The sequence below is a fragment of the Aliivibrio sp. S3MY1 genome (assembly GCF_028765575.1).
In the GTDB taxonomy this organism is placed as follows: domain Bacteria; phylum Pseudomonadota; class Gammaproteobacteria; order Enterobacterales; family Vibrionaceae; genus Aliivibrio.
This window is the reverse complement of record NZ_JARACO010000016.1, coordinates 1-57,671: the sequence shown is the minus strand read 5'-3', so window position 1 is coordinate 57,671 and position 57,671 is coordinate 1. Positions and strand designations below refer to the sequence as shown.

50 protein-coding genes and 5 tRNA genes (1 of these 55 running past the window's edge) are annotated in these 57,671 nt (G+C 39.5%); 31 read left to right on the top strand and 24 right to left on the bottom strand.

Annotation, left to right across the window (positions count from 1 at the left end):
- Positions 1-285 carry the end of an amidophosphoribosyltransferase gene (purF, locus tag PVK62_RS11715; protein ID WP_274443863.1) on the top strand. It extends 1,230 nt beyond the left edge of the window, so only the last 285 of its 1,515 coding nucleotides appear in the window; its start codon lies beyond the left edge, outside the window; the stop codon is at positions 283-285.
- A gap of 257 nt (positions 286-542) precedes the next feature.
- Here the strand turns inward: purF and PVK62_RS11710 are convergent, their stop codons facing one another.
- Complete coding sequence (locus tag PVK62_RS11710) at positions 543-1,418, bottom strand: LysR family transcriptional regulator (protein WP_274443862.1); 876 nt, start codon at positions 1,416-1,418, stop codon at positions 543-545.
- 255 nt (positions 1,419-1,673) lie between these two features.
- Between PVK62_RS11710 and PVK62_RS11705 the strand changes: the two genes are divergently transcribed.
- From PVK62_RS11705 to recR, 6 genes are all read left to right on the top strand, one after another.
- On the top strand, positions 1,674-2,783 hold the full coding sequence (locus PVK62_RS11705; protein ID WP_274443861.1) for a response regulator: 1,110 nt from the start codon (positions 1,674-1,676) through the stop codon (positions 2,781-2,783).
- A 54-nt stretch (positions 2,784-2,837) separates the two neighbouring features.
- Complete coding sequence (locus PVK62_RS11700) at positions 2,838-3,203, top strand: DUF454 family protein (protein ID WP_274443860.1); 366 nt, start codon at positions 2,838-2,840, stop codon at positions 3,201-3,203.
- 143 nt (positions 3,204-3,346) lie between these two features.
- Positions 3,347-3,892 carry an adenine phosphoribosyltransferase gene (apt, locus tag PVK62_RS11695; protein WP_122033173.1) on the top strand — a complete coding sequence of 182 codons (546 nt, stop codon included), beginning with the start codon at positions 3,347-3,349 and terminating at the stop codon, positions 3,890-3,892.
- Between the two features lie 103 nt (positions 3,893-3,995).
- Complete coding sequence (dnaX, locus tag PVK62_RS11690) at positions 3,996-6,128, top strand: DNA polymerase III subunit gamma/tau (RefSeq protein ID WP_274443859.1); 2,133 nt, start codon at positions 3,996-3,998, stop codon at positions 6,126-6,128.
- 104 nt (positions 6,129-6,232) lie between these two features.
- Complete coding sequence (locus PVK62_RS11685) at positions 6,233-6,568, top strand: YbaB/EbfC family nucleoid-associated protein (RefSeq protein WP_060991399.1); 336 nt, start codon at positions 6,233-6,235, stop codon at positions 6,566-6,568.
- A 97-nt stretch (positions 6,569-6,665) separates the two neighbouring features.
- The gene (recR, locus tag PVK62_RS11680) at positions 6,666-7,268 is read left to right on the top strand and encodes a recombination mediator RecR (protein ID WP_274443858.1); all 603 of its coding nucleotides are present in this window, start codon (positions 6,666-6,668) and stop codon (positions 7,266-7,268) included.
- Here the strand turns inward: recR and rrtA are convergent.
- A complete protein-coding gene (gene rrtA, locus PVK62_RS11675; protein WP_274443857.1) occupies positions 7,240-7,803 on the bottom strand; it encodes a rhombosortase in 564 nt (187 codons plus the stop codon). The genes recR and rrtA overlap by 29 nt on opposite strands.
- A 14-nt stretch (positions 7,804-7,817) precedes the next feature.
- Here rrtA and PVK62_RS11670 point away from each other — a divergent pair, with 14 nt between their 5' ends.
- Entirely contained in the window at positions 7,818-8,441 is a 624-nt protein-coding gene (locus PVK62_RS11670) for a tRNA-uridine aminocarboxypropyltransferase (RefSeq protein WP_274443856.1), read from the top strand.
- Between the two features lie 34 nt (positions 8,442-8,475).
- Here the strand turns inward: PVK62_RS11670 and PVK62_RS11665 are convergent, their stop codons facing one another.
- Complete coding sequence (locus PVK62_RS11665; RefSeq protein WP_274443855.1) at positions 8,476-9,822, bottom strand: anti-phage deoxyguanosine triphosphatase; 1,347 nt, start codon at positions 9,820-9,822, stop codon at positions 8,476-8,478.
- Between the two features lie 170 nt (positions 9,823-9,992).
- Between PVK62_RS11665 and PVK62_RS11660 the strand changes: the two genes are divergently transcribed.
- Both PVK62_RS11660 and PVK62_RS11655 read left to right on the top strand, forming a co-directional pair.
- Positions 9,993-11,390: a coniferyl aldehyde dehydrogenase gene (locus PVK62_RS11660; protein WP_274443853.1), complete on the top strand. Its 1,398-nt coding sequence runs from the start codon at positions 9,993-9,995 to the stop codon at positions 11,388-11,390.
- A gap of 108 nt (positions 11,391-11,498) precedes the next feature.
- On the top strand, positions 11,499-12,383 hold the full coding sequence (locus PVK62_RS11655) for a DMT family transporter (RefSeq protein ID WP_274443852.1): 885 nt from the start codon (positions 11,499-11,501) through the stop codon (positions 12,381-12,383).
- 109 nt (positions 12,384-12,492) lie between these two features.
- Here PVK62_RS11655 and PVK62_RS11650 read toward each other — a convergent pair whose 3' ends face one another.
- Positions 12,493-13,641 (bottom strand): iron-containing alcohol dehydrogenase, encoded by a 1,149-nt coding sequence (locus tag PVK62_RS11650; protein WP_274443851.1) that lies wholly within the window; start codon positions 13,639-13,641, stop codon positions 12,493-12,495.
- 195 nt (positions 13,642-13,836) lie between these two features.
- On the opposite strand from PVK62_RS11650, the gene PVK62_RS11645 reads away from it, so the two are divergent.
- Entirely contained in the window at positions 13,837-14,721 is an 885-nt protein-coding gene (locus PVK62_RS11645) for an AraC family transcriptional regulator (RefSeq protein WP_274443850.1), read from the top strand.
- 93 nt (positions 14,722-14,814) lie between these two features.
- Here PVK62_RS11645 and PVK62_RS11640 read toward each other — a convergent pair whose 3' ends face one another.
- Positions 14,815-16,029, bottom strand: coding sequence for a pyridoxal phosphate-dependent aminotransferase (locus PVK62_RS11640; RefSeq protein ID WP_045102459.1), 1,215 nt, complete (start codon positions 16,027-16,029; stop codon positions 14,815-14,817).
- Between the two features lie 382 nt (positions 16,030-16,411).
- Between PVK62_RS11640 and PVK62_RS11635 the strand changes: the two genes are divergently transcribed.
- From PVK62_RS11635 to menE, 6 genes are all read left to right on the top strand, one after another.
- Complete coding sequence (locus PVK62_RS11635) at positions 16,412-17,734, top strand: isochorismate synthase (protein WP_274443848.1); 1,323 nt, start codon at positions 16,412-16,414, stop codon at positions 17,732-17,734.
- Positions 17,731-19,464 carry a 2-succinyl-5-enolpyruvyl-6-hydroxy-3-cyclohexene-1-carboxylic-acid synthase gene (menD, locus tag PVK62_RS11630; protein WP_274443847.1) on the top strand — a complete coding sequence of 578 codons (1,734 nt, stop codon included), beginning with the start codon at positions 17,731-17,733 and terminating at the stop codon, positions 19,462-19,464. The genes PVK62_RS11635 and menD overlap by 4 nt, the downstream gene beginning before the upstream one ends.
- Positions 19,448-20,242 carry a 2-succinyl-6-hydroxy-2,4-cyclohexadiene-1-carboxylate synthase gene (gene menH / locus PVK62_RS11625; protein ID WP_274443846.1) on the top strand — a complete coding sequence of 265 codons (795 nt, stop codon included), beginning with the start codon at positions 19,448-19,450 and terminating at the stop codon, positions 20,240-20,242. The genes menD and menH overlap by 17 nt, the downstream gene beginning before the upstream one ends.
- Before the next feature lie 5 nt (positions 20,243-20,247).
- Entirely contained in the window at positions 20,248-21,114 is an 867-nt protein-coding gene (gene menB, locus PVK62_RS11620; protein WP_274443845.1) for a 1,4-dihydroxy-2-naphthoyl-CoA synthase, read from the top strand.
- Positions 21,115-21,192: 78 nt separating this feature from the next.
- Positions 21,193-22,167, top strand: coding sequence for an o-succinylbenzoate synthase (menC, locus tag PVK62_RS11615; RefSeq protein WP_274443844.1), 975 nt, complete (start codon positions 21,193-21,195; stop codon positions 22,165-22,167).
- A complete protein-coding gene (gene menE, locus PVK62_RS11610; RefSeq protein ID WP_274443843.1) occupies positions 22,155-23,555 on the top strand; it encodes an o-succinylbenzoate--CoA ligase in 1,401 nt (466 codons plus the stop codon). Before menC ends, menE begins: the two co-directional genes overlap by 13 nt.
- Here the strand turns inward: menE and PVK62_RS11605 are convergent.
- A complete protein-coding gene (locus PVK62_RS11605) occupies positions 23,535-25,403 on the bottom strand; it encodes an MFS transporter (RefSeq protein ID WP_274443842.1) in 1,869 nt (622 codons plus the stop codon). The genes menE and PVK62_RS11605 overlap by 21 nt on opposite strands.
- A gap of 11 nt (positions 25,404-25,414) precedes the next feature.
- Positions 25,415-26,026, bottom strand: a complete 612-nt coding sequence (locus PVK62_RS11600) for a TetR/AcrR family transcriptional regulator (RefSeq protein WP_274443841.1) — start codon at positions 26,024-26,026, stop codon at positions 25,415-25,417.
- Between the two features lie 224 nt (positions 26,027-26,250).
- Between PVK62_RS11600 and PVK62_RS11595 the strand changes: the two genes are divergently transcribed.
- Positions 26,251-27,150: a Tim44 domain-containing protein gene (locus tag PVK62_RS11595; protein WP_274443840.1), complete on the top strand. Its 900-nt coding sequence runs from the start codon at positions 26,251-26,253 to the stop codon at positions 27,148-27,150.
- A gap of 146 nt (positions 27,151-27,296) precedes the next feature.
- Entirely contained in the window at positions 27,297-27,527 is a 231-nt protein-coding gene (locus PVK62_RS11590) for a TIGR02647 family protein (protein WP_274443839.1), read from the top strand.
- 20 nt (positions 27,528-27,547) lie between these two features.
- Here PVK62_RS11590 and PVK62_RS11585 read toward each other — a convergent pair whose 3' ends face one another.
- Entirely contained in the window at positions 27,548-27,799 is a 252-nt protein-coding gene (locus PVK62_RS11585) for a YkgJ family cysteine cluster protein (protein ID WP_045102448.1), read from the bottom strand.
- A 160-nt stretch (positions 27,800-27,959) separates the two neighbouring features.
- On the opposite strand from PVK62_RS11585, the gene PVK62_RS11580 reads away from it, so the two are divergent.
- From PVK62_RS11580 to PVK62_RS11570, 3 genes are all read left to right on the top strand, one after another.
- Entirely contained in the window at positions 27,960-28,400 is a 441-nt protein-coding gene (locus tag PVK62_RS11580) for a YcgN family cysteine cluster protein (RefSeq protein WP_274443906.1), read from the top strand.
- On the top strand, positions 28,400-28,699 hold the full coding sequence (locus PVK62_RS11575) for a hypothetical protein (RefSeq protein WP_122033151.1): 300 nt from the start codon (positions 28,400-28,402) through the stop codon (positions 28,697-28,699). Before PVK62_RS11580 ends, PVK62_RS11575 begins: the two co-directional genes overlap by 1 nt.
- Positions 28,700-28,955: 256 nt before the next feature.
- Positions 28,956-29,795, top strand: a complete 840-nt coding sequence (locus PVK62_RS11570; protein WP_274443838.1) for a 2OG-Fe(II) oxygenase family protein — start codon at positions 28,956-28,958, stop codon at positions 29,793-29,795.
- Between the two features lie 62 nt (positions 29,796-29,857).
- Here PVK62_RS11570 and PVK62_RS11565 read toward each other — a convergent pair whose 3' ends face one another.
- Complete coding sequence (locus tag PVK62_RS11565) at positions 29,858-30,733, bottom strand: mechanosensitive ion channel family protein (RefSeq protein ID WP_130086120.1); 876 nt, start codon at positions 30,731-30,733, stop codon at positions 29,858-29,860.
- Position 30,734: 1 nt separating this feature from the next.
- Positions 30,735-33,089: an ATP-binding protein gene (locus PVK62_RS11560; protein ID WP_274443837.1), complete on the bottom strand. Its 2,355-nt coding sequence runs from the start codon at positions 33,087-33,089 to the stop codon at positions 30,735-30,737.
- A 314-nt stretch (positions 33,090-33,403) separates the two neighbouring features.
- Here PVK62_RS11560 and PVK62_RS11555 point away from each other — a divergent pair, with 314 nt between their 5' ends.
- Positions 33,404-33,889, top strand: coding sequence for a GNAT family N-acetyltransferase (locus tag PVK62_RS11555; protein ID WP_274443836.1), 486 nt, complete (start codon positions 33,404-33,406; stop codon positions 33,887-33,889).
- Between the two features lie 151 nt (positions 33,890-34,040).
- On the opposite strand, the gene PVK62_RS11550 is transcribed toward PVK62_RS11555, so the two are convergent.
- From PVK62_RS11550 to PVK62_RS11520, 7 genes are all read right to left on the bottom strand, one after another.
- Positions 34,041-34,131 (bottom strand) — tRNA-Ser (locus PVK62_RS11550).
- A gap of 746 nt (positions 34,132-34,877) precedes the next feature.
- Positions 34,878-34,954: transfer RNA gene (locus PVK62_RS11545), tRNA-Asp, on the bottom strand.
- A gap of 38 nt (positions 34,955-34,992) precedes the next feature.
- Positions 34,993-35,083: transfer RNA gene (locus tag PVK62_RS11540), tRNA-Ser, on the bottom strand.
- Between the two features lie 337 nt (positions 35,084-35,420).
- Positions 35,421-35,497, bottom strand: a tRNA-Asp gene (locus PVK62_RS11535).
- Between the two features lie 38 nt (positions 35,498-35,535).
- A tRNA-Ser gene (locus tag PVK62_RS11530) sits at positions 35,536-35,626 on the bottom strand.
- A gap of 205 nt (positions 35,627-35,831) precedes the next feature.
- Positions 35,832-37,640: a DUF3413 domain-containing protein gene (locus PVK62_RS11525; RefSeq protein WP_274443826.1), complete on the bottom strand. Its 1,809-nt coding sequence runs from the start codon at positions 37,638-37,640 to the stop codon at positions 35,832-35,834.
- A gap of 19 nt (positions 37,641-37,659) precedes the next feature.
- Positions 37,660-37,890: a YejL family protein gene (locus PVK62_RS11520; RefSeq protein WP_274443825.1), complete on the bottom strand. Its 231-nt coding sequence runs from the start codon at positions 37,888-37,890 to the stop codon at positions 37,660-37,662.
- A 76-nt stretch (positions 37,891-37,966) separates the two neighbouring features.
- On the opposite strand from PVK62_RS11520, the gene yejK reads away from it, so the two are divergent.
- Positions 37,967-38,983 (top strand): nucleoid-associated protein YejK, encoded by a 1,017-nt coding sequence (gene yejK / locus PVK62_RS11515; RefSeq protein WP_274443905.1) that lies wholly within the window; start codon positions 37,967-37,969, stop codon positions 38,981-38,983.
- Between the two features lie 147 nt (positions 38,984-39,130).
- Positions 39,131-40,336, top strand: a complete 1,206-nt coding sequence (locus tag PVK62_RS11510; protein WP_274443824.1) for a chemotaxis protein — start codon at positions 39,131-39,133, stop codon at positions 40,334-40,336.
- A gap of 112 nt (positions 40,337-40,448) precedes the next feature.
- Here the strand turns inward: PVK62_RS11510 and nhaC are convergent, their stop codons facing one another.
- Complete coding sequence (gene nhaC, locus PVK62_RS11505; protein WP_274443822.1) at positions 40,449-41,885, bottom strand: Na+/H+ antiporter NhaC; 1,437 nt, start codon at positions 41,883-41,885, stop codon at positions 40,449-40,451.
- Between the two features lie 622 nt (positions 41,886-42,507).
- Here nhaC and asd point away from each other — a divergent pair.
- Positions 42,508-43,623, top strand: coding sequence for an aspartate-semialdehyde dehydrogenase (gene asd, locus PVK62_RS11500; RefSeq protein ID WP_274449408.1), 1,116 nt, complete (start codon positions 42,508-42,510; stop codon positions 43,621-43,623).
- A gap of 106 nt (positions 43,624-43,729) precedes the next feature.
- On the opposite strand, the gene ansA is transcribed toward asd, so the two are convergent.
- Positions 43,730-44,743: an asparaginase gene (ansA, locus tag PVK62_RS11495; RefSeq protein ID WP_274445462.1), complete on the bottom strand. Its 1,014-nt coding sequence runs from the start codon at positions 44,741-44,743 to the stop codon at positions 43,730-43,732.
- A gap of 92 nt (positions 44,744-44,835) precedes the next feature.
- Entirely contained in the window at positions 44,836-46,692 is a 1,857-nt protein-coding gene (gene sppA / locus PVK62_RS11490; RefSeq protein WP_274445460.1) for a signal peptide peptidase SppA, read from the bottom strand.
- Between the two features lie 220 nt (positions 46,693-46,912).
- Here sppA and PVK62_RS11485 point away from each other — a divergent pair, with 220 nt between their 5' ends.
- The 4 genes from PVK62_RS11485 to PVK62_RS11470 all read left to right on the top strand — a co-directional run bounded on the left by PVK62_RS11485 (position 46,913) and on the right by PVK62_RS11470 (position 53,460).
- On the top strand, positions 46,913-48,916 hold the full coding sequence (locus PVK62_RS11485) for an NADPH-dependent 2,4-dienoyl-CoA reductase (RefSeq protein ID WP_274445459.1): 2,004 nt from the start codon (positions 46,913-46,915) through the stop codon (positions 48,914-48,916).
- A gap of 93 nt (positions 48,917-49,009) precedes the next feature.
- Complete coding sequence (locus PVK62_RS11480) at positions 49,010-50,953, top strand: DNA topoisomerase III (protein WP_274445458.1); 1,944 nt, start codon at positions 49,010-49,012, stop codon at positions 50,951-50,953.
- Between the two features lie 85 nt (positions 50,954-51,038).
- Positions 51,039-51,863: a DUF5718 family protein gene (locus tag PVK62_RS11475; RefSeq protein WP_274445457.1), complete on the top strand. Its 825-nt coding sequence runs from the start codon at positions 51,039-51,041 to the stop codon at positions 51,861-51,863.
- A 124-nt stretch (positions 51,864-51,987) separates the two neighbouring features.
- A complete protein-coding gene (locus PVK62_RS11470) occupies positions 51,988-53,460 on the top strand; it encodes a sensor domain-containing diguanylate cyclase (RefSeq protein ID WP_274445454.1) in 1,473 nt (490 codons plus the stop codon).
- A 29-nt stretch (positions 53,461-53,489) separates the two neighbouring features.
- On the opposite strand, the gene dusC is transcribed toward PVK62_RS11470, so the two are convergent.
- Together dusC and PVK62_RS11460 are read right to left on the bottom strand one after the other, a co-directional pair.
- On the bottom strand, positions 53,490-54,437 hold the full coding sequence (gene dusC, locus PVK62_RS11465; protein ID WP_274445453.1) for a tRNA dihydrouridine(16) synthase DusC: 948 nt from the start codon (positions 54,435-54,437) through the stop codon (positions 53,490-53,492).
- Between the two features lie 55 nt (positions 54,438-54,492).
- Positions 54,493-54,777: a hypothetical protein gene (locus tag PVK62_RS11460; RefSeq protein WP_274445452.1), complete on the bottom strand. Its 285-nt coding sequence runs from the start codon at positions 54,775-54,777 to the stop codon at positions 54,493-54,495.
- A 96-nt stretch (positions 54,778-54,873) separates the two neighbouring features.
- Between PVK62_RS11460 and PVK62_RS11455 the strand changes: the two genes are divergently transcribed.
- On the top strand, positions 54,874-55,488 hold the full coding sequence (locus PVK62_RS11455; protein WP_274445451.1) for an SEC-C metal-binding domain-containing protein: 615 nt from the start codon (positions 54,874-54,876) through the stop codon (positions 55,486-55,488).
- Positions 55,489-55,571: 83 nt separating this feature from the next.
- On the opposite strand, the gene dsbB is transcribed toward PVK62_RS11455, so the two are convergent.
- On the bottom strand, positions 55,572-56,087 hold the full coding sequence (dsbB, locus tag PVK62_RS11450) for a disulfide bond formation protein DsbB (RefSeq protein WP_274445450.1): 516 nt from the start codon (positions 56,085-56,087) through the stop codon (positions 55,572-55,574).
- 74 nt (positions 56,088-56,161) lie between these two features.
- A partial coding sequence (gene nhaB / locus PVK62_RS11445; protein ID WP_274445449.1) for a Na(+)/H(+) antiporter NhaB occupies positions 56,162-57,671 on the bottom strand: 1,510 nt, incomplete at its 5' end.

The window sequence follows — 57,671 nt, the reverse complement described above, 5'->3', positions numbered from 1 at the left end:
GCAAACGAATTAATTGCTCATGGTCGTGAAGTGGATGAGATCTGTAAGCAAATAGGTGCAGATGCGTTAATCTTCCAAGACCTGTCTGATCTTGTAGATGCCGTTGGTTGTGGTAACCGTGAGATAGAGCGTTTTGAAACCTCTGTTTTCAATGCGCATTACGTAACTGGTGATGTTGATCAAGAATATCTTGAACACATTGAAGGATTACGCAGTGATGACGCTAAGCAAGACAGTGAAGCTCAAGACATTGCAAGCCTAGATATTTATAATGAAGGTGTGTAATACCAATCGTAGTAAATAACTGATCATCCTAGCTGGTTAAAATGCTCGATAACTGCGTTCAATTTTTTGATTGTAGAATAACTACTTATCGAAACTATTTGTTGAAAAGTGCCGCTTTGTTCTCAAGCATTTTTCCTTCGCTATTTCTAATCACTTACTTACTGTGATTGGTATGATTATCTAATTGATTAATATAAAAAAGCCTGTGATATTCACAGGCTTTTTTAATCATTCTGTTAGACAAAACTAAATGCGTATCACTCGGCAATATGGTTACTTACGAAATCAATAAAAAGACGAACTTTTTCTGGTTGATGATCTTTATGATTGTAGATCATGTAGACGTCCCTAGGGTTAGCAGACCAATTTTTAAGAACACGCACTAGCGAACCATTAGCAATATAACGACTGATCATAATGTCTGGCATTAATGTAATCCCCAAGCCATTAGAACAAGCAATTCGAATAACATTCAATTCACTCGCCTCAAAGCGACCTGCGTCAGTAATCGTAACCGATTCACCATCACTATTTGTTAAGCGCCAACGCATTAATGGGTGGCCTTTTAATAAGCTATGTTTATGAAGTTCTTGAGCATGAATCGGCTCTGAATTCGCCTCTAAATAAGTAGGGCTAGCAACCAAAATATCTTCTAAAGAGCCAATTTGACGAGCAATAAGAGAAGAGTCACGTTGTTTTCCAACTCTAAAAATAATGTCCCAATCAGTAGGATCAAGTTGCTCCGGTTGATTGCTCATTGTTAAGTTAATATCAATGTTTGGGTAGAGCAGCATGAATTTATTTAATATCGGCTGGATCATGCGTTTTGTGAGATTGGAGGGCGCAGCGATGTTGAGTTTACCAGCAGCTCCGCGACACTCTTCACCTAAGCATTCACTCGTATTAACTAAAGTCGCTAACATTGGGGCGCATTCATCGTAAAACTTCTGCCCCGACTCTGTTAATGATAGCTTGCGAGCATGGCGATTAAGTAACCGAATATCTAAAGAATCTTCTAAAGCTTGAATCCGACGAGTAATTGTCGCTACAGGGATCAGTGTCTTTCTTGAGGCTGCAGTGTAACTGCCATTATCGACCACCTGTCGAAACAAATTTAAATCATCTAATTTCATTATATTGAGATACTCTCTGTTTTTTCTAGTGATAAAGTGTAACTAAAACCCTAAGGGACGCGTTGTTATAAGTCAACTAAAGTGAAATTTTATAAATAAAAGTCCAGCTAAGCAGTCAAGCTTACACTTATTAACAATCTTGTTGAAAAATATTTGTACTCAACCTGATCTCGAACTAAATTTACTCTGAGTGATAAATTAAATAGTAAGGGAATTATTCATTATTCGCCAAGGGAACGTGCAGAGGGTGGTCGTATGTCGGTAGAGCAATGTAAAGAAAGAGCGCGAGAAAATAAAGTACCAGTAGAAGATCTATTATTGAATAAAGATGTCTTAATTGTAGATGATGATCCTACTTTTCGCTCAATTGTGAGAGCCGTATTAGAAAGCTACTCATGTAACGTTAAAGAAGCGAATAATGGATTAGAAGGCTTACAAATGTTGCAACATTCATTGCCCGATGTCCTATTGTGCGACTTAGCAATGCCGATTTTAAATGGAATTGAATTTGTTGAAGAGGCCGTTCTCGAATACCCAATGTTGCCTATCATTGTTGTCTCTGGCAGTGGTGATATGCAAGATGTAGCTAAAGTATTGCGTTTAGGAGCAAAAGACTTTTTAGTAAAACCGATTACGGACGTCTCTATTCTGATTAAATCATTATCATCGGCATTGAAATTAAGCGAAGAGAGTTCTTATCGAATGCAGGACTTTTCCAGCCAATGGTTTAGAACATCAGAAATGGATAGAAGTTGTAATGATGAATTGCACTGGCATTTAGATTACTTACAAAAAGAACCAAATGTTGGACGAGAATTATTATTTGAGCTGCTGCCAGAGAGTGATGCTCAGCATGGCGATTGGAAGCTCGGTTATCGTCTTCTACAATCAACGGATGGTATGCCACTGATTTTTGATTATGAATGGTTATTAGATGGTCGTTTATTTTTCTATTTGGTGGATTCTAATACTGGTGGTGAAAACAGTGTTGTTTCTTGTTTACTGATCCGGGCATTTTTTAATGATTTTATACGAGATCAAAATATCTCATTAAATACACTTCCAAGTATGTTGGAATCAATAGAAAAAGGCATGGCAACCATAGATAATGTACAACCGATGTCAGCTATTTTTGGTTATGTTGATCTGGCAGATGAAGCTTTATTTATGTTATCCGCAGGATTAGACGCAGTATGGGAGAATAAAAGAGAACGCCATATTTTGCATGCAAATGAACAGTTGGTGCTAAATGCTGCAAAAAATAAGGTACATCGCTTTCCGATCATGCAACGTAATAGTTTGTTATTAAATAACTTAGGCTGTAGTAGCTTTAAATTAGAGTTGATTTTTACCTCGGTTGATTAATGTATGCAGATAGCGTAAAAATGAAGTTATCCAGTAATATGTAGAGACAGTGATGTGGATTTTTCTCATAAAGCATTTTGGTTTATTTTGGCTAGTATTGCGTTAATGTTAGGAATTGTGGGTATATTTCTTCCTCTATTACCGACCACGCCTTTTTTATTATTAGCGAGCGCAGGGTTTATGCGTACTTCTCCACGAATGAATAACTGGTTACTAACGCATCCCTCGCTTGGTCCTCCTATTGTTGAATGGCAAGATCGTAAAACCATTAAGGCCTCAATAAAAAAGAAAGCGCAATTTATGATTGTTATGAGTTTTATTATATCAATCAGTTTAGCGCCAATCGTGTGGGTAAAAGTTCTGTTGCTTGTAGTGGCAATTATGCTTCTTTACTGGTTCTCAACTATTCCAAGCTCTTAATTTTTCAATGAATCGTGAAGATTAATCGGGATTTGATCAACAACTCATCTCGACGGGTAATACTTGCTCACGACAAAGAAAGTGAATAACATAAGTCGGTTAATTTATTTTAATGCCATATTTTGGCAGAGTAGGACAAAATCATGTCGACAGAAACACTAGAGCTGATAAAAAACAGCATCAAATCTATTCCTGATTACCCAAAAGCTGGCATCATGTTTCGTGATGTAACAAGCTTAATGGAAGACCCAAAAGCATACCAAGCGACTATCCAGCTACTTGTAGAAAAATATAAGCAAGGCGGTTTCACTAAGATAGTTGGTACTGAAGCTCGTGGCTTCTTATTTGGCGCACCATTAGCATTAGAATTAGGTGTCGGTTTTATTCCTGTGCGTAAACCAGGAAAGTTACCTCGTCCAACAATTGCACAAACGTATGATCTTGAATACGGTACTGATACGTTAGAAATCCACACTGATGCGATTGTTGAAGGTGATAAAGTATTAGTCGTTGATGATCTACTAGCAACAGGTGGCACTATTGAAGCAACAGTGAAACTGATCCGTCAACTTGGTGGTGATGTTGAGCACGCCGCGTTTGTTATTAACCTACCAGAAATCGGTGGTCAAACTCGTTTAGAAGGTCTAGGTTTAAACGTGTACAGCATTTGTGAGTTTGCTGGTCACTAATTCTTCATATACACAATAAATTGAGTGAGATCTCTCTATCAAGGGAGATCTCATTTTTTTGCTGTGCTACGATTTAGATCTATTTTATTTTGGGCTGTATTCTATGAGCTATCAAGTTCTGGCGCGTAAGTGGCGTCCACATCATTTTAAAGATGTGGTAGGCCAACCTCACGTGCTTACGGCGTTGGAAAACGCACTTGACCATAATCGACTTCATCACGCTTACTTATTTAGCGGGACTCGTGGTGTGGGTAAAACCACCATTGCACGTTTGTTCGCAAAAGGACTGAACTGTGAAGAAGGGATCACATCGACGCCATGTGGTGTGTGTTCTACCTGTAAAGAAATTGACGAAGGACGTTTCGTTGATTTACTTGAGATCGATGCGGCTTCTAGAACCAAGGTAGAAGATACACGTGAGCTACTTGATAATGTTCAATACAAACCTGCGCGTGGTCGCTTTAAGGTTTACTTGATCGATGAAGTTCATATGCTGTCGCGCCACAGTTTCAATGCGTTATTAAAAACGTTGGAAGAGCCGCCAGAATACGTCAAATTCTTATTAGCAACGACCGATCCACAGAAATTACCTGTGACGATTTTATCTCGTTGTTTGCAATTCCATTTAAAACACATCAGCGTTGATCAAATACATGAGCAACTCGATTTTGTTTTAGATAAAGAAAAAGTGACCAAAGATGCGAGAGCGCTAGGACTTATTGCACACGCTGCCGATGGCAGTATGCGTGATGCGCTGAGTTTGACTGACCAAGCGATTGCACTGGGTAATGGTTCTGTTACTACTGATATCGTTTCTGCGATGTTAGGGACACTAGATACCGATCAAGCTGTTCGCATTTTAGAAGCGATTAGCACCAAAAACATGCAGACACTAATGAGCTGTGTGAACGATCTTGCTGATATGGGGATTGAGTGGGATGGATTAGCAAAAGAAATAGCTAATCAATTGCATAAATTAGCCATGTATCAAGCATTGCCTGCAACCTTGGATAAATCTCAACCAGATGCAGAGCGTATAGAGCTTTTAAGTGGTCAGTTATCACCACAAGAAGTACAGCTTTTTTATCAAATTGCCCTGCAGAGCCGTAAAGATTTACCGTTAGCGCCAACGGAAAAAACAGGCGTTGAAATGATGTTGTTAAGAATGGTCGCGTTTCGCCCCGTTCATGCACAACAGCTAGATGCTCAACCTGTCGCAGTGCCAGCTACAGAGCCTCAAGCGGCGCAAACAACAGCGGCTCCTGTATTAAGACAGCAACCAACGGCACCGGTGAATCAAAATCAAGCAGCAATGAGACCTCAAACGCCAGTACAGCGTCAGGCACCTCAAGTTGCTCAACCACCGCAACAAGAATACGCACAGGATCAATATGTGTCACCAGTGCAGTCAGAGCAGCCACCCGTGTATGATGCTCCGCCTATGGGAACTCCGCATCAAGTAATGCAGGAACAACCGCAGGCAGCACAGCAAGCACCTGCAACACCACCAAAAAGTGGTTTGCTAGGCGTTCGTAATCAGTTACGCAGTGCAAAAAATAATTTAGCTAACGCAAACAATGGTACTGGCTCAAAAAAGTCTAGTGCGGCATCCGATAAGAAAAAAACGAGTTCAGTGTTAGAGCGTATTGCTGAGAAGCAACATTTAGCCCCTCGTACTCAGGTGTCGCAAATTGGAAACTCAGCAGCACAAGAGAAAAAGCCAGCAGAACCTTATCGTTGGAAATCAACGCAACCTGAAGTAAAAAAGGTAGCAAGTGATATTACGCCAACCAAGTTAAAACAAGCGCTAGAGCATGAGAAAACACCGGAGATGGTGCAGCTATTGGTGGATGAATCATCAAAGCAAGATCCATGGTCAGCGTTGGCAATGTCATTAACAACATTACCAAAGCTTGTTCAACAACTGGTCTTAAACTCTTCTTTTGTTGAGCAAGACAACCAAATAGCGTTACATTTGAGAGCGGAGCAATCACATTTAAATGGTGATAAAGCCAATGAATTGATTACGCAAGCATTGAGTCAGGCATTAAATAAAGACGTCAACGTGTCGATTTATATCAGCACGGAAGGTACGACACCGTTAGAGTTGCGCGAACAAATGTACCAAACAAAATTACAGACGGCGTACCAAAGTCTACAACAAGATCCGCACGTAAATTTCTTTATGCAGAGATTTGGTGCAGAAATAGATCAAGAGAGCGTAAGACCGATTTAAACGTCGCTCACGCTATCTAAAGTAAAATATTCCGATGGGTTGAAATTGTAATTTTCATCCCCATTTTCTTAATAATAGAGAAGTAAACTTAAGAGAGAATAATTATGTTCGGTGGAAAAGGCGGCATGGGCAACTTAATGAAGCAAGCCCAGCAAATGCAAGATCGCATGCAGAAAGTACAAGAAGAAATCGCAAACACAGAAGTGACAGGTGAATCAGGTGCAGGCCTTGTTAAAGTAACGATCACCGGTTCTCACAGTGTGCGTCGTGTTGAAATCGATCCAAGCCTAATGGAAGAAGACGAGAAAGAGATGCTAGAAGATTTGATCGCTGCAGCGTTCAATGATGCATCTCGTCGCATCGAAGAAACACAAAAAGAAAAAATGGCTGGTGTTACTGGTGGAATGCAAATGCCACCGGGCTTTAAAATGCCATTCTAAGTTTTCTTAGATAATAAATATTAGGATAGATTACGATTTATCTTGGTAAATTAGGCGGCTAAGTGGCTGCCTTTTTCTTTTCTGGAATATAAAAACTATGCGTACCAGTGGTCTATTAGAGCAATTAATGGAATCGTTACGATGTCTCCCAGGTGTTGGACCGAAATCAGCTCAACGAATGGCATTTCATCTTTTACAACGCAACCGTCAAGGGGGAATGCAATTAGCGGATTCTCTGTCTCGTGCGATGTCTGAAATCGGTCATTGTTCAGAGTGTCGAACGTTTACTGAAGAAGATACGTGTGCGATCTGTTTAAACCCAAAACGTCAGGCGAGTGGGGAATTATGCATTGTTGAAAGTCCTGCCGATATCGTTGCCGTTGAAGCAACAGGCCAATTCTCAGGACGTTATTTTGTTTTAATGGGACATTTATCCCCTCTTGATGGTATTGGTCCAAGTGATATAGGGCTAGATTTACTTGACTACCGCTTAGGGCGAGGGGGGATTAAAGAAGTGATTCTTGCAACAAACCCAACCGTTGAAGGGGAAGCTACAGCACATTACATTGCTGAAATATGCCAAGAACACAAAATATCAGCAAGTCGAATTGCGCATGGTGTCCCTATGGGGGGAGAGTTAGAACTCGTGGATGGTACGACGTTATCTCACTCTATTTTGGGACGTCAGAAGCTTTATTAAAGATCAAAATATAGCTGATTAATTGGAGCATTCCACCACTAAGTGCTCCAATAAGATGGGCTTCGGTGGCGACTTTTGCATTGATAAGAGCAACAGTGGCAGCACTTGCTCCAAAGTATTGCTCCCAAGCGATTTTAGCTAATACACCGATTAATAATAGCCAACCAGTATTGCGTTGTTGTTTAATGTCCTCAATGGCAGCCCAGATAAATAAACCGTGTAACAGACCCGATAATCCAACATAGGATTGCATGGTCGAAAGCAATAAAAACGATCCTGTCAGTAGACTGAGAGATAGCAGTAATAGCCATAATTTTTTAGGGTTTAACATATCCTTAAAGATAAAACAAAATACAGTCAAAGCAGCAGCATTCATCATTAAATGAGGAAAATTGGTATGGGTAAAGTTACCTGTTATTAATCGCCAAATTTCTCCTTGTAGAATTAAGCTTCTGTTCCAAACAAAAAAATCTGATACCTGAGTTAGCTGTGTAAGACCAAGCACGACTAAAATGGGAAAGAGTAATTTAAACAAATCAAAGGTTCCTTGTGATTCGATTCTGTCTTCAATGTCTAAAAACAAAAAAAGCCTGTATCTGTGAGTGGATAACACCGATCTCTACTGAGGTTGAACTCATCATACTACAGCATCCCACAGAAGCTAAGCGACCATTGGGAACCGCAAAGATCTTATCGTTAAGTTTGGTAAATTGCCGCACTTTTATCGGTGAAAATTTCACCGATCACGTAGAGTTAAATGCTCTATTGGACGACGAACAATACCAACATCAAGTGTTGTTTTTAGACGGCACTAGTCAGGCAATTTCATCATCAAATCAGACAAAGCAGAAACAACGTGTGATCTTATTGGATGGGACGTGGAAGAAAGCTTATAAAATGTGGCAGCTTTCGACCAATCTGCATTCATTACCAAAAGTACATCTTGATACCGAGTTATCTGGTAACTATCGTATTCGAAAAGCGCCAAAAGACAATGCGTTATCAACGGCAGAAGCGGGCTATCATGTATTAAGCCAACTTGATGGTGAGTCAGGTGAAACGAAAGAGTTGGATAAATTTGGTTCGATTCTAACGGCATTCGATAACATGATTGAATTTCATATTAGCCAAATGCCTGAAGGGGTGTACCAAAAGAACTACCGTTCAGAGTAGTCCTTTGATTACTTAGGGTTGGATGAGTATTCGATCAAATAGGAACAAAAAGCTGATTATATAAACGCTGGGCATAGCCATCGGTCATGCCAGCAATATAATCGGCAATGACGCGATGTGCATTTCTCCCTGAAGCGATGGCCTCTTGCCACTCACGTTTGTCATTTTCAGGTAATAAGCGCTCAGGATCTGAATTAAGCGCATCAAAAATCTCCATTACAATTTGCTGGCCTTTGTATTCAATTCGCTGCATTTCAGAATTATGTATTACGTATTGGCCAACAAATTTTTTCAGAATATCTAACGCATAGGTCATTGGAGGGCTTAAATACGCATTCCAACGTAATAATTCTGATTCGAATTCAGGCTCTTCTTCAACGGTGGTTTTTTTAATGCTAATTGACGTCAACAGGGCATTTACGATGCTACCAATCCCATCTTTACGTTGATATTGAAGACCAGAAAATAATGTATCACTGATGGTTTCAATATTTTCTTCAAACCATTCATCACCGCAGTCTGCAAGTTTACTGGCAACTGATTCTTGCCACTGATTACGAGTGACAATTCCCATCACGATGGCATCTTCTAAATCATGAACGCCATAAGCAATATCATCGGCCAACTCCATAATAGAACAGTCAATGGATTTAAAGCGTGTTTTACGATGCGCGTTGTCATTTTCTTTTTGGAAGCGAAGCGTAGATAACAGGTTTCTATCGTGCTCTGATAATGGAGCCAAAATCCAATTTAGCAGCTGCTCATCGTCACGATAAATTCCTTTTGGTGGGTGCCACTCAATTGATTTTAAGTGTCGTAAATTAGTCACAGGTTCAGGTCGGTAACTTGAATGAACCTGATCTAAGAAAGCGGGGTACTTCAAAACCCCAAGTAGAGTTCTTCTCGCTAAGTTCATACCGAAATGTTCAGTATAAGGCTCTAATTTACTTAAAATTCGTAAGGTCTGCCCATTGCCTTCAAAACCACCATGATCACGCATCATATAATTAAGGGCAACTTCCCCCCCATGACCAAACGGCGGATGGCCAATATCATGGGCTAAACAGATACTTTCCATCAAACTTGTGGAAGTTAATAGGTTGCGAAATTCAGGTTGTCTTAATTTAAGCTGAGCCACTACCCCCGTTCCTATTTGCGATACTTCTAAAGAATGGGTTAAACGAGTGCGATAAAAATCATTGGCACTACCAGGGCCATGTACTTGAGTTTTTGCTTGAAGGCGACGAAAAGCGGCAGAGTGGAGAATACGAGCACGATCTCGCTGAAACACGCTGCGGTGATCATTACGACGTAACTTCTGTTCGTTACTGATGCGATCTTCCCAATGTTGGGATAACGTAATATCGATTGGTTTATTCATTATTGTTGTTCTCGAAGTTATTGCTACTGATATATCATTACAGCTTTGTTACAAAAAGATCAATGAGTTATTTAAAAAAGAGAGCAAGAACACACGCTTAAATTAGAGTTATTTAGTTCATTAAGATGGGTTGTTATACTAACGTTCACTTTGTTGAATGGAATAAACTCATGAGTAGTGTCGTTAATTTATCGGATGAATTTGAACTGCTGCAACAAACCTATCAAGCCTCGCCTTATCCTTCAAAAGATGAGCGACTAGCGTTATTGAACAGGTTAAAAACGGCACTTTTAACTGAAAAAGGCGCTTTGGTATCTGCATTAGAAAATGATTATGGTTTTCGAAGCCATTTTGATTCCACCATTTGTGATTTAATGCCTTCTATTCAACATATCAATTATACGCGTAAGCAACTACCTAAATGGCTGAAAATAAAAAAACGTCATGCAGGCTTGCTGCTTTCTCCCTCTAAGGTGTCGGTGTGTTATCAACCGCTAGGCGTGGTGGGTGTGATTGTTCCGTGGAACTTTCCGATATATTTAAGTATTGCTCCAATTGTGACAGCGATAGCTGCGGGAAACCGTGTCATGGTGAAGTTGAGTGAACACTCCCCTGAAACAAATCAAATCCTTCGTCGTGTATTTTCGGATCTCTCTGAGCATGTTTGCCTTATAGAAGGGGAAGGTTGTGTCGCGGCAGAGTTCTCGCAATTGCCTTTTAACCATCTATTATTCACTGGCTCAACTCAAGTCGGTAAGCTAGTCGCTAGTGCCGCGGCTAAAAATCTGACACCAGTGACTCTTGAGCTAGGTGGTAAATCGCCAGTGATCATCGCAGAAGATGCCAATTTAACTTCAGCGGTAGATGCGATTATGCTTGGCAAGTCGATGAATGCGGGCCAAATTTGTGTTGCGCCTGATTATGTCTTTGTTCCTAAAAAGCGAGTAGATGACTTTATCTCGCTTTATTCTCGTCGATTTTTACAGGCTTTTCCTAAGAAAAAAGGACGACGAGAATACAGCCATATTATAAATCAAACTCAATATGATCGTTTAAATAGCTACCTCGATGATGCCCAAGAGAAGGGAGCCATAATTACGGCGATTGGCGATGTTGAGAAAATAGACGGACGTTCATTCTTACCGCGTTTACTCACGAACGTAACTGACGATATGCGAGTGATGCAAGAAGAAATTTTTGGGCCGATATTGCCAATTATGGGCTATGACGATATAGAAGAAGCCTTGAGTTATATTCAGGCACGTCCGCGCCCATTAGCATTATATGTGATGTCATTAGATAAACAGTTGGTTAAAGACATTAGTCAGAAAACACACAGTGGTGGCTTAGCCGTTAATGACACCATAATGCATGTGGCTGCCGATGATGCCCCTTTTGGAGGCATCGGCGATTCAGGTATAGGGCGTTACCATGGCATTGAAGGCTTTCAAACCTTCTCTCATGCTAAAACCATATTGAATACACCACATTGGTTACCAAGAGCAAGATTGCTGCTAAAACACAAAAAATGGATGCTAAAAATTCTAAGTCGTAAGTTTATGAGCTAATCATAACTAATAAGCTCTGTTTATATGTGATTGTTAGGGCTTATCGGTTGGCAAAAGGGGGGAACAGTCGTATGATTTGTTTCCCTTTTTTAATGTGAATTGCTCTTTATGTCTCAGCATCAACCAGTCCAAGGCGCTTCTTGGATGTTAACCGCAGGTCTTGCCTTTGCGATTGTTAACAGTATTGCTCAATACGTCAGTATGAATTTTGGTCTTCCATCAACGATGGTTGCTTTAGTTCAATATGGGATTGCGTTGATCGTCATCTTGCCTTATTTACGCACGTTAGGGCTGCGTAATTCTCTTCGAACGGAACATTTTGGCATGCATGCGTTGCGTGTATTTTTATCCGTAATTGGTATCCAACTTTGGTTGTGGGCATTAGCTTACCCTGTTCCGATTTGGCAAGGCATCGCACTGTTAATGACCTCTCCTTTATTTGCGACTATTGGCTCTGGTTTATTTTTAAAAGAGAAAGTGGGTGCGGCTCGTTGGTGTGCAACATTGGCTGGTTTTGTCGGGGCGATGATCATTCTTGAACCATGGGCTGATAGCTTTACATGGGCCACATTATTACCTGTTGGTGCGGCGTTCTTTTGGGCGTGTTATTCACTAATGGTGAAGAAAATGTCGGCACATGATTCACCATCAACCATGGTGGTTTATCTTCTGGTTCTTATCACACCATTTAATATCTTGTTGGCGCTACCAGATTGGCAAACACCAAGTGGCATGAATGTGTGGCTATTACTATTTGGTGCAGGTGTAATGACGGCATTGGCTCAATGGGCTATCGTAAAAGCATACGCTGTTGCTGATGCGTCGTTTGTGCAGCCGTTTGATCATGCTAAATTACCCTTGAATGTATTAGCTGGTTGGGTAGTCTTTGGTTGGGCACCACCAGGACGACTGTGGTTAGGAGCTGCAATCATCATTGCTTCTGTTGCCTTTATAACGCAGTGGGAGCGAAGAAAGAAGCTTGTAATTAAGTAATCTAGCAACCATTTAAGTCCATTAAGAATAAAAAAAGCCGATTCAGAAAACATCACTGTTATGCTGAATCGGCTTTTTATTTAGTATCTTTTTTTATAAAGAAGAGATATTACTTCACCGCGTCTTCTAGGATTTCACGAGATACTTCAAGAGTAATCGCTTGATGTTCACCTAGAGCAACCATTCCATGAGCTTCAAGTTGTTTGATGATCGCATCAATGGCTGCTGCTTTATCATCACCGTGCTCAGTTAACTCTGTTGGAGAGTTCAGGCTATGGTAGAAGTTTTCGATTTCAATGATTGTGCGCTCTGCTAAATCATCAGAAGCGTCTAAACCAAAGACGTTTTTACCCATTTGTTCTAGTTTAGCGCGTTTTGCTTCGATTTGATTACGAAGTAAAGATGGCTGAATGATAGATAAAGAACGAGCGTGATCGACATGATAAAGCGCAGTTAGTTCGTGGCCAAGCATATGTGTAGCCCAATCTTGAGGAACACCAAGACCAATTAAGCCATTTAATGCTTGGTTGGCTGTCCACATTAGGTTTGAGCGCCACTCATTATTGTCACGATTGTCGTATTGAGCACCAAGCGTTAATAAATTACGCAGTAGTGTCTCAGCATAGCCATCTTGTACCATCGCACCTACAGGCGTTGTTAAGTACTGCTCGCAAGTATGAACCCAAGCATCAACTAAACCATTAATCAGTTGACGTTCAGGCAATGTTTTCATTGAATCCGGATCAAGAACTGCAAACTTAGGTTGAACATAAGATGACATAAATGCCATTTTAGTTTGTGTCGATTTTTGAGTAATTACCGCACCAGAGTTAGACTCAGAGCCTGTCGCAGGTAGTGTTAAAATCGCGCCCAATGGCACAGCTTCTGTCACTGTGTGCTGACCAAGTAGGATATCCCAACCGTTGCCGTCATATTTTGCTGCTGCAGCAACGTACTTAGATCCATCAATAACAGAACCACCACCCACAGCAAGAATATAATCTACATTTTCTGCTTTAACGATAGCAACTGCTTTGTCCAATGTCTCTACCGTTGGGTTTGGCTCAACGCCTGAAAACTCAATCCAAGAATGGTCAGAAAGTGCTGCAACCACTTGGTCATAAACACCATTTGTTTTAATTGAACCACCGCCATAAATGACTAATACTTTTTGGTCCTGTGGGATTGATGTAGCGATTGCTGCAATTTGACCTTGGCCAAAATGGATTTGTGTAGGGTTAACGTAAGAGAATTTCATTGCTATACCTCATTTATTCCAAAAGGTGAACATTCTGTTTAATACAGAATTTATTGTTTCAATAAGTGCATATTAGTATTCAATTGTTGCTTTAGTAAGGTGGATTTATGGATTTTTATTGCCTATTTCTACAATTGGCTGTATTTTCAAAAAAGAAACTAATAGATGTGATCTTGATTAGATAAAGGAACGCTGATGAATTCTTTGGGTGATTTAATGCAAAGCTATGCCGATCGTTATGGCTTTAATGATCTGGAAGGAATTAGAGAAACAGCAATACCTAATGTGTGGTTTTATCGTAGCAGTAAAGGAAATCAACGACAGCCGTTTGTTTATCAATCGGGCATTATTGTGATGGGAAAAGGGCATAAACACATTCATATTGGTAATCAGCCCGTTCATTATGGACCTGATGATTATCTGGTTGTTGGTGTTCCCATGCCATTAGAGTGTGAAGCTTTTCCTGAAGATGATGCTCCATTATTAGGTTTGACGATTAATGTTGATCCAACCTTACTTCACCGTCTAGTTAATGAGCTTGAGGCCGCTAATTTTCAATCGCCGGTAAAATCAAATCAAGATGGCTTTGGTCTTACATCAGTAAAAATGGCTAATGACATGCTTGATAGTTGCAAGCGTTTAATGTTGGCATTACATAGTGATCTTGATACAAAGTTACTCGGTGAATCCTTATTACATGAAATTGTATATCGAGTTCTTACTGGGAGTGAAGGGCATGTATTATTTAATTTAGCGCACCATGATGGGCAATATGCGAGAGTCGCTAAAGCGATGAATAAAATGCACCGATCGTATGCGGATGGATTAACCGTACAAAAATTAGCCGAAGAAGCCAATATGAGTGTGTCAGCGTTTCATTCGGCGTTTCGTAAAGTCACGTTAGAGTCGCCACTGCAGTATTTGAAAAAAGTGCGTTTGAATAAAGCCAAAGAGTTGATCCAGCTAGAAGGTCGACGTGTTAATGATGCTGCTCATTCTGTAGGCTATACCAGTACATCACAATTTAGCCGAGAGTTTAAACGCCATTTTAATATGACGCCTAAAGGGTGTGTTACTTGACGTTATAATATTAGATACTCTTAATATAAAAAGCCTGCAAATTAAGCAGGCTTTGTTTTTCATTTTATATTCGCGTGATTGATATTAGAGCAATTACTGCTTATAAGTATGTAAGAAGCGCTCTAGACGACCAATTGCCGTTTCTAAATCGTCAACACGAGGCAGTGTTACGATGCGGAAGTGATCGGGTTTTGGCCAGTTAAAGCCAGTACCTTGAACTAACAGTACTTTTTCTTTGATTAAGAAATCTAGAACAAACTTCTGATCATCTTTAATCTTGTACATCTTAGGATCAAGTTTAGGGAACAAGTACATTGCCCCTTTTGGTTTCACACAACTTACGCCAGGGATTTGAGTGATTAAGTCATACGCTTTATCACGTTGCTCTAACAAACGACCACCCGGAAGCAGAAGCTCATTAATGCTTTGATAACCACCTAGCGCAGTTTGAATCGCGTGTTGCATTGGCACGTTGGCACACAAACGCATTGAAGCCAGCATATCTAAACCAGCAATATAGCCTTGAGCGTGATCTTTAGGACCATTCAAGAACATCCAGCCACCACGGAAACCACACACACGGTACGCTTTTGATAGACCGTTAAACGTCACCGTTAAAAGATCAGGTGCCAGTGTTGCTAATGTTGTATGAACAGCACCGTCATAAAGTACTTTGTCATAAATTTCATCAGCAAAGATGATTAGGTTATTTTGACGCGCAATCTCAACGACTTGTAGTAAGAAATCACGACTATACACCGCACCCGTTGGGTTATTCGGGTTGATTAGTACAATACCTTTAGTATTAGGGGTGATCTTCTTTTTAATGTCATCAAGATCTGGATACCAATCTGCACCTTCATCACATAGATAATGAACGGGTTTACCACCAGAAAGAGCCACTGATGCCGTCCATAATGGATAGTCAGGTGCAGGCACTAGCATTTCGTCACCATTATTCAATAATGCCTGCATTGCCATTACGATAAGCTCTGAAGCCCCATTACCGATGTAGACATCTTCTACATCTAAATCCAATAGACCACGACGTTGATAATGCTGAACTACCGCTTTACGAGCAGAGTAGATACCTTTTGAATCACAGTAACCTTGCGACGTTGGCAGGTTTTTAATCACATCAACTAGGATTTCATCAGGGGCGTCAAAGCCAAATGGGGCGGGATTCCCAATGTTTAGTTTAAGAATTTTGTGACCTTCTTCTTCCATTCTTTTAGCATGTTTAAGAACTGGACCGCGGATGTCGTAGCATACACTGCTAAGTTTTGATGACATTCCAATATTTTGCATGGTGAAACCCTGATGAAAAAAATACGTTATAGAATCAAATTACACTATTTCTAGGGGACTGAGAAACAATTTTTAGAAAATAATCACGCAAAATTCGCATCGGCAATATTTACTACTGATAAAGAGACTTTTTCCATTTATGTTGGAAATGAACCGTGTTGGCTAATATCTGTGCAATAAAGGGACGTTCATATTGTTTTAGATTTACATAAATAAGCAAAATTTGATAATAGTTTTATTTTTTAGACATACAATTGATGTGAATTATTTTTTATTTTCAAACCTTTTGCTAGAATAACTAATTCATACAAGGAAATAGCAAGCAATTCCGCTTGTGCAATACGGTTGCCATGATGGCTGAAAACGATCAAGAGAGGTTAATTTGTCCACTTTTCAAAATGCCATTGAATCGATTCGTCATCAAATTATGCAGGCAACGACATCCCATACTATTTGCCTTGAATTGGATTGGTCTATTGGTGACCAACTGATTGACTGGCTAGAAGCTCAGCCGGTATACCCTAAGTTTTATTGGCAGTCTCGAGATAGCCAAGAAGAAGTCGCGGTTGTGGGGCAAGTGAAGACTTTTACTGACCCAAGTGCTGCACAAAAAGTGTTAGCACCGCAGCAACGTATCTGGGGGGGACGCTCTTTTGATGGCCGCACCGAACGTAATCGACGTTGTATGTCGTCTTTTTTCTTTTTACCGCAAGTAGAAATCAGCCGTTTAGCCTCCTCTTGGCAGATCATGGTGAATCTATCAGACGATAATTCTCGCCTGCTATCTACACTAGGTAAACTTGTCGAGCATTTTTCGTCATTATCAGAATTACATTGTCGAGTGACTCAACGCATTAACACGCCAGAAAAAGCCGATTGGACCAATATGGTCAATAAAGCGTTGATCGCTATTTCAAACAAGCAGTTTGAGAAAGTGGTTCTTGCGCGTAAAACGACATTAACGCTTGATCAAGACTTATCGTCTGCTCAATTTTTAAAATCGAGTCGTAAAGCTAACAGCCATAGCTTTCATTTTATGATGGCGTTAGATAGTGAACACTGTTTTATTGGTTCAACACCAGAGCGTTTGTATGTACGTAATGGTTATGCTTTAAAAACAGAGGCTTTAGCAGGAACCATTGGCCGTGGTCATGATGAAGAAGAAGATAACCAACTCGCTTCTTGGCTTATTGCAGATAAGAAAAATCAATATGAAAACCGTCTTGTCGTCGATGATATTATCAATCGCTTATCTAAATTTAGCTTATCAATGACGGTAGCGGAAAGCTCAGAACTCGTGAAGTTACGTAAAGTTCAACACTTGAAACGTCCAATTTCAGCTGAAATAAATTCAGATTGCAATGATTCACAATTATTAGATAATTTACAACCAACCGCAGCCATTGCAGGTTTACCTCGTATGTCGGCGTTGGATTTTATTATCGACAATGAACCGTTTGCCCGTGGTTGGTATAGTGGCGCTATCGGTTTTTTAAGTCAGCAGCGTAGCGAATTTTGTGTCGCTATTCGTAGCGCATTAGTTATGGGTAATAAATTGCACCTATTTGCAGGGGCAGGGATTGTACCTGGCTCTGAACCAAGCAGTGAATGGGAAGAGTTAGACAAAAAAACCTCAACTCTGTGTACCTTATTAGAATCGGATCCTACCGTGAATGTAGAGATCAAGGAGTCGCAAGTCGCATGATGCAACCAGAGCAGCAAGTAATGTTAAACCAAGTTTGGGCTGAGTTAATTATTGAAGAGTTAGTTCGAAATGGAGTGAAGCATGTTTGTATTGCTCCGGGATCGCGCTCAACGCCATTAACGCTTGCGGCTTCAGAGCATCAACATTTATCGATCCATACTCATTTTGATGAGCGGGGCTTGGGTTTTCTTGCTCTTGGTATTGCTAAAGCATCAAAAGAATCCGTTGCGGTGATAGTGACATCAGGAACGGCAGTTGCTAATTTGTTGCCTGCGGTTGCTGAATCAGGGTTAACCAAAGAGAAGTTAATATTGCTTACAGCAGATCGTCCCATTGAATTGATTAACTGTGGTGCAAATCAAGCGATTAATCAGCAAGGCATATTCTCATCTCATGTTTGTCACTCTCTTCTACTGCCATCCCCAAGCATTAATATTTCAGCCCAGTGGTTATTAAGTCGATTAGATCAAGCTTGCTTTGCTCAGCAAGAGCAGGGTGGAGCTATTCATATTAACTGTCCTTTTCCAGAGCCATTTTATGGCAACAAAGATAATGATCTTGTGCGAGATTATCTTGTGCCTATTCAAGAATGGAAAGACGCATTCTCAACCTATATTCAACAATCTCGTTATTCTTCAGTTGTGACCGTATCACCTCAATGGATGAAAACAGCCCAGAAGAAAGGCATTGTGATTATCGGTAACGTTACGTTAGAAGAGGCGCAAATCGCAGCGAAATTAGCGCAAGAATTAGGATGGCCAGTGTTGGCTGATCCACAATCAGGTTATTACTCATCATGGGCGCATTACGATTTATGGTTACAGAATACAGCCTGTATTGAATTACTTGCCGATATTGAGTGTGTACTTCAGTTTGGTGCACGTCTCGTGTCTAAACGCTTAAGTGCATGGCTAGATAAATATCAACAAGATTACTACTTGGTTGACCCACACTTTGAACTACTTGATGCCCGTTGCCATTCTCATGTTCGCTATCGTGCAGATATTACAGCATGGTGCCAGACTCATACTGAAAGCTTAACCGAGCGAGATTGCTTCTTTGATCACGCACCTTCTCTATTGTGGAGTGAGTCTTTAAAGGTGGCCTCTCTTAATGCATTGGCATTGGCTCGCTCTATGGCATGCCACAGCGAAACACTATCAGAATTAAGCTTTGCGCTTACCATAGGCCAGAAGGCTGAATCGTGTGATTGGTTTATAGGTAATAGCTTAATTGTGCGCTTGTTAGATATGGTTGGAGAGCTAAATCAACAACACTGCTATACCAATCGTGGTGCTTCAGGCATTGATGGATTAATCGCAACCGCGGTGGGTGTTCAACGAGCAAATCAAAATCCATTATTGACTATAGTCGGAGACACATCTCTGCTTTATGACTTGAATTCATTAGCATTACTAAAGCAAGCGACTCAACCTGTCGTTATCGTGGTCATCAATAATGATGGTGGGGGTATTTTTGATTTACTGCCTGTTGATGAAAAGAAAAAAGATGATTTCTACCGTATGCCTCATCAGCTAGAGTTTAGTCATGCCGCTGCGATGTTTGGTTTGGCCTATCATAGGCCTGAAACATTAAGTTGTGCGATGTCGATAATTAATGAGGGTCTACAGCAGGGGGTTCATTTAGTGGAAATTAACACCCCCGCAGGGCAAGCCGGTGAAGAATTAACGCGTTTATTCCAAACAATCCAACATGCCACTTTATTCTAAATGCATTGAGCCTAAAGAAAATACCGCACAACCTTGCGTGGTATTTTTACACGGACTATTAGGCTCAATAGGTGATTGGGAAAAAATAGCGTCAGCGATCGTGAAAACTCATCCGGTGTTATTAATCGATCTTCCTGGTCATGGTCATAGTCGCTTAATTAATGTGTCAGAAAGTCATGGTTTTGATCAAACTTGTCGCTTGATAGTCGAGCAACTTGAAAGCAGCCCTTATCAAGAATTTATTTTTGTGGGTTACTCTTTAGGTGCCCGAATAGCCATGTACCTAAATGCTTGCTTTAAATTACCAGAAAATATTGTGTTACGTGGCCTGTGTATTGAAGGTGGTAATTTAGGGTTGCCTTGCGCAAAAGAGAAACAAGCTCGATTAAAAAACGATATAGCTTGGGCTGAGCGATTTGAACAACAACCGATTGTCGATGTTTTAGACACTTGGTATCAACAACCGGTATTTTCTTCACTAAATCCTGAGCAAAGACAAGATTTAGTGGTAAAAAGAAGTGATAATCTTGGTAAGTCAATTGGGATGATGTTGAGAGCTACCTCACTGGCTAAGCAACCATATTTGCTTGAAGCCTTACATCGTAGCACCATTCCTATGCTTTATATTTGCGGCGAAGCAGATAACAAATTTCAATACTTGGCTGAGCAAAGTCAATTAACGTATCAAATCATTGCTCAGGCAGGGCATAACGTACATGTGGAACAGCCCGAACGCTTTACACATGTACTTAATACATTCTTACAACAATGGAAATAAAACCCATGGCAAGAACTGTTGGCATTTCAGAACAAGAACTTTATGCTCCAGTAGATTGGACAGATTGCACTGCGCAATACGAAGACATTCAATATCATAAATCAGCAGATGGCATTGCGAAAATCACTATTGCACGTCCGCAAGTACGTAACGCTTTCCGACCTGGTACGGTTAAAGAGATGATTGATGCGCTAGCTGATGCTCGTTATGACGAGAAAGTTGGCGTTATTATTCTTACCGGTTTAGGCGAAGATGCATTCTGTTCAGGTGGTGATCAGAAGATCCGTGGTGATTACGGCGGCTACCGTGATGACAGTGGCACCCACCACTTAAATGTCTTGGATTTCCAACGTCAAATTCGTACGTGTCCAAAACCAGTTATCGCAGCTGTTGCAGGCTACGCTGTTGGTGGTGGTCATGTTCTGCATATGATGTGTGACTTAACTATTGCCGCAGAGAACGCGCAATTTGGTCAAACAGGCCCTAAAGTGGGTTCTTTTGATGGCGGTTGGGGGGCATCTTACATGGCTCGTATCGTTGGTCAGAAAAAAGCGCGTGAAATTTGGTTTTTATGTCGTTTCTATGACGCAAAAGAAGCATTGGACATGGGCCTAGTAAACACGGTTGTTCCTGTTGCTGATTTAGAAAAAGAAACGGTTCGTTGGTGTCGTGAAACACTGCAACACAGCCCAATGGCATTACGTTGCCTTAAAGCGGCATTAAATGCGGACTGTGATGGTCAAGCGGGTCTTCAAGAGTTAGCGGGTAACGCAACCATGATGTTCTACATGACAGAAGAAGGTCAAGAAGGTCGTAACGCCTTTAATGAAAAGCGTCGTCCTGATTTCGATAAATTCCCTCGTAATCCGTAAACATTTATCACTGATTTGATTTAAGTATTAGAGGCTCTTTATGAGTCTCTTTTTTCTTTTTATTGGTTGGAGTAACAAATGAAAGCAGCCAAAATATATCAATACCAACTCCCTATGGACAGTGGAGTTATTCTTCGTGAACAACGTCTTCAACAACGAGATGGCTTGATCATTGAATTACGTGATGGAGCGCACTGCGGTAAAGGAGAGGTTGCCCCTCTGCCTGAGTTTAGTCAAGAGACACTAGAGCAAGCGCGAGAAGATTTATTATCACTGGCGCAAGCGTGGCTCAATGGTGAAGCGCTGGATCTTGATGCGAATTGCCCATCAGTAGCCTTTGGCTTTAGCATGGCATTGCTAGAGCTTGAAGGCGGCTTACCGCAAGAAGGTAATTACCAAGCGGCACCATTATGCTCAGGTGATCCTGATGATTTAGTGGTTAAGCTTAATGAGATGAGTGGCAAAAAAATCGCGAAAATTAAAGTCGGTTTATATGAAGCGATCCGTGATGGAATGGTTGCGAATATGTTCTTAGAGCTTATTCCTGATCTCTCTTTACGTCTTGATGCTAACCGTAACTGGACGCCAAAAAAAGCGGAGCAATTTGCTAATTACGTTAGTCCACAATTTCGCTCTCGTATCGAATTCTTAGAAGAGCCTTGCCATACACCAGAAGAGAGCTTGGCATTCTCACAAGCAACAGGTATTGCCATTGCTTGGGACGAAACCGTGCGTGATGATGGTTTTGAAATAACAGCTCAAGAAGGCGTAAAAGCGATTGTGATCAAACCAACCATGATTGGCTCAATTGAGAAGTGCTTGGTCCTTGTTGAAGCTGCGCATAAACTAGGTATGCAGGCGGTGATTAGCTCAAGCTTGGAGTCAAGTCTTGCATTAACACAGTTAGCGCGATTGGCCGCATGGAAAACACCAGACACAATTCCAGGTTTAGATACTATTGATCTTTTTAAAATGCAATTAGATACGCCATGGCCTAATTGTCAGTTACCACTGAATACATTATCAGAGCTTAAAATCGTATGGGAAAACTAATTTCTCCACTTTTTACGACTTGGCCTTGGGCAAAGTGGGGTGAAGATCGTGAAATGGAAATTGCTCTTCGTGATGGCAACAATGTATGGACTTGGGGCGAAGTATCAAATCAAGTAAATCAATACGCTAACGGTCTTATTCAACAAGGCGTTAAGCGTGATGACGTTGTTGTTAGTGTTGCTAAAAGTGGCATTGAGCTCATTTGGTTGCAGTTAGCGTGTATTCGTATAGGTGCGCGTTTTTCAGCGATTAATCCAAAGACGCCGAGGGCTCAACTTCATCAGTTAGTAACGAATATTTCAGCGCAACATATGTGGTTTGGTGAAGGACAAGAGAGTATTTCTGGGACTTGGCACCATCTGCAATTAATCAACGCTGAATACGGAGTGATTGCTGCGACATGGCAACCAAATCGATTAGCGACCTTGACCTTTACCTCAGGTTCTACTGGGTTACCAAAAGCCGTTGCACACAGTATAAATAACCATTTGTATTCAGCTGCTGGCTTACTAAGTACAATGGAATTTGATAATTGCGATTCATGGTTATTATCTTTGCCTTTATTCCATGTATCAGGTTTAGCGATTGTATGGCGTTGGTTATTAACGGGCGCAACAATTGTGATGCCAACTAAAGAAGGCTTATTAAATGATTTATGTGGTGTCACTCACGCCTCATTAGTTCCAACTCAGTTGCAGCGAATTTTAGATAGCGGTGATGTCTCACGCCTAGCATTAAAACGTGTGTTACTTGGTGGGGCTGTTATTCCAACAGAATTGACTAATGCAGCTAAAGATAATGGCATTGAATGTTGGCTAGGTTATGGCATGACGGAGATGGCTTCGACGGTAACCGCAAAACTGGCAGATGGTCAATCAGGGGTCGGTAATGTGCTGCATTATCGTGAATTGCGTATTGAAAAAGGTGAAGTACTTGTTCGCGGTGAGTGCCTAGCTTTAGGATACTATCGTTCATCTGGCATCATAAATATGACTAATGAAGAGGGTTGGTATCAAAGTAACGATCTTGGTCATGTTATTGGTGCGGAGCTTCATATTCAGGGCCGAGCTGACAATATGTTTATTTCCGGTGGTGAAAACATTCATCCTGAAAAAATTGAATTGGCTTTGTTAGCGCATGATGCGATTGAGAAAGTGATTGTTATTGATGTGGCAGATGACGAATTTGGCCAACGACCTGTTGCCGTTATCAAAATGACACAACCGATTAGCCATGACGAACTGCACTCCTTCTTAAAAGAGAAATTAACTCAGTTTGAATGTCCAATTCGCTATGAAACTATGCCTGAACACTTACTTGGAACCAGCCTTAAAATTTCACGTCCACAAGTAAAAGAGTGGGTTGACTCACTGCCAATCACCGCGTAATTGAATTACTTTTTCACGCATTACGCTTGATGCTGCTAGATGTGGTGGTACGGGTTCTCCGGCTACCACTTCTATTTTTGACCAACAGCGGCTTGGTCGTTTTAATATCGCCCTCCCACCATGACGACTAAAGAAACTGCCCCATAAACCACGCAGTGCCATTGGAATTACAGGTACGGGGGAGCGTTTCAGTATGATGTATATTCCTCGTAAAAATGGCCCCACGTCACCATCGTGAGTTAATACCCCTTCTGGAAAAATTAAGACGATTTCACCGTTAGATAACGCTTCTTCAACATCAAAAAAGGCACGACGAATAGAACCACTTTTTGCTGCATTAATAGGAATGACTTTGGTTAGACGGAAGAAGTAGTTAACTAAAGGTAATTCAGCGTATTCCTCTTCCATTACAAAACGGATTGGACGAGGGCAGGCACCACTTAAAATAAAAGCATCCATATAAGTGATGTGATTACAGACTAATAAAGCGCCGCCTTCTTCAGGTAAGTTCTGTAAACCTTGGTGTTTAACTCGATATAATGTATGCGTGAGCACCCATAATAAAAAACGAATGACAAAAACAGGCACTTTATAGAATAAAAAGAGTGCGACAACGCCATTTAATGTGGCTAGCAGGATGAAAAACTGAGGAATAGAAAGCTCTAAAACAGACAAACACACCATCCCTAGAATGGCGCTAGCAACCATAAATAATGCATTATAAATATTATTAGCGGCAATGATTTGTGAACGATGTTTAGCTTCAGGACGCTTTTGAATCAATGTGTATAAGGGAACAATAAATAAACCACCGAAGATCCCTAAAAAGAATAAATTAATAAAAACAGGCCATAAATCAGGGTGAAGTAGGATAGCGGTGAAGCCTGTAACATCAATGGGTGATGTTGGTGTATATAACGCAAGGTTTAAGCCAAAGAGAGTAATGCCTAAGCACCCTAAAGGAATAATACCAAGTTCGATTCTGTGTTTGGATAATAGATCACAACCAAGTGAACCCATTGCAATTCCAATAGAAAATAGAGCTAATAAAACGGTTACCGTAATCGCATTATCATTGAGATGTAAATGCGTAAAGTTTGGGAATTGTGTTAAATAGCTTGCTCCAAGAAACCAAAACCAGCTGATCCCCATAATAGAAAGAAATACCGTACGATCTTGTTTGGCAATACGAAATGTTTGCCTTGTTTGCTTGATTGGTTGCCATTTAAAACCTAAATCTGGTGCAACCGCTTCTGCATAAGGAATGGAACGACTGGCGAGATACCCTAATACCGCAAATAGAACAACAGCTCCTGCTGCGATGTATTCTGAATATTCTTGTGATGCGATAAAACCTGCAGTAATAGTCCCGAATAAAATAGCCAGAAAAGTACCAGTTTCAACCAAGGCATTACCAGAAACGAGTTCTTCGTCTTTTAGTTGTTGAGGAAGAAGGGCGTATTTAACCGGACCAAAAAAGGCAGATTGTGTTCCCATTAAAAACAAAAGGATCAGCAGTAAAGTGTAATTTTGAAGAATAAAAGCAAGGGCACCAAACAGCATAATGATGATTTCAGCTAGCTTTACTTTTCTAATGAACGCTGATTTTTCATATTTATCAGCAAGGATCCCCGCGGGGGCAGAAAAAAGAAAGAAAGGGAGAATAAATAAACCAGCAGCAAGGTTAATAAATAAATTGGAAGAGATGGGTAAGCTATCAACACTGGAAAAAGCGACAAATAATAGTAGGGTATTCTTATAAATATTGTCGTTAAATGCACCTAAAGATTGAGTTAAGAAGTAAGGTAAAAAACGACGTTGAGTTAAGAGTTTGGCTTGCTTCGCCATGAAAAATCCCTTTAATTATAAAGCGAGTGTTGCTTCCACTGATTAATATAATTCAATAGTAGATTATCAATGAGCAGATGACCATCAATAGGTGTTGATGAAAACAGTAAATCATCTAAGCTTAATAATGTAATACCGTGAACACTGGCCCAAATAACGCGGCTACTTTGTTCTATCTCACTCTGTTCTTTAATTGGATTAATGGTTTTAATTATCTCTTCAAGAACGCCCATCATTTGGCTTATACGGTGCTCTTGCCAATCAGGTAAGGCCTCACCATTCATATTATGTTGAAACACCAAACGCCAGCGATTAGGGTGCTGCTGGGCAAAGTCATAATAACAGTAAGCAATGGTTTTTAGTGCTTCTTCAGGGATCGCGCTATTTTCTAATCCTTGATTTATTTGCAGCATGATTTCATCTAGCGTTTGGGCGATAGAGCTCAGAAGCAATAAATTATAGCTACCAAAAATATTCACTAATGTACTAGGCACATAGCCAATGCTTTTTGCTAGTTTTCTTAAACTGAGTTCGTGATGACTATGCTCGCCAAGGAATACTTTGACATTATCTAATGCCATATCGCGTATTTCCTGATGAGTATGGTCGTTTCTACGCGCCATATAACCTTGATCTATAAAATTATGTACAATGTTCTTAATTTTAGATGTATCTACCGATTCTTCAAGTAAGAGTTTTATCAATTAGGACGTAAAGCACAGTGTTGGGAATAAAATAGAGGGCTTTTAACACTCTGAAACATCCTGATCAATTTTAAAGCTCCCAATATGAAGCAATGCAGGCTATTATCAGTTTAAATTATTTTAATACAGTAAAGGAACAGACAATGAAACGTCTTTTATCTATTGCTGCCCTAATGTTTGTTTTTGTTCTTTCTGCGCCTCATGCAGAAGCAAAGAAATTTGGTGGTGGTAAATCATTTGGCAAAAGTTTTAAAACGGCGCCTGCGCCAAAACAGAATCAACAAAACACCAATACCATTGGTAAGCAAGATACAGCTAAAGGCGCATCAAGCAAAAAAGGCTTAATGGGCGGATTACTTGGTGGCCTTCTTATGGGTGGCCTTTTAGCATCAATCTTTGCTGGCGGCGGTTTTGAAGGTATCCAGTTTATGGATATTCTAATTATGGCTGGTGTGGCATTTGTCCTATTTAAGCTTTTCCGTATGTTTATGGCATCAAAGGCCAGCAGTATAAATCAGAGGCAAGGGGCAGCATACGCAGGCCCACAAGCATCTCATGATGAGAAACCAAGCTTCCGTGATAACCAGCAATACTTCCAAGGTGATCAAGCACAGCCACAGCCACAAGCAACAGGCGGTTTTGGTGCACCTGCAGCTGATGAGATCCCGCATAACTACCCACCGGGTTTTGATCTGCAAGGTTTCATCAATGGTTCTCGTGAGCACTACCGTATTTTACAAGGTGCATGGAACCATAACCAACTTGAAACGATTCAAGAGTATGTATCAATTAGCTTATATAATGATCTAGTAAAAGAGCGTGCAAACCTTGAAGGTGAGCAACACACAGACGTTATGTTTGTTGATGCTGAAGTCGTTCGTGCTGATCATAATGAAAATAACGCACAGCTTAGCCTGCAGTTCTCTGGTCGCTACCGTGATTCAGTGGAAGGTGTTGAAGAAGAAATTACAGACATCTGGCACTTGGAGCGTGACCTTACGCAACCAAATGCACCGTGGTTAATTATTGGTATTCAAGCTTAACTGTCTAAATACATAATAAGTTGATTAAAAAATATCCTCATAGCGAGTAATCCTATGGGGATTTTTTATAGGTGTGATCTAGCTCTGTTTTAATCTTCTAAAGACAGTCTATGCTGAATTCAGTTAATAAATAAGAGAGATATATTATGCCATTTAATAAAGACATCGTTGAAGAAATGAACCTTCTCAAGCAATTCCCACTAGAAAGCACTCAAGCGGGTTTAAAAGTACATTCTGACGCAGCACCCGAAGCAATCGAAGCAATGAAGCGTCTATTCACGAAAGGATTGGTAACACAGGAAGATGGTGGTTATTTAACAAACCACGGTATTGAAACAGCAGAGCAAGTACAAAACGTAATTCGCGTATTATCGTAATCGAATGCTGTTGTAAAAAATTATAGCGTCATTGACTCAAGCTCAGTGATGGTTTGAATAGCTTGTTCTGGGGTTGACCCACATACGTCAGGGCAAGCTTTAAATTGATGACATACCTTTGGGCGTTCTGCCTTACCAAATAACTTACACAAGTTCTCATCGTTTAATTGTACACAGCGAACACCAGCTGGCTTCCCATCAGGCATTCCAGGAATAAATGACGTAATACTTGGGGCTATACAGCAAGCACCGCAATATAATCTACATTCCATAACATTATCTCATTGCATCAATTAAAGGATGCGCAAAATAGCACTCTTCCCCTTTCAGGTCAAAAGAACTCCGGATTCTTAGTCAGTGATAAGTAAACCACTTGCACTTTTAGCTCAAGATGGGTATAAAACCGCCTCTTCCCATAACGAGTGTAAAGTAATGACAGAGCAATTTTGGCAACAAAAAAAATTAGAAGAAATGACAGAGCAAGAGTGGGAATCTCTTTGTGACGGCTGTGGTAAGTGCTGTCTACACAAGTTAATGGATGAAGATACTGATGAGGTTTACTACACTAACGTGGCATGTAGCTGGTTAAACAGCAAAACATGTTCGTGTAAAGATTACGCTAAGCGTTTTACGTCGGGTGAAAACTGCCTAAAACTAAGCCGTGAAAACATCGCTGAATTTAACTGGTTACCAGTGACGTGTGCATATCGTCTATTGGCAGAAAGCAAAGACATCCCTGAATGGCACCCACTGATCACAGGGTCTAAATCAGCAATGCATGCTGCTGGCGAAAGCGTAAGAAACAAAGTGGTTTACGCGATTGATGTGAAAAACTGGGAAGACCATATTACAAATCACCCTCATAGAAACTAATGACCAACAAACCAAAAACACAAAAGCCTGATCGTAAAACTGCGATGCTAAATATCATTGAATTAGTGAAAGCGGATTTTCCATTTGATGCGCCTGAAGCTCAAATATGCGGTGATACGTGTGTAGGTTGTCCACGCAAGTTAATTGAATTGGTGGAAGGTGAATTATTGTATTGGGAGTCTTACGTTCAACGCGGAGAAACCCCTAATTTTTCAGAGATCGAAAGTTTTGCCAAGCTGTGCAAAAACGTTCGCCGTGGCTTAGTTAGAAATGGAATTTTAGAGCCACTACCAAGATAACTTAGGTTTAAAAAAATTTAAAAATTACCCGCTATTGTTAAATCGATAGCTGGGTAATCTCCCGCCATAAATATTCTTCTTTTTCTTTTTCTCTTTATTGTTGTTGCACAGAATAGTTGTGTTTCTATGTGTAAACGAATTGTTGTCTGTTTTTAGACATTAAAGCTTGAGGCTCTCTGCTCATCTTAATACAATTTAACAGTACATTATAAAAACATATTATAAAAACCAGCCAGCCAACGATAAGATAATAATTATGAAATTAGAAGCAATTGATTACACTGCTGAGAATGCAGCCGAGCTGTTTGTTAAGTCACTGCGTGAGACCGGATTTGGCGTATTAAAAAATCACCCAATTCAACAAGAGCTTGTACAAAGTATTTATGACAATTGGTATCACTTCTTTAACAGTGAAGAGAAAGAGAACTTCCAGTTTAATGTAGAAACTCAAGATGGATTTTTCCCTGCATCGGTATCAGAAGTCGCAAAAGGGCACACCAAAAAAGACATTAAAGAGTACTACCATTATTACCCAACAGGCCAATGTCCTGCCCAATTGAAAGCTCAAATTCAAGAGTATTATGATAACGCTAATGTACTTGCCAGTGAGCTGTTATCTTGGGTAGAAATGCACTCACCAGAAGATGTCTCTGCATTGTACTCTCAATCACTGTCTAGCATGGTAGAGCAAAGTGATAAAACATTGCTTCGTGTTCTGCATTACCCACCGTTAGAGGGCGATGAGGAGCTTGGGGCTATCCGAGCTGGTGCGCATGAAGACATTAACTTATTAACAGTACTTCCTGCAGCGAATGAGCCAGGTTTGCAAGTTAAAACGAAAGAAGGTGACTGGTTAGATGTACCTTGTGATTTTGGTAACCTAATCATTAATATTGGTGATATGTTGCAAGAAGCATCTGGGGGATATTACCCATCAACAACACATCGAGTGATTAATCCAGAAGGTGCAGATAAAACCAAATCTCGCATATCTTTGCCGCTGTTTTTACATCCAAAACCTGAAGTTGTATTGTCTGAACGTTATACTGCTAATAGTTACTTAATGGAACGCTTACGTGAACTAGGTGTTATTTAAAGTAGAACTAAATAGGTAGAGAGTGGTTCTCTACCTATTTTCGTTAGTAAGAAAAAGCAGTGTTATTTATTTTGGATTGCAATCGTTGGAGGAGTAATTGCATCTTTTCTAAATTCCTGCATTACTCGTAATGTAATATCGGTTTCAAATAATTTTTCAAATTTAATATCCACTACATAGGCTTTACAGGTTAATTGAATAGCTAGATAGTTATCGGTTATCGTTTGTTTAACTAAGACCACTACAGGCTTTGGTAAGTGGATATAACGACTTGAAGATGCCGCTTCTTGGATAATATCACGAGCTTTATTAATGTCTTGGTCCATTCCTATATAGAAAGGAATAACAACCTGCATATCAAGTCCGCCATAGTTTCCACTTACTACTACGTCATTTAAAAATTTATTGTTAGGTATTGTAATAATATCATCATTAAGAGTTTGCATTCGTACCGAGCGTAAACCAATGGCAATGATATCCCCATAATGCCCTTCAAACGTAACTCGATCTCCAACTTGGAATGGTCGGTCGATCATGACGGTCAAACCCGCGATAAATGAGGCGGTAAGATCTTTTAATGCAAAACCCACAGAAACTGCGATTGTACCCCCGATCAGTGCGAGTACACGCTCATCAACTCTGAAACTGAGCATGAATACGGCAACAGCTGTCGACATGTAAATGAAAAATTGAAAGAAGGATTGCAACTTTTGCATTAACATACGACGTTGTGCAAATTGACTACTTACGCCATCAACAATGGACTGAATAAAGCGTAGAAATAGCCATGCGCCGACAATAATAAAGAAGGAGAAAACAACGCCACTCCAACGGATTAAGCTAGTAAATTGTTGTAAATTATCGATAGATTGAGGATCTTCTGCAAATGCAAAGCTACCTGAAAATAGAGATAAACAAAGTATGAATAAACGAATCATATTATTTTACCAATAGATGTTGACGGTGAAGAGCGTTAGTAATATGGCGATACCAGTGGTCAGAGATGCGTGCTTTTTCATCATTCCACTCAATATAACCACGACTTTGAAAGTAGCGTAATGTACTGATGACTTCAGCAATGCTGAGTCGGCTACAATCACAAAGATCGATAGGCGAAGCAACTTCAAGCTGTACAATTGAACGCAGTACAGCAAGCATAGGCTTTGGCATCGTTTCTAGATCATCAGAATGAGGAGCTCTGAATAAACGAACTAATATAGTATCAGTTTCCTTATCTTTGTATAAAGAAAGTCTAAAGAAACGTAATGCAACAGTAGGGTTACCATCTGAATAGTCCCACAAAATACGATAGAACCCATTCTTAGCTCGTTCTTCATCAGTTAAGGTATCTTCATCCCATTGCTTTGGAAGAACTAATCCATCAAAGGAAATTGAGCTATCTCCATTTTTTTCAATGATACGAGAATCTAAGAGCTGACCAATTTGTTTTTCATTCCACTTGGGCATAAAGGCAACAAGGTCAAATAATAGTCGCTCACCACGGGCACGATCGATAAAACGCCAGCTTGATTTATCAATAGATAAGACGACGCGATGACTTTTTCTCGCACGTCTAAGTAAATTTGTTAGCTTCATTAAATCAACTAATCCATTCACTTTTGGTTTTACTAATCGTTGCGTATTATCAAATGCAATTAGATAGCATTGTTCGCTGTTTCTAAGATGCTGTAGGATATCCCTCTCTGTTGCTCCTTCCTCTAACCCTAATAATTGTGCAAGTTCAGGTAATAGTGCAGTGTAGCCATCATAAGGGCAGTTTATATATAGTGGTATTACGTTTTTTGCTTTATTTAAAATACGATTCAATACGGTTGTTGTACCAATACCTCGCTCGCCAGATAATACACATACAGCAGGGCTATCTGTTAATAAGTAACGTGATAATGAAGCGATTTCTTCTTCCGCATATTCTTCAAGTAGCTCTGATTCCTCTGAGCCAGGAGCAATATAATTAAATACATTTTCTCCTTTTATGCGGACGAGATTTGATTGCTCACGTGATATTTCTGTTTGTTTTGCTACTTCTATTCTAAAGAGATAGGCAAGCACGTGACTAAAGGCGGCATATTGAGAAAGCATAGAAATTACTTGATGCTGAATTGTTCGACCAAGTAACCATGCAGAGCCGCATGCAGTAGCTGCAATAGACATCAATATTGTATTCTTATTTCTAATTGCCCATTGAACTGATAATGGATGCGTTTCTAATTGCTCTATGCGATTAAATACGGTGTTATTCCATCGCTTTAGTGTAATCACTGTCAGTAAGACAAAAAATAGATAAACAACAGAGTTAATCCAAGCATAAATAGTTCCTTCACCTAATGTTCTTGATGAAATTTGTAAAACTACTCCAGCCACAATTATCCCCCAAACGTATCGGCGAATGGTTGATAGTCTTAAAGCGATAATGTCTTTTTTATTATGTTTACTGTTTCTATAAGCAAATTCCAAAATGAAACTAACAGCAATAGAGCCTCCAAGTATCCACCAAGTAAATATCTCTAGAAAGATTAAATGTTGCAAACTCGGTAGTGTTGAAATAATACGTAATGTTGCAGTAATTAATAATAAATAGGCGATTGCTTTATGTGCGCGACTACAATACCAAACAGTACGTACTAATAAACTAGGGTTTGAGGTACTTTTTAGTTTTGATGTTTTAAAGTCATTAATTAGTCGGTCACTGTTTCGCATCCACCAATTAAAAACAAAGAAAATACTTAATACTTTGAGCAGGACACTGATCACAGGCACTGGTGATATAGCAAGGTCATTAAGTAATTGCTTAAAGCTACGAATTTGATAATAGGTGTAGTATCTAATATTAAGTTTAGTGATCTTCAATTCGGCATAAAATTGAGTTACACCTCGAGGACCAAAGCCTGTTAATTGATCTCTATTTCTTGTCTCTGTTAGGTGCAGAAGTGCTTCTTTACTCGAATTTAAAGAAGTTAATGAACGATAGTTTTTTTCAACATTAGTCCATGCATCATCTGTGGCATTATCTTGATAATTTGATAATGAATCTTCTAATACTTGAGCTTGTTTCTTTTGTTCTAACAAAGTACGAGACATTAGTCTTTTGACTTGTCCGTAATCTTGGTTTGAAAAGAAATGTTGTTCTGGAAGCTGTTTAATATCTGTTGCGATATTTTCAGCAGAGTCAGATATAGATACTGAGTTATTAGCATGGGCTCCCCACTCAGCTAATAGAGATGATGAGTAGAGTAGTACTAGCACTAAAAGAAAACGATTAACAATATTATTCATAGGTAAAAAAAGGTCTCAATAGATAAAATTTACAATGAGTATGTATAAGTGGAAATTCGTTGATTGATTAGAAATGTGATCTTTGCTGCAATTTATAGTTTTTTTCTAAGAAAACATTAAATAGGAATTAAATTACGTATATTTATGTGCATTTCTGGTAATTAATTTCACTATACGGTTGTGCTTATTATGACATAAAAATATTAGTCTCTGTGATCAAGATTTGCATTAACCGCTCACTCTGTAATATCGATAATATGTTGGTTAATTTGTTTTTCTATAATGAAGCGATAGAATAAATGGAGATAAAGGATATGGAGTATCGAATTGTTGGTATTACCAGTGAACATGATAATGATATCTGCTACATCATTAAGAGCGTAGGTGTTGAGTTTGGTGCGATAGGGGAAGGTTTTGGCCCATCGGATGATGAAGTCTTGGAGATGAGTAAATACTATAATCCGGCATTTAAAAGTAAATACCTTACTTTATTGCTCGATGGTCGAGTTGTTGGTGGTTGTGGTTTAGCTCCATTTAACGGCAGTGAGACTGTGTGTGAGCTGCGTAAACTATTTCTATTACCTGAAGCGCGAGGCAGGGGCTTTGGTAAAACTATTGCAGGTAAAGTGCTTAAATGTGCTAGGGAGTTTGGTTATTCGCAGTGTTATTTAGATACGCTCTCAAGTATGAAATCTGCAATTAGCTTATATGATGATCTTGGCTTTGAGCGATTAGCGCAACCTCTTGATGGTGCGGTTCATAATGGTTGTGATGTATGGATGCTTAAAACGTTTAAATAAACATAGGTAGAATAAACCCAATATTCACTTCTCGGTTATTGACTACGATTGGGATTACACCTTCTTTGAGGCTTATGAAGGTCATTGATTTAAGATGAGATAATACGGCGGATACAAAAAAGCCCCAGCATTTCTGCTAGGGCTTAGAATGTGGTGGAGGGATAGGGATTTGAACCCTAGAACCGCTATTAACGGTTGCCGGTTTTCAAGACCGGTGCTTTCGACCACTCAGCCATCCCTCCGATGCGGTGAATAATAGGCGTAACCCTTCTTCTTGTAAAGGATTCTTTTTGATAAAAACACCGTTTGCTCTAAATTCGATCATATCGATGAAAGTTAGAGCAAGTTTGGAGGTGATTACTGTTTATTTTAATACTGGGTGTGCATTAATTGTTTGTTTTGGTGCATTATTTCCTTGGTTCAGAGATTCAAATTGAACTCATAGCTCAGCAGAAATAGGGATAGGATTTGAATTCTAGAGTGAGTTGTTTAATGAAATTTATAGGGATCTCATATTCGACAGATACAAAAAAGCCTCGTCATTTCTGACAAGGCTTCGTTGATGTTGGCGGAGCGGACGGGACTTTCTATTTCACCTTGAGATCAGCACGTCCCCCGGCGTGTCAGGCCGCTAAGCTCTCCAATAAAAAGTCTAATCTGACATCACTATCATTAATGATCTCTTTGCTCTTACTGGTTAAAATCTTTTTTATCTGTGTTAGAAATTTTGTAGTTAGGCCCACTAGCTTCTGCAATTTCTGCCTTGATATAAAAGATTTTTCCTGCGTAATAGCCTAAAGAAATAATTAATGGCAGTGATGTGAACTAGCGATCCAATTTTTAAACCCCAGATTCTATCTGAATGTTTAAAAGTGGTGGAGGGATAGGATTTGAATTCTAGAGTTAGTCGCTTCATGAAATTTATAGGGATCTCATATTCGACAGATACAAAAAAGCCTCGTCATTTCTGACAAGGCTTCGTTGATGTTGGCGGAGCGGACGGGACTCGAACCCGCGACCCCCGGCGTGACAGGCCGGTATTCTAACCAACTGAACTACCGCTCCAATTTTTAAAACCCAGACTCTATCTGAATTTTGAAAAGTGGTGGAGGGATAGGGATTTGAACCCTAGAACCGCTATTAACGGTTGCCGGTTTTCAAGACCGGTGCTTTCGACCACTCAGCCATCCCTCCAATGCCGAGCATAATAGGCCGAACAGGTTTCATTGTAAAGCATTAATTTTAAAATAGATTCTGTTTGATTTAATTTTAAACAATGCGGGGGCATTTAAAGCAATGTTGAAGGTTTAGTTATTGAAGTTAACTTAAACGAGATAAATATAGGTCGGGAATAATGGGGATCTATTTAGATATGATCAATCGATTCGTTGAGATAGATTGGAAAAGTGTAAGAGAAATTCAGGTTTTATCTTTATTTAAAAAATGTTGGGAGGATATAGGGGGTATGTTAAGGCTCATATTCGACAGATACAAAAAAGCCTCGTCATTTCTGACAAGGCTTCGTTGATGTTGGCGGAGCGGACGGGACTCGAACCCGCGACCCCCGGCGTGACAGGCCGGTATTCTAACCAACTGAACTACCGCTCCAATTTTTAAAACTCAGACTCTATCTGAATTTTGAAAAGTGGTGGAGGGATAGGGATTTGAACCCTAGAACCGCTATTAACGGTTGCCGGTTTTCAAGACCGGTGCTTTCGACCACTCAGCCATCCCTCCAATGCCGAGCATAATAGTAATATCCTTACTTCTTGTAAAGGATAAAATTAAAAAAAATGACTGACTGCGGCATTTTTATGCATTATGCTTTATTTTTAACTGATTAAGTTCTTTTTCTATTTAAAATAGTGAGTATTTAGATGTTGTTTTCTAAATTGTAGATATAAAAAATCCCTTTATCGGAAAGGGATTTTTTATTATTTATTTATTTTTTAGGGTGATAAAACCGTTTTAGCTCTGAGATGCCTTGCATCAGTAAAGAGAGTTTCGGTTTTTCATCCGTCAAACGATTATAGTCTTCATCGTAGACTTTATAATTGCCAAACGTATCAATAACGACAGTGTTTGTATCTGTTATTAAGGCAATATTTTTTCTGTCGCCCGCTAATAACCAATTACGTTCATTATCTTGAGTTAATAAATTTAAACCACTACTGTAGCTTTTTGGTGATGTTGTTGTTTTTAAAAACGACTCCATCAATGTTGGTGCTAAATCTAAGTGACTTGAACGAGTCATAATTAATTCAGGCTCAACTTCTGGCCAATGAATTAACATAGGTACACGAAGTTGGTATTTACTGAAGTTAGTACTTGAACCCCAGCTATTAGTATTGGTTTCATCAAATTCCATACCGTGATTTGATGTGATAACAATAATGGTTTTTTCCCAGTCAGGCGATTGCTTTAATGCGCTCAATACAGTTTGAAGCTGCTGATCGGTTTTTCTAACGGCTTTACGATAGTTAATCTCAAAAGCACTTTGATCTGAGTGTTTTGTTGATATTGGACTCGTTGCATCATATTCAGAGACAGAGGTCAGTTCTAAATAACTAAACCATGGGTTGCCAGATGTCTGTGCCTTGAACCAATCACGCCATTGAGAAATGGCTTTGCTATCAGACATTTTCTCTTTAGATTCGCCGATCTCGCCTTTAGTAAAGATGATTTGCTTATACAATGACGAAGTAAAATTATCACCGCTAAATAAACCAAATTGGTAATCACGATTATGTAATTCAGCTAAAATAGGAGATTCAATATCTGAATTTCTAAAATTATCAACGTAACTCCCTGGAAGGCCATAGAACAGGCCAAATAGGCTTGTTGAATTATTACTTGCGCTATAATGATTGTTGTAATTTACGTTGTTCTGCGCGAAGCGGGTTAGATTGGGGGTATCTGTATGATTTAATGTATCAGCACGAAGACTATCGATCATGATGATTTGTAAATTATACCCCGTTTGTTTTGCTTTAAATTTAATCGGTTCTAACGGGTAACGCATTGCTTCTTGAGCTCCGCCAGTACCTTCTTCTTGAATTTGTTTTGCTAGCGCTTCACGGTCAATAAACCCATGCTTTTCTAAAAATGAGCGAGCGGTCATTGGATAAGATAATGGGAAGGTGGCACGTTGAGCGGTTACTGGTCCATAAGCTGAAGCATCAGCCCATGTATGAATTAAGTGACTACCAATGAATGCGACAGCAAAGGTGATCGCAAAAGGGCGACCAACATGTTTATGTGCAAGTTTGCGTAATTTATTCCATACCCATTCAGATAGAGAGAGTTGAAGTAGGAAAATTACGGGGATCAGAACGAACAAATATTGCCATTGGGTGTTTAAATTTGATTTATCGTTGTTCAACAGCATATCCCAAACTAGTGGGGTAATATGCAGGTGAAGGGTTTGATAAGCGTAAGTATCTAGCAGCAGCAAGGTCATACCTGCAGTTGCTATGATCACACTTAAGATACGCATTAAGCGTTGAGATGGCGTAATAAAGGTAAGCGGGAAGAGTACAAGAATGTAAAACCCAAAGACCAAGAAGCCAAAATGACCTATCCAGTTTAACACTAGATAGGTCTGACCAAGTAGCGTTTCAGGCCATGGAGATTGCGATATATAACGCGTGCCAATAAGCATTGCAGCAACGATATTGAAGAAGCTAAACCAGTGACCCCAAGTAATTAACGTAGAGACTTTGTCGCTGTAGGTATTCCCGCTATCAACCATGGTAATTGAATTCTCGCTCTTAGTGAGTTTTTGGTGTATCTAATGAGCTAAATAGTGCTTGAGCAAATTTCTCAGCAATAATTTTACGCTGCTCTGCTGGCACTTCTTGGTTTAGTACATTAGTAGCAATGTTACCAACCAACATTAGAGATAGATCAGCAGGTGCACGATGTTTATCTAGTACATCGACCATTTCTGTTAACATTTGTTCAATTTGTTTGTTGCTGTATTTCGAAGTAGTAATAGCCATAAGTCTTTTCAGTTAATGATAGTGAAAGCGGCTTATGATAACCTACTATGCACGTCAACTAAAAACCTTTTCTATTATGAGTTTAACCCTTTCAAACGTAATTTTACATAAATTAGTAAAAAATGAGCAAGATGAACTCGAAGTTTGTCTACGAAATCAAACTCTTGAGAACGAAGAGTTCACTGAAGCTCTAGTTTCTGAGCTACATCGTGTCTTTAACTCTAAAGCAGGCAAAGGCTTTGGTGTATTTAAGACTGAAAGTGAGTTCGGGCATTGGTTAGGTACCGTTCGTAAGAATGAAATGCCATTTTTAGAGTTCAGTAATAAATCGGCAGAGAAATTAAAATCAGAGCTGATTAAATACCCATTTGCTGAAGAAGGTATTTTAGTTATCGCTGAATATCGTTCACTAGCAACAGAATATTTGTTTGTCGCTGTCTTACCATCAAACGAGAGTATGAAGGTCACGGAACAACTAGACATTAGTTCTACGGATCACCTTGATATCGCGAAAATGGATATTGCAGCGCGTATTGATTTATCAACGTGGGAAACTAATGCGGATTCTAATCGTTATTTGACGTTCATTAAAGGACGTGTTGGGCGTAAAGTTTCTGATTTCTTCCTAGATTTTTTACAAGCTGATGTAGGTATGGATACTAAGGTTCAAAACCAAGTATTAATGCAAGCGGTTGAAGATTTCTGTACTGACGAACGTTTAGAAAAAGAAGAAAAACAGCAATATCGTAAAAGTGTATATGATTATTGTAATGGTCAACTTCAAGCGGGTGAAGAGTTAACCATCAAAGAGTTATCTGGTGAATTGCCAGTATCTGGATCAGGTTCTAATTTTTACCAGTTTGCTGAAGAGCAAGGTTATGAATTAGAAGAATCTTTCCCTGTTGATCGCACGGCTATGCGCAAGCTTACTAAGTTTGTGGGTGCTGGCGGTGGTTTATCTTTGAATTTTGATGCGATGTTATTGGGTGAGCGTGTTTTCTATGATCCAGAAACAGATACTCTAACAATTAAAGGGACACCACCAAACTTAAAAGATCAATTGACACGACGTCTAGGTTCTTCTGAATCATAATTCTAATTCGTGCTTATATTGCAAAAGTAAAACGGTTGATTTATGCATATTTGATAGTTTGTTCTCAAATATTTGCTAACTTAATTTTTGCAAAATGATACCCTATCTATCCTTTAATTATAAAATTCTGGTTAGGTAGGGTTATTCATGAAATACACCTCTAAACTTTTTGCTTCTAAGATCTTTTCTATCGCGTTATCCCTTTCCCTGCTCAATGGCTGTTCTTTGCTTGAGTTAAAGATAGAGTCTCAAGCAGTACCATTAACGACGGTAGAATTAAATACTCGCATTTTAACCCGTGAATACAGCAAACTTTTTTTTAGTGAAGTCGAATCAGCTGCGGATGAAATAGCAGCCACTTACCCGAAAGACGATACCTTACATCAATCTTATGTTTTGTTATGGAAAATTCATGCAGAAGAAGGGTTACAGCGTGCGGCGTATCAAGTGTCCCCAAAAGTAGCCCTAATTGATTCATGGGTATTTGCTGCACAAATGGAGCAATTTTTCTCGCCAGAAGGAAAAGGTTCTGAATTATTTGATGGCGATATAGCTTTTAAAACCAGCCAAGTTCTGAATGAGGACATTAAAAATATAGCAGAAAAGCTATTGTCGAGTTCAGAGTTTAGTGCTGGTCAAGATTTTATTGTAGGGTTTGTTGCAGATCACCCATTTGATAATTTAATGATGCGAAGAACACCTGCTTTAAAAGCGTGGTTAGCACATCAAAATATCGATGAAACAGAAGCGGTAGCAACGTTAGGGACAATGCCAGAGGCGTTAGGTGATGTCTCTGATCGTTTAGGTTTAGTTTCTGAGCAAACACCAAAGATAATGACATGGAAAGCGCAATTAATCGCCATGAATAGCAACGTGAATGCGAATGATATAAATAAAATGCTGGAGAGTGTGCGTCATACCTCTGAGTCATTCCAAGACTTTGTGAAAAATAATCCTGAATATATGCAAAATCTAGCAGAGCAAATGAGTTTGCAGTTGCAGCCATTACTTGATGATTTGGATCTAAAGACAGATGACAAGCTAAATCAACTCAGTGCAGAGCGTATTGCTCTAGAGGCGATGGTTGCTCGTGAACGACAAGAGTTAGTGAATATGATTGAGAGAGAGCGTAATGCGATTGCTATTATTGTTTCTCAAGAACGTGAGAAGTTTACTCAAGACTTAGATAAAGTATCACAAGATGTGCTGACGCTAGCAGTAGATAAAATCATTGATTTGATTAAGAGTACCATTATTTACTTCATCTTGTTTATCTTAACTATTTTCTTTGCGCCTTTAGGCCTTGGTTACTTTTTAGGTAAACGAGCAGCAATCAAGAAAACGGTAGTATAGATATCGTAGCGTATTAAATCGTTAAGAAGCAGACATAAAAAATGCCAGTGGTTGACTCAACCACTGGCATTTTTCTATTTAAATGACGCTATTTGAAATAGAACAGTATGAATTACGCTGTTTTTGTTTCTACTGCAATAGCTTCATCAGTGTCTTCAGCTGTGATGGTCGGTTCACATTTATCAACAAACCAGCCCATGTAAGAGGTTACGATTGTTACAATAATACATACAAAGCTTAACCACATAAATGGTGCGTAAGACAGTGTAGCAACCCCAAGGATACTCGCCATGTAGATACCATTATCACTCCATGGAACCATACCTGATGTTAGCGTTCCGCCAAATTCTGCATTACGAGAAAGGTTCTTACGCTTATAGCCTAAACGGTCGTAGTTTTTCGCACAAATCTTTGGAGTAAGAATAAGTGATACATACATCGCAGAGCCAAAGACGTTACCAAAGAAAGCGGTAGCGATAGTACTTGTTGCTAGAGAACCAGGACCTTGAACGCGTTTTTCGAATAGTTTAGCCACTGTTTCTAATACGCCAACTTTATCCAGTAAACCACCAAAGCCTAAACCAAATACGATAACAGCCACTGACCCAAGCATTGAAGACATACCGCCACGATTTAGAATCGCATCAATAAAATCGACACCTGATGAAATTGAGTACGGAGCCCATGCTGTATTGAATGCGGTCAAGAAATCAATATCTTGAACCATTACCGCCCAGATAATACCTAGTAGTGAACCAAAGCTGATCACCGGGAAAGAAGGCATACGCATTGCCAGTAGGCCAAGAACAATAACCACAGGAACAAATGAGAATGGAGAGATAACAAATTGCTCTTCCATTGCTAAGATAACAGAGTCAACTTGGCTCATGTCCACGTTACCAGCAAAGTGGAAACCAAAAGCGGTAAACATAATACCAGTGATGATGTAGCTGATAAGCGCAACAGGCAGCATGCCTTTAATGTGCTCCATAACTTCAACGTTAGACATTGAAGATGCAAGGATTACCGAATCTGAAAGCGGTGACATTTTATCACCGAAGTAACAACCAGACAGAACCGCACCAGCAGTAATTGGTGCAGGAACCCCAAGACCTTGGCCAATCCCCATCATTGCAATACCAGCAGTACCTGCAGCACCCCAAGAGGTACCTGTAGCAAGAGCGGTTAATGAACAGATGATCATTGTTGCAAGAAGGAAGATTGATGGATGAATTGCTTTTAAACCATAGTAAATAATGGTTGGAACAATACCGCCAGAAATCCAAGTACCTACTAAAGCACCTACAGCCAAGAGAATTAATACCGCTCCTAGTCCATTGGAGATGCCGTTTAGGGCTGCTTTTTCTAAAGATTTGTAATCATGGCCTAACTTAATACCTAAGGTAATAATAATGAACCAACCAATATAAAGTGCTAATTGGATTGGTAGATCAAGTTGTGCCGTGAAAGAAAAGGCAAGTAGCAGAAATAGCCCTAAAGATATAATTACCTGCGTTAGCGAAGGTAACTTTGTCGTTGCTTGCTTCATGTATAAAGCCTCTTTTTTGTATGCATGAATAAAATTCATACGATAAGGGATTGTATTTTCTAAACGAGATGCACTTTACCTTATGATCAACAATAGATCGATTAACTATAGTTGATTTGTGATTTCTATCTATAGCCCTGTTAAAATACTGTTTATAAGTTAATTTTTGGTTAAATATTGGTATTTATTTTTGGTTTGATTGGTTTTAATACTTGGTTGTTTTTTTTATTTTGTATCAACTTTAATGCTTTATTTTGTTTTTAAGTATCAGTAATTAACTATTTTTTAGTGTAATCGTTTGCTAATTCATTATTGAGTAAAATATCATGAAGTGTAACTAGGTGTAATAATCGTAAAATATTACTTTTTAAGCTGTTTGTGGTTATTTTTCGTGTTAGTTGTTAAAAAATAGTTTTTTGTTGATATAAAAATGCGATTATTGTCAACTTAACTAAAATAGTGTCGTTTTTTTATCCATTTTTTTGAAGTTAGAAACGTAAATAAATAAAAATATTATGCATAAAAAGTGAATTAAAGAAGCAAATAGTGCTTGAGATTTCTTTCTGTTCATCATATAGATGGAGTAAGCACTTTTTATTTTTTGAATTACAGGGAGAGTATAATGAGAGTAGGTTTAGTCGGCTGGCGTGGAATGGTGGGTTCTGTATTAATGCAGCGTATGGTTGAAGAGCGTGATTTTGACCATATTGAACCGGTATTTTACACTACATCACAAGTCGGGATCCCAGCACCAAACCTTGGAAAGGATGCCGGTTTACTGCAAGATGCATTTGATATTCAATCTTTACTAAAATTAGATGCCATTATTACCTGTCAAGGTGGTAGCTATACTGAAAAAGTATACCCAGCACTTCGTCAAGCAGGTTGGAAAGGCTATTGGATTGATGCTGCATCTACATTACGTATGAAAGAGGATGCGATTATTACGCTTGATCCAGTGAACTTTGATCAAATTCAGCAAGGTATTCACTCAGGTACTAACACTTATGTTGGTGGTAACTGTACGGTTAGTTTGATGTTAATGGGTCTTGGAGGCTTATATAAAGCAGGTTTAGTTGAGTGGGTTAGTGCAATGACGTATCAAGCCGCGTCTGGTGCTGGTGCGAAAAACATGCGTGAGCTAATTTCTCAAATGGGCGTAGTGAATGATTGCGTGACATCTGAACTAGCAAATCCTTCAAGCTCTATTTTAGACATTGATAGAAAAGTAGCAGAGACCATTCGTTCAGATTCTTTCCCAACATCAGAGTTTGGATCTCCATTGGCAGGTTCATTGATCCCTTGGATTGACGTTAAGCGTGAAAATGGTCAAAGCAAAGAAGAGTGGAAAGCAACGGTTGAAACCAATAAGATCCTTGGTCTTCAAGATTCACCTATTGCGATTGATGGTACTTGTGTACGTATCGGTGCAATGCGTTGTCATTCACAAGCATTAACGATTAAGTTGAAACAAGATGTGCCAATGGATGAGATTGAAGAGATCATCGCAACGCATAATGATTGGGTTAAAGTTATCCCAAATGAGCGTTATATTACGGCACAAGAGCTAACTCCTGCAAAAGTGACCGGTACGCTATCTGTTCCTGTTGGTCGTTTACGTAAAATGTCGATGGGTAATGATTTCTTGAATGCCTTTACTGTCGGTGACCAATTACTATGGGGTGCTGCAGAGCCACTTCGTCGTACATTGCGTATAATTCTTAGCGAAAAGAAATAATCTCTAAATAGAGTTAATTGCATTAGTTGATAGAACAAAAAAAGGCTTCCCATGAGAATATCGGGGAAGCCTTTTTATTATAACAAGATACCCTTGCTACTAGATGTTAGTGAGTTAACTCGCCACGTAAACTTTGCTGCATCATGGTACGCATAGTTTCATAAGGCAGATCTTTACTTAATAGGTAATGCAGTTTAGCAAGTGCTGCTTCTGGGGTCATATCATAACCACTGATCACACCAGCCTCAGCAAGTGCACAACCTGTAGCATAACCGCCCATATTTACCTTTCCTGATAAACATTGAGTTAAGTTTACAACAACAACACCACGCTCAGAAGCTTCTTTCAATTGTGCTAAAAGCTCTGGGTTTTGTGGAGCATTACCGACACCAAAAGTGAGTAATATCATGGCATTTACAGGTTGGCGTAATGTGTTTTTAATCACTTCTGCTGAGATGCCTGGGTACATGGTTACTACGCCTATTGGTTGTGGCGTAATATTATTAACCGTGAATTCACCTTCTGGTTGCTTATTGATTTCTGCACCGTTGATTTGGATATTAATACCCGCTTCAAGTAATGGTGACAGGTTTGGAGAAGAGAAAGCATCAAAACCGTCAGCGTGTGATTTTGTACTACGGTTACCACGAATTAACTTATTGTTGAAGAATAAAGTGACTTCGTTAATTGGGTAATTAGCTGCAATGTGTAAGGCATTTAATAAGTTGCTTTGACCATCAGAGCGTAGCTCAGCAAGAGGAATTTGAGAGCCAGTAACGATCACTGGTTTACCAAGGTTCTCAAGCATAAATGAAAGTGCTGATGCAGTGTAGGCCATGGTATCCGTACCATGAAGAATCACAAATCCGTCGTATTTATCGTAGTTAGCACGAATATCATCTGCAATACGTTGCCAATCTTCTGGCGTCATATCAGATGAATCAATTAATGGTTCATATTCGTGAATGGTGAAAATTGGCATTTCTGCACGGTGAAATTCAGGCATTTGTTTTAGTTGATGTTGCATAAAGCCTGATGCAGGAACATAACCATGATCATCAGATTTCAACATGCCGATTGTGCCGCCTGTATAGGCGATATAAATGTGTTTTCTTTCCATAATAACAACGGTACAGAGTTATGGGAGGTAGTGCGATTATACTGTGCATTGGGCATAAAGAAAGCCCGACATGTGTCGGGCTCGTCATGCTTTTAAAGATTGCTACAGTTCAAACAGAAGAGATATTGCCCTTTTGGATCATTAAAGTTATTCAACATGTTAATGTCTGTTGCAACTTTGCTGATGGTCGGTTGCAATGCTTCGGGAGCAAGTGAAAATAATTCAGTCTTGATATTAGCGTTAAAGCTCATACTTAACTCTTCAAGGAATTGCTCCATTGGAGATAATGGCTCTTTAACCCAGTACAAGTTGTAGGAATCCATATTGGCTAATTGAGCTGCTGCATGCACGGCATCATCAAAATCACCTAATTGGTCAACTAAACCATGTTTTAGCGCATCTTTACCTGTCCAAACACGACCTTGTGCGACGTTATCAACCGCTTCTAAGGATAGATCACGATGATCACTCACTAGTTTAATAAAGCGGTGATAGCCATGTTCGATACCCAACTGCATCACTTGAGCTACATCATCATTTAACGGGCGAGTTAAGCCAACGCCATTAAATGGAGAGGTTGAGATCCCATCACTGTGGATCCCCATCTTATTTAAGCCTTTTTCAAAGGTGGTTAAAATACCAAAGATACCAATTGAACCCGTAATAGTGGTTGGTTGAGCAATGATTTTATCAGCACTTGCAGAGATCCAATACCCACCAGAGGCAGCGACACTCGACATTGAAATAACCACAGGTTTGCCTGCTTCTTTAAGGGCATCTACTTCATTGCGGATCACTTCAGAAGCAAAAGCACTACCACCCGGACTATCCACTCGTAGAACAACGGCTTTTACGTTGTCATCACCACGAGCTTGACGAAGTAGCGCTGCTGTAGAGTCTCCACCAACAGTACCTTGGCGTTGAGTGCCGTCCATGATAGCTCCACTTGCGACAACAACCGCAATATCTTGAGCACTAGGAATGATCGTAGGGCGAACTTGTGGGCGATAATCGTAATAGCTGATCTGTTTAAAGCTGTCGTAGCCATTTGAACCAAATTGCTCAATGAGATCTTTACGAACTTCCTGTCGTGTAGCCAGTTTATCTACCAAACCGAGCTCTACTGTCATTTGTGATAAATCACCATTAACCGTCTTCAATTTTGCAATGAATTGATCCATTGGCATGGTTAATGTTTTTGCATCAATTTGACGGTTAGTCGCAACATCATCTAAATAGGCATCCCATAATTGAGTTAACCATACTGACGTTGATTCTTTTGCAGCATCAGACATGTCATTTCTAAGATATGGTTCTACCGCTGATTTGTATGTTCCTACACGGAAAACATGGGTTGATACATTCAGCTTTTCAAGTAGGTCTTTGTAGTACAGCGTATAAGCGCCGTAACCACGTAATAGAACCGTACCATCAGGCGACATGAAGACTTTATCAGCGTAACTTGCTAAATAATATTGGCTTTGATTGTAGTAATCACCAATAGCGTAAACCGGTTTTCCTGCTGCTTTGAAGGTATTGATGGCTTTTGCTATATAGCGAAGTTTGGTTAAGCTGGTTTCATTCATCTCTTTTAAATGAAGCACTAAGCCAGAAACATTGTCGTCATGAGCCGCAAAACGAATCGTATCGACAATATCAAATAAGACATTTTCTTGTGATTTTTGACTGCCTAATAAATCAGAAGTAACACGCTCTAACGGCTCGCGAAATTTACTCTCTTCAACAATGGGACCAGATAAATCAAGGATTAACGCTTTCTTCTCAACTTGTTGATTTTCAACGTTAGACTCATCACTGGATAGGAAAGTGAAGGCAATCACTCCCACAAAAACCAGAAAAAATAGGTTTAATATCAGTTGACGGGTAAAGGAAAGTAACTTCCATATGGCTTTAAAACATTTTCCTATGAAGTGGAATAACCCTTTCATATTGTTCCTTATTATTAGTTTAAACTCTGTCACTATCCTACTCTAAGTAATAGGGAAAGTAACTAGACGAAAGAAGTCTAAATGAGAATTAGTTTTATTAAGAAAATAGAAGAGTAAAAGATTTGATGAATGTTGCATAATTGTAAAAAGTTGATTGTGGCAGAGGCTTATAATCATTACTCTGGTCAGACCACGATAATTATAAAAGCGATGGATTGTTATGACGTACCCACATCTTTTTCAGCCGTTAGATTTAGGATTTACTCAGTTAAAAAATCGGGTCTTAATGGGCTCTATGCATACTGGATTAGAAGAGAGTAATGATGGATTTAAAAAACTCTCAGCCTTTTATGCCGCGCGGGCAAAAGGTGGAGTCGGCCTCATTGTTACTGGTGGTTTTGCGCCTAATTTTCGTGGGCGTCTAACCCCATTTAGTGCGCAGTTTAGTTCTGCTCGTGCTGCGGATAAGCATAAAGCCTTAACCTGTGCGGTACATGATAATGGCGGAAAAATTGCACTTCAGCTGCTTCATGCGGGTCGCTATGCGATGCATCCTTTAGCGGTGAGTGCTTCTGACATTAGAGCACCAATAGGGATGTTTACGCCAAGCCAAATGAGTGAGCGTCAAATTCAAAAAACTATCCATGATTTTGCTAATAGTGCGCATTATGCAAAACAAGCCAATTACGATGGCATTGAAGTGATGGGATCGGAAGGCTATCTCATTAATCAATTTATCTGTGCTAGAACAAACATGAGGTATGACGATTGGGGTGGGAATTATCAAAACCGTATGCGTTTTCCATTAGAAATAATTAAAGCCATTCGTAAAAAAGTAGGTTTAGATTTTATTATTATCTTTCGCTTATCTATGCTTGATTTAGTGGAACAAGGCAGCACGTTTGATGAGGTGGTTGAACTTGCTCAAGCATTAGAAAAAGCGGGCGTCACGATATTAAATACTGGAATTGGTTGGCATGAAGCAAGAATACCAACTATAGCGACTCAAGTGCCACGTGCCGCCTTCAGTTGGGTAACTGAAAAGCTAAAAGGTAAAGTCTCTATTCCATTAGTTACTTGTAACCGTATTAATACACCAGAAGTTGCTGAAGATATATTAGCATCAGGACAAGCCGATATGGTGTCGATGGCGCGTCCATTTTTAGCGGATGCTGAATTTGTAAATAAAGCCGAGCAAGACAGTTCAGAATTAATTAATACCTGTATTGGCTGTAATCAAGCCTGTTTGGATCATGTATTTAAAGCTAAGCGAGCCACGTGTTTGGTTAACCCTCAAGCCTGTTATGAGACTGAGTTAGTGCTTACCCCTACAGAGAAAAAGAGATCTATTGCGGTGATTGGTGCGGGAATGGCGGGTTTGTCTTGTGCTACCTCAGCGGCTGAGCGTGGTTATCAAGTGACGGTATTTGAGCGAAGTGATCGCATTGGTGGACAGTTTAATTTAGCCATGCAGATCCCAGGGAAAGAAGAGTTCAAAGAAACTATTCGTTATTTCTCCAATAAATTAGATCATAAGAACATTATCGTTAAGTTGAATTATACCGTTGAGATGGATGAACTGCGTCAGTTTGATGAGGTGGTGGTGGCGACAGGCGTTAAACCAAGAGCACCACAGCTAGAAGGCAGTGATCATCCAAAAGTAATTGATTATCAAACTTACATTAAAAATCAACCTAAGCTTGGTCAAAAAGTGGCGGTGATTGGTGCTGGTGGTATTGGCGTTGATGTCGCAACCATGATCACTGAGCCTGAAGATCACACATTAGATGCGTGGCTAAAAGATTGGGATATCGATAAAAATATTGAGTTCGAAGGCGGTTTAAAGCCACAAGAAACATATCAAACCACCCGCGAAGTATGGTTGATGCAGCGTAGAAAGGGCAGCATAGGGAAAGGCCCAGGGAAAACAACGGGTTGGATCCATAAACGCACCTTACAAAAACGTGGCGTACATATGTTAGCGGGTGTTGAATACTTAAAAGTGAATGATGAAGGTTTGTATATTCGTCAAAATGAAGAAGTTAAGCTGCTCGATGTTGATCATGTTTTAATGTGTGCAGGCCAAGTATCCGTCAATGACTTAGTTGAAACGCTAACCTCAGCGAAGATTGAACATCACGTTATTGGCGGTGCCGAGCATGCAGGTGAATTGGATGCGAAACGAGCAATTCGTCAAGGGGTTGAACTAGCCGCCAAACTTTAAGCTAAAATACCAACAAGTTAGGCAACAAAACTTGATAACTGTCTATTCATACAGGTATAGTGCTGATGTTATTCACAACATCAGCACTTTTTTATGTCACGATTATTTATTGCAGAAAAACCGAGTTTAGGTCGAGCGATTGCCGCTGGGCTAGCAAAGCCACAGAAGAATCAACAAGGCTATATAGAATGTGGCAATGGCGACATTGTAACTTGGTGTATAGGTCACCTATTAGAGCAAGTTGAGCCTGATGCTTATGATGATAAATACAAATCGTGGCGTATGGAGCATTTACCGATTGTTCCTGAGCAGTGGCAACTTCGTCCAAGAAAATCGTCGAGCAAACAATTAACGGTGATCCGAAAGTTATTGAAAACCGCTTCTCAAGTGGTTCACGCAGGCGATCCTGATAGAGAAGGACAGTTATTAGTTGATGAAGTTTTGGATTATTTAAAACTGTCTAAAACCAAAAAAGCCGCGACTCAACGGTTATTAATCAGCGATTTAAATTTACCGGCAGTAAAACGTGCATTAACGTCAATGCGAAGCAACCAAGAGTTTATTCCTCTCTCTATTTCAGCGTTAGCGCGCTCTCGTGCCGATTGGTTGTATGGCATGAACATGACTCGTGCTTATACCTTATTAGGTCAACGTGGTGGTTATCAAGGCGTATTATCCGTAGGCCGTGTACAAACGCCTGTATTAGGTTTAGTGACTCGTCGTGATGAAGAGATTGCTAATTTTGTTCCTAAAGCGTATTTCACCTTAGACGCATTAATTCCTTATCAAAATCCTCAGCTGAATGATGGACAGGCATTTGATATTCGAGCGAAGTGGAAGCCAAGCGAAGCGTGTCAGCAATGGCAAGACGAAGAAGGGCGCGTACTCAGTCTGAAATTGGTCGAAAACGTGGCTCAGAGAATTGCCAATCAGCCAGCAACCGTCACTAAAGCTGAAAATAAAGAAACCAAGCAAAATGCGCCTTTGCCATATTCGTTATCGTCATTACAAATAGATGCTTCAAAACGTTATAATCTAAGTGCGCAGCAAGTATTAGATGCATGTCAGGCGTTGTATGAAAAGCACAAATTAATCACTTATCCACGCTCAGACAGCCGTCACTTACCCAAAGATCATTATAAGCAGCGTGAACAAGTATGCGCTGCAATTGGTAATAACGATAAGCAATTATCTAGCGCCGTAAGCAATGCCGATTTAACGTTGAAATCACGCGCTTGGAATGACAGTAAGGTTGATGCTCACCATGCAATTATTCCAACCCCTAAATCAAGTGGCTCAGCAGGGCTTTCTGGGTTTGAAGAGAAGGTTTATCACTTAATTGCCCGTCAGTATTTAATGCAGTTTTATCCTGCGGCTGTTTATGCCGAAGCAGAATTGGTATTTGACATTGCAGGCGGTGTATTTGCAGCCAAAGGCAAGCAGATGTTGTTTGCAGGTTGGCGCGTATTACTGGGTAAAACTCAAGCACAAGGTAGTGATGACGATGTGGCCAATAAAGTCCCTCCGCTTAAAAAAGGCGAAGTACATACGTGTCGTGAAGGTGAAATAAAACATAAGATGACAGAGCCGCCAAAATATTTCACTGAAGCCGCTTTATTACAAGCCATGACGGGTATTGCACGCTTTGTTGAAGATAAAGAGCTGAAAAAGATCCTAAGAGATACGGATGGATTAGGAACCGAGGCCACACGAGCAGGGATATTAGATACTTTATTTAAACGTCAACTATTAACTCGAAATGGTAAAAACATTCATGCAAGTGAGGCAGGTAAAGGCTTAATTAATGCGCTACCGAATGAAGCGACTTACCCAGATATGACGGCACATTGGGAGTTTCAGCTACAAGGAATGACAGAAAGAACCTGTGCATATCGTCCTTTTATGTCTGAATTAGAAACCAAAGTCCTAAACTTTATGCAAAGGGTTCAGCAAGGTCCGGTACCAGAATCATTAAAAACGTTGAAAAGCCCGACAAAACCGCAATTTAAACGTCGTAGAAAAGCAAAGAAATCATAAAATTAGATCCGCATCATCGAACAGAATTAAAGAATAAATTAAGGTGCCTTCTTAACGTTACTTTTAGAATAATTAAGAAGGCAATATGACATTTAAACATGCAGTGGGTTTTGGTGTAGCAGGTAACTTTGCTGGGCATCTGGAGCAAGCAGGGGAAGCAACTGACTTTTTAAATGTGAAAGTTGAAAATGCCATTCAACCAAAAGCACTTTTTCCATTTTACATTCCATCTCGACAAGCTGGATTCTTATCTCAATATCCTTTGTCGTCTGACTCTATTATTCCACCTAATGATGCTGATAATCTGCAAATTGAACCAGAAATTGCGATTGTGTTTGATATCACTTATCAAGACAACAAAGTAGTGGCGTTAACCCCAGTGAAGTTTGCGGCATACAATGATTGTTCAATTAGAAAGCCCAATGCGAAGAAGATCAGTGAAAAGAAAAACTGGGGTGAAAACACCAAGGGGATCTCGCAAGATTTCATTGAGCTAACCTCGTTTACTAAAGGCTGTGAATTAGATAAATATCGTATTGCCAGTTTTCATATTCGCAATGGTGAAATGAATCGATACGGTGAAGATAGTGCCGCGATTGATTACAGCTACTTCCATGAGCAACTAAATGAATGGATGATTGATCGAATGAATAATCAAAAGGATGAAGGCCCCGCTGAAGATCTTGCGATTTATTTATCTGAGGCTAATTATCCAGAACAAGCGATTATTAGTATTGGAGCGACACGATACACGGAGTTTGGCGAAACTAACTTCTTACAATCAGGCGATGAAAGTATTGTGGTGGTTTATGACGGTGAGCAGTATGGAACTCAAGATATTGAAGAGATGGTAAATACCAAAATGTGGACTAAAAATGGAATATCTTTACTCTCTCAAGTGGTTAAATAATCACTAGTTATGTGTCTAACGGTAACTTATTGTCAGGTAAATGTTAAATAAGGTGTTTTCTGCGAGATATTCAGTAAAAAAATAGGTACTATAGTCTGTTCATTTTCTGTTAAAGAATTTATATATGCCGAAATCTAATTTAAAATACATCTTTGTTATTCCAACGCTATTTTTAGTGTTGCTGCTTAGTATTGTTTTAGATAATCATATTGGTTCTGTTCAGCGACAAGTGAACCGAGAATATGATCGTATTATTGATTCTTTACAGCGCTCTATCAACGTGATGATTTCTCTTGATTACAATTTATCTCAGCTTTATAAGCAAAATTCAGGGGGGTTTTATAATCATAACCTTGAGATAGATGAACAGGCTGAACTTTGTGTTATCCGTCCTAGTACTGATCAAAGCGCGGTGCTGGATAAGCAAAATGTATCTGTGCCTAAAAGTCGTTTAGATTATAGTTTTGCAGGAGTAAAAGAGCTGTGTGATCCAAGCTCAGAACTCTATGATATAGCTTCTAAGAAGGTTACGCTTGCTCCTGTTATCTCATTTATTCATGATTATGAAAAGTATCTTCATGGTATCTACTTTATCTCTAAATACGATTATATCATTTCATCGCCAAAGCAAATCGCAGAAAATTTAACCAAGCAAACATTAGACACTATTTATTCTCGACCATACTGGAAAAATAGTATGAAGAATAAAAATCAAAAAGATATCACCTTTACCCCTCCGTACACCGATGCCTTTTTTGATGGTCTAGAAGTGTTAACTTTTTCTACGCCTATTTATTATAAAGATCTCTTTAAGGGGCTATTGGTAATCGACTTATCGGTTGAAAAACTATTACGCTCAAACAGTGCTGTTTCAAAGCATATTCAATTATTAGACAGTGATAAATATGAACGTTTTGAACAATATCGTTTTATGCAGCCAGTGGCACTTACTGATACGAATTTTACCTATTTTCTATATTATAAAAGTTCGATAAAAGAAGAGCTTATAATTTTTTTGACTCATGATATTAAATCGTTAACCTTGATTTTTGTAACCTATATTCTTGCCGTTTTATCGATGTTTTATTATCAAACACATTTATCTCAACGTTATTATCGTGATTTAGCAAAACAAGATCCAATGACAGGTTTATATAATCGTCGTGGTTTTGAAATGAGCCTACAAGATCGTGTCGTTAAGAAATTTGTTGGCTTTGCTCTTTATGATATTGATGACTTTAAACAAATTAATGATGTATTTGGTCATGATGTGGGCGATGAGGCGATTATATACGTCGCGAAGATATTGAATAAAAGTGTTCGTGATAGTGATATTGTGTCTCGATTTGGTGGCGAAGAGTTTGTGATTTGTATCAATGCAGAATCTAGATCTAGCTTAGAGAGGGTGTGTGAACGAGTAAGAAAGTCGATCCAAGACTCATCAGGTAAGGTTGTGAAAGGTGGCTTTACTGTTTCTGGTGGTGTTGCAGTGATTGATTCTCAACAAGACTTTTCATTTGAGCATGTCATTAAAAAAGCAGATGATCTTCTTTATAAAGCAAAACAAGAAGGTAAAAACCGAGTTTACTTTTCATAAACTCGGAGATCTTAATCTGTACTATAGAGTTAGCTTACTTTTTCTAGCTCTTGATGAAGTCTGGCAACGATAGGCTCAGATTTTTTATGGCTGCGAATATCCATAAAAATGTCTTTTGCTTCAGTGTATTCTTGGCGAAGATAAACTAGCCATTGTTTTACTCGGTTTGAATAATACTGACCTTTGTCACCTGCCATTTGCAGCTTCGAATAATGAATAAGCAGTGCAATCACTTCAGGCCATGGCATCTTAGCGTGATTGTGCTTTACAACATTACCTAAGTTAGGAATGTTGAATGCCCCACGACAGACCATTAATGAATCAATACCTGTTGCTGCAATACAACGTTGTCCATCTTCATGGTTCCAGATCTCACCATTGGCAATGATGGGAATATCGATTTTTTGACGAACTTGGTTAATGTAATCCCACTTTATTTCTTCTGCACGGTAACCATCAACTTTAGTTCTTGCGTGAATGGTTAGCTCGCTTGCGCCAGCCTGTTTTATCGCATCTGAAATAGCAAAGCACTCTTCTGGATTTTCCCAACCTAGACGGATCTTGGCTGTGACTTTTTTATCACTTGGAACGGCATCACGACATGATTTTACGATTTGATAAATTAACTCAGGATCTTTTAATAACGCTGCTCCGCCACGACTTTTGTTTACCGCTTTTGCAGGGCAACCAAAGTTAAGATCAACACCATCAGAGCCGAGTTCAATAGCACGCACGGCATTTTCTGCCATCCAATTAGGCTCTTGACCTAATAGCTGTACACGGATAGGGGTACCAGATTGTGTTTTACTGCCATTGAGTAATTCTGGACTGATACGGTGGAACACGTGTGGAGGTAACAACTGGTCTACGATGCGGACAAACTCAGTAACGCAGAAATCATAGTCATTAATCTCGGTTAATAGCTCACGCATTAAGTGATCGAGTACGCCCTCCATCGGGCCTAGTATTACTTGCATATCCCACCTCTTTTATTGGAGGTGGGATTGTAGGGGGAAAGGGGAGCTATGTCACTTATTTTGGGAATTTTGTAAACTCGACAACCGTTTCACCCGTTGTTACTGAGTAACGCATGATATAACCTTTATTGGTATTATCATCCATATTTGATGGGTAAATAGTTTCGTCAGAAAAAATAACGCCAACACCTGAACTTGCAGATGGTTCTCCTTGTAATACCCAAGCGCAATGATACATACTCACTGCGGCAGTAAAGGCAGTAAAGGCAGAAAAAACACCATCAGTTCTAGACTCATGAGTATCATCTTGCAAATTTAAAAACTTTGGTGCGGCAATCACAGCTAAAATTCCCAAAATAACAATAATGGCACTTAGGCTCTAATAATTATTTGCGCTATACTACGCCGAAAACTTAATTTCGGAAGTGAATAAATAATGAAGTATCAATTAATTGCACTAGATGGTGTTGATTTGAACTGCTCTGGCCTTTTTCTTGAAGGGGCAGTACTTGCTGCAAATATGGCAACCAAGCCATTAGATCCTGAAGTGTGGTTAAGCGACTTGGTTGGTGCTGATAATATACAAAAAATACTAAAACCAGTATCTCAGCAAATAGAGCATCAATACACATTACTTAAGCGTCATGAATATGAAGTCACTGAGGTTGTAAATTTTGATGATCTTGATGATGTAGCAGAATTTGCTGAAGGCTTTATGACGTTATGGCCAACAGTTGAAGAGTTATGGGCTGATCTTAACGTAGCTGATGGTACGATGCGAATGCTGTCTGCATTATTGACGACTATGATGCTTGCCGTTGATGAACAAGAGACGCATAGTCAAATGGCGGAAGCTGGAATTGACACACCACCAACGCTAGAGCAGATGTTACCTAAAATTGACTTTATGATACAAGAAGTAGCAATGGCTGCAGATGAATACCAAATTGGTTATAAAGGGCAAAAGGTAAATCCATATAAAGATGTGGGCCGTAATGATGCTTGCCCGTGTGAAAGCGGTAAGAAATTTAAGAAGTGTTGCGGAAAATAAACACTAAGCTATCTTTTAGTGAAAAATAGAATAAAAAAGCCATCAACTGATTGATGGCTTTTTTGTGTCAAATCAAAAAATTGTTAGGCTGATTTCTTATTAAAAAATTGAGCAATAACAAAAATAGCCAAAGCCACTAAGTTACCAGCAAAGATAATAACCAACCATTGAGGCATAGTTAGCGTTAAGAATTGCCATACAATTTTACCGCAGTCACCATACGCTTCAAACATCCACGGTGCCCATTTGTTGAGTGGTGCCCAGGAAGGGAAGGTAACAAATAAGTCGCAGGTCGCGAAAGGTGATGGGTTTAATTGAAAATCAACATGCTGCATAGCGAGTTTTAAACCCCAAGCAGCACTGATACCCCAAGCAATAAATCCACACCAACGAATGAGTAGGTTATTAGGGTTAAGTAAACCAATGATAGCGGCACCACCAATTCCCATCATAGCTACGCGTTCATAAATACACATGACACAAGGAGGTAGTTTCATCACATGTTGAAAGGTAAGTGCTGCCGCTTCAAATGCAGCAATACAGAGAAGCAATAGCAGCCAAGATAAGCGAATGCGGGAGAAGTGGTTAAGGGCTTGCATTAATTATTCCTTAATAAAAAAAGAAAGGCTCCGTATATACAGAGCCTTTTATATCAAAAAGAGGTTATACCTTATTAATGACCACTAGAAACCGCAGAAGTTGCACTTTCTATTGTACTATGAGTTAACCAACCTAAATCGTAGAACATGGCTGTCATCGGTTCAAGGAAGAACACAATACCAAACATACCAACAAGAGCTAAAACAATCGTATATGGTAATGCCATCCAAACCATACGACCATATGATAATTGAATTAATGGAGCAAGTGCTGAAGTCAGTAAGAATAAGAATGCAGCTTGACCATTTGGTGTTGCAACTGACGGTAAGTTTGTACCGGTATTGATTGCTACTGCTAATAAGTCAAACTGTTCACGTGTTATTTGGCCATTTAGTAATGCAGCTTTAACTTCATTAATATAAACCGTGCCAACAAACACATTATCAGACACCATTGATAGCAAACCATTTGCAACATAGAATAAAGCTAATTGTGAGCCTTTATCTTCGACAGCTAATACGGCATCAATAATAGGTTTGAATAATTGCTGATCGATAATTACAGCAACAACCGCAAAGAATACAGCTAATAAAGCAGTAAATGGTAGCGCTTCTTCAAATGCTTTACCCATTGAGTGCTCTTCGATAACACCAGTAAATGCAGTCGCTAAGATAATAACCGATAGGCCGATAAGACCCACTGCCGCTAAATGAAGTGCAAGAGCGACAATTAACCAAACAGCGATAACTGCTTGAATAATTAATTTAGCATTATCAATATTAGTACGGTTTTTACGCTCTTCTGATTCATACTCTTCAAGAATATTTCGAACATTAATAGGCAGTTTTGCACCGTAACCACAGATGCCCAATTTCTCTACAACAACACAAGTTAGCATACCGCAGACAAATACAGGAGCCGTGATTGGTAACATACGAATAATGAACTCACCAAACATCCAACCAGCTTGATCTGCAATGATCAGGTTTTGAGGTTCACCTACCATTGTCATAACACCACCAAGAGCAGTACCTACACCAGCATGCATAAGAAGACTACGTAAGAAAGCACGGTAGTTTTCAAGATCATCACGAGTTAGCTCATCAGTTACGTTTGAATCACAGGTATGATCATGACTTGGTGTGCCACCTTGTCCTGACGCTACGCGGTGATAAATTGCATAGAAGCCAACAGCAACACTAATAACAACGGCAATAACGGTTAATGCGTCGAGGAAAGCGGATAAGAAGGCCGCAGTAAAACAGAAAGCAGCAGAAAGTGCTGGTTTTGATTTTATGCCAATTAATATTTTGGTGAAAATAAACAGAAGCAGTTGCTTCATGAAATAAATACCGGCAACCATAAATACTAATAATAGTAGTACTTCAATGTTAGCAACCAGTTCATGCTTCACTTGCTCTGCACTTGTCATACCTATCGCAATGGCTTCGATGGCAAGTAAACCACCGGGTTGCAAAGGGTAGCATTTTAATGCCATAGCAAGAGTAAAAATAAACTCTATTACTAATAACCAACCAGCGGTAAACGGGTCGACTAAAAAGAAAACAAAAGGGTTAATAACT

What these genes read in the sequence shown, in the direction of transcription:
- yejK (WP_274443905.1), top strand. Translation starts at nt 37,967, where the DNA reads ATGAGTTTAACCCTTTCAAACGTAATTTTACATAAATTAGTAAAAAAT.
- asd (WP_274449408.1), top strand. Translation starts at nt 42,508, where the DNA reads ATGAGAGTAGGTTTAGTCGGCTGGCGTGGAATGGTGGGTTCTGTATTA.
- dnaX (WP_274443859.1), top strand. Translation starts at nt 3,996, where the DNA reads ATGAGCTATCAAGTTCTGGCGCGTAAGTGGCGTCCACATCATTTTAAA.
- PVK62_RS11645 (WP_274443850.1), top strand. Translation starts at nt 13,837, where the DNA reads ATGAATTCTTTGGGTGATTTAATGCAAAGCTATGCCGATCGTTATGGC.
- PVK62_RS11570 (WP_274443838.1), top strand. Translation starts at nt 28,956, where the DNA reads ATGAAATTAGAAGCAATTGATTACACTGCTGAGAATGCAGCCGAGCTG.
- PVK62_RS11665 (WP_274443855.1), bottom strand. Translation starts at nt 9,822, where the DNA reads ATGAATAAACCAATCGATATTACGTTATCCCAACATTGGGAAGATCGC.
- PVK62_RS11470 (WP_274445454.1), top strand. Translation starts at nt 51,988, where the DNA reads ATGCCGAAATCTAATTTAAAATACATCTTTGTTATTCCAACGCTATTT.
- PVK62_RS11660 (WP_274443853.1), top strand. Translation starts at nt 9,993, where the DNA reads ATGAGTAGTGTCGTTAATTTATCGGATGAATTTGAACTGCTGCAACAA.
- menC (WP_274443844.1), top strand. Translation starts at nt 21,193, where the DNA reads ATGAAAGCAGCCAAAATATATCAATACCAACTCCCTATGGACAGTGGA.
- PVK62_RS11555 (WP_274443836.1), top strand. Translation starts at nt 33,404, where the DNA reads ATGGAGTATCGAATTGTTGGTATTACCAGTGAACATGATAATGATATC.
- menB (WP_274443845.1), top strand. Translation starts at nt 20,248, where the DNA reads ATGGCAAGAACTGTTGGCATTTCAGAACAAGAACTTTATGCTCCAGTA.
- PVK62_RS11605 (WP_274443842.1), bottom strand. Translation starts at nt 25,403, where the DNA reads ATGGCGAAGCAAGCCAAACTCTTAACTCAACGTCGTTTTTTACCTTAC.
- PVK62_RS11705 (WP_274443861.1), top strand. Translation starts at nt 1,674, where the DNA reads ATGTCGGTAGAGCAATGTAAAGAAAGAGCGCGAGAAAATAAAGTACCA.
- PVK62_RS11650 (WP_274443851.1), bottom strand. Translation starts at nt 13,641, where the DNA reads ATGAAATTCTCTTACGTTAACCCTACACAAATCCATTTTGGCCAAGGT.
- PVK62_RS11485 (WP_274445459.1), top strand. Translation starts at nt 46,913, where the DNA reads ATGACGTACCCACATCTTTTTCAGCCGTTAGATTTAGGATTTACTCAG.
- PVK62_RS11640 (WP_045102459.1), bottom strand. Translation starts at nt 16,029, where the DNA reads ATGCAAAATATTGGAATGTCATCAAAACTTAGCAGTGTATGCTACGAC.
- PVK62_RS11510 (WP_274443824.1), top strand. Translation starts at nt 39,131, where the DNA reads ATGAAATACACCTCTAAACTTTTTGCTTCTAAGATCTTTTCTATCGCG.
- menH (WP_274443846.1), top strand. Translation starts at nt 19,448, where the DNA reads ATGCCACTTTATTCTAAATGCATTGAGCCTAAAGAAAATACCGCACAA.
- PVK62_RS11585 (WP_045102448.1), bottom strand. Translation starts at nt 27,799, where the DNA reads ATGGAATGTAGATTATATTGCGGTGCTTGCTGTATAGCCCCAAGTATT.
- ansA (WP_274445462.1), bottom strand. Translation starts at nt 44,743, where the DNA reads ATGGAAAGAAAACACATTTATATCGCCTATACAGGCGGCACAATCGGC.
- PVK62_RS11480 (WP_274445458.1), top strand. Translation starts at nt 49,010, where the DNA reads ATGTCACGATTATTTATTGCAGAAAAACCGAGTTTAGGTCGAGCGATT.
- PVK62_RS11455 (WP_274445451.1), top strand. Translation starts at nt 54,874, where the DNA reads ATGAAGTATCAATTAATTGCACTAGATGGTGTTGATTTGAACTGCTCT.
- PVK62_RS11580 (WP_274443906.1), top strand. Translation starts at nt 27,960, where the DNA reads ATGACAGAGCAATTTTGGCAACAAAAAAAATTAGAAGAAATGACAGAG.
- PVK62_RS11525 (WP_274443826.1), bottom strand. Translation starts at nt 37,640, where the DNA reads ATGGTTGATAGCGGGAATACCTACAGCGACAAAGTCTCTACGTTAATT.
- sppA (WP_274445460.1), bottom strand. Translation starts at nt 46,692, where the DNA reads ATGAAAGGGTTATTCCACTTCATAGGAAAATGTTTTAAAGCCATATGG.
- PVK62_RS11595 (WP_274443840.1), top strand. Translation starts at nt 26,251, where the DNA reads ATGAAACGTCTTTTATCTATTGCTGCCCTAATGTTTGTTTTTGTTCTT.
- PVK62_RS11590 (WP_274443839.1), top strand. Translation starts at nt 27,297, where the DNA reads ATGCCATTTAATAAAGACATCGTTGAAGAAATGAACCTTCTCAAGCAA.
- PVK62_RS11520 (WP_274443825.1), bottom strand. Translation starts at nt 37,890, where the DNA reads ATGGCTATTACTACTTCGAAATACAGCAACAAACAAATTGAACAAATG.
- PVK62_RS11710 (WP_274443862.1), bottom strand. Translation starts at nt 1,418, where the DNA reads ATGAAATTAGATGATTTAAATTTGTTTCGACAGGTGGTCGATAATGGC.
- PVK62_RS11600 (WP_274443841.1), bottom strand. Translation starts at nt 26,026, where the DNA reads ATGGCGCGTAGAAACGACCATACTCATCAGGAAATACGCGATATGGCA.
- nhaC (WP_274443822.1), bottom strand. Translation starts at nt 41,885, where the DNA reads ATGAAGCAAGCAACGACAAAGTTACCTTCGCTAACGCAGGTAATTATA.
- dsbB (WP_274445450.1), bottom strand. Translation starts at nt 56,087, where the DNA reads ATGCAAGCCCTTAACCACTTCTCCCGCATTCGCTTATCTTGGCTGCTA.
- PVK62_RS11685 (WP_060991399.1), top strand. Translation starts at nt 6,233, where the DNA reads ATGTTCGGTGGAAAAGGCGGCATGGGCAACTTAATGAAGCAAGCCCAG.
- PVK62_RS11565 (WP_130086120.1), bottom strand. Translation starts at nt 30,733, where the DNA reads ATGATTCGTTTATTCATACTTTGTTTATCTCTATTTTCAGGTAGCTTT.
- dusC (WP_274445453.1), bottom strand. Translation starts at nt 54,437, where the DNA reads ATGCAAGTAATACTAGGCCCGATGGAGGGCGTACTCGATCACTTAATG.
- PVK62_RS11475 (WP_274445457.1), top strand. Translation starts at nt 51,039, where the DNA reads ATGACATTTAAACATGCAGTGGGTTTTGGTGTAGCAGGTAACTTTGCT.
- PVK62_RS11575 (WP_122033151.1), top strand. Translation starts at nt 28,400, where the DNA reads ATGACCAACAAACCAAAAACACAAAAGCCTGATCGTAAAACTGCGATG.
- apt (WP_122033173.1), top strand. Translation starts at nt 3,347, where the DNA reads ATGTCGACAGAAACACTAGAGCTGATAAAAAACAGCATCAAATCTATT.
- PVK62_RS11655 (WP_274443852.1), top strand. Translation starts at nt 11,499, where the DNA reads ATGTCTCAGCATCAACCAGTCCAAGGCGCTTCTTGGATGTTAACCGCA.
- menE (WP_274443843.1), top strand. Translation starts at nt 22,155, where the DNA reads ATGGGAAAACTAATTTCTCCACTTTTTACGACTTGGCCTTGGGCAAAG.
- PVK62_RS11560 (WP_274443837.1), bottom strand. Translation starts at nt 33,089, where the DNA reads ATGAATAATATTGTTAATCGTTTTCTTTTAGTGCTAGTACTACTCTAC.
- recR (WP_274443858.1), top strand. Translation starts at nt 6,666, where the DNA reads ATGCGTACCAGTGGTCTATTAGAGCAATTAATGGAATCGTTACGATGT.
- menD (WP_274443847.1), top strand. Translation starts at nt 17,731, where the DNA reads ATGATGCAACCAGAGCAGCAAGTAATGTTAAACCAAGTTTGGGCTGAG.